This is a genomic window from Deinococcus piscis, assembly GCF_014653275.1.
GTDB lineage: Bacteria > Deinococcota > Deinococci > Deinococcales > Deinococcaceae > Deinococcus > Deinococcus piscis.
This window is the reverse complement of the sequence record NZ_BNAL01000025.1, coordinates 1-46,021: the sequence shown is the minus strand read 5'-3', so window position 1 is coordinate 46,021 and position 46,021 is coordinate 1. Positions and strand designations below refer to the sequence as shown.

Below are 46,021 nucleotides of genomic sequence, written 5' to 3'. Positions count from 1 at the left end.
GGACCTCTTGAGGACTCCATTTCCTGCGCCAGGAGGGGCCGAAAGGCAACCTGTCAGGTACTGAGCCCTGAGGCCACACACTGCTACTCAGCAGCCGGAACACTATGCCCTGCGATTTGAGCAGGAGCGCCTGTTCCGGCCCACCGAAAGAGGAGATAACACCATGAAAAAAGTAACCGCTCTGCTGCTGACTGGCCTGCTGGCCGCCCCTATGACCGCCGCTGCTCAGACTCAGTCCACCAGCGAAACCACCACCACCACCTCCACCCCTGTGACCACCACCACTGTCGAACGCGAAAACGACGGCTTTGACTGGGGTTGGCTGGGTCTGCTGGGTCTGGCCGGTCTGGCCGGTGCTCGCCGCCGTGAGCCCGAGCACGTGGTCCGCACTGCTCCTGTGCACACCACCCCCACCCACACTACCCATACCACGACCACCCACAATAACGACACCACCCGCCGCTAAGCGGTTGACTGCCAAGTTCAGTCACCAGCAGGTTCCTCTAGGGGAGCCTGTTTTTTTTGTGCTCTTTTCTCGGTAGGGGTGACCTGCAAAGAGTAGCTGCTCATGCACTGCTCTGCACTGCTTTGGCGCGGGGTCAACCCACTGCCGCTGAGCGGAGTAAACTGGGCCGTTTGAAATAGGGCCATTTAAACTGGAGCTATTTGTAGGTTGTAGGAACTGGCTAAAAGTGTTGCTGGGCAGAAGCCGGGCAAGCTGGGGCAGGTGCAGGAGGCGGGATGAAAGTATTCAGGGAGTTTTTTGGGTTTGCGTCGCTGGTGACGCTGGTGTGCTTGGCTGTGGCGGCCTGGGACGGGTATACCCGTGGGGGCGGTCTTCAGGCGATGTGGCAGGCGCTGGCCATTGCGGTGCTGCTTGGCGTGCTTGAGATATCGCTTTCGTTCGACAACGCAGTGGTCAATGCCACCGTCCTGCGGACCATGTCGCAGAAGTGGCAGCAGCGCTTCCTGACGTGGGGCATCTTGATCGCCGTATTCGGGATGCGTTTTATCTTTCCTATCCTGATTGTGGCGCTTTCGGCGGGCCTGGGCTTTGGCGAAGTGGTGCGTGAGGCGTTCACCAACCCCGACCTATACGCTGAGCATCTGGAAAAGGCCCATGTGACCATCAGCGCTTTTGGTGGAGCCTTTTTGATGATGGTGTTCCTGAAGTACTTTATGGACGCCGCCAAAGACGTTCACTGGCTCCGGCATACCGAGCGGCTGCTGGCCCGCGCAGGCAAGCTGGATTCTATTCAGGGCATCATCGTGGGGACGTTGCTGCTCCTGCTGGTCCACTACACGGTGGCCCCAGCGGAACAGTTGTCGGCGCTGAGCGCCGGGTTGGTCGGTCTGCTGGTGTATCTGGTCATGGATACCATCAGCAATCTGTTTGAGATGGACGGTCTGACCGAAAAAAGCGGTGCAGCGGGCGCATCGGCCTTCTTGTATCTGGAAATTCTGGATGCTTCGTTTTCGCTGGACGGCGTTATCGGTGCTTTTGCCCTGACCAAAGACGTGGTGCTGATTGCCGCTGGCCTGACCATCGGGGCCATCTTCGTGCGTTCGCTGACCATCATGATGGTCAAAAAGGGCACGCTGGACGCCTACCGCTTCTTGGAACACGGTGCCCACTACGGCATTGGCGCACTGGCGACCATCATGCTGCTGAGCATGAACCGCGAAGTCCATATTCCCGAGCTTGTCACTGGCCTGATTGGGGCTGGTTTTATTGGGCTGGCGATTTGGAGCAGCCTCCAGGCCAACAAGCGTGACCGTCACGCTCAGCTAAACTGAACTGCCCCCTCACCCCTTAGCTTCATTGCTGCATTCCCGGCCCACATGGCAAGTGGGCCTCTTTGCTGTACCTGTCCTGGTCAGGATTGTCCTGCTGTGCCTGCGGTGCTCTCTTCGGGGCACCAGTGCCAGAGCCAAAGTTGGCAGGGCCAAAGTCAGCAGGGCGGAAGTCGTCAGGGCTGGGGGCATTTTCCCAGCATTTCGTAAACATCGGGCGACTGTCTTAGAGGTCAATTCTCTATAATGCCTCCTGATGATTCTGCTTGGCAGTGACAGCGGAGAGCCTTCGAGTTCCCGCTCCAGTTCTTCTCCGACTTTGCTGGACCTTGGCTGCGCCCCGCGTAACTTGCTAAAGGCCCGTGCTCCTGGCCTCTTGGGTGGCTGGAGGCAAGCATGACTGCGGCGGCCTTGCCACTGCTCATTTTGCTGCTGATGGTGGCCATCAACGCTCTGTACGTCGCTGCCGAGTTCGCTACGGTGTCTTCTCGCCGCTCACGGGTTCAGGAGATGGCCGAGAACGGCAACGCTGCCGCTGCTGATCTGAGCGTCATTTTGCGTGACAGTCAGAAGTTGGATACCTATGTGGCGGCCTGCCAGATTGGAATCACCCTGAGTAGCCTGGTGGCAGGTGCTTTTGGACAGTCACGGCTTTCGCCCTTGCTGACGCCGTATTTGGGTGCTTTCGGTGGGGCAGCTGCGTCCACTGTGCTTGTGCTGCTGCTGATCACGGTGCTTCAGGTGGTGCTGGGAGAGCTGCTGCCCAAGACGGTGGCGCTGCGTTACCCCGAGCAACTTTCGCTGGCAGTTCTGCGGCCTATGCAGCTGTCGCTGCTGCTGTTTCGCCCACTGATTCTGCTGTTTAATGGCACAGCATTCGGCGTGATGAAGCTGCTTGGCTTGAATGCTGATCATAGTCATTCTCATGTGCACTCGCCGGATGAGCTTGAAGGGCTGTTCAAAGCGAGCGCGGCTGGAGGGCTGATTGACGCCGCCGAGCGGGATATGGTCGCCGGGGTTTTCAGCATTGAGGACCGGGTGGTCCGCGAGATCATGACGCCGCGTATCCGGGTGACGGCGGTGCGTGCCGAGCTGGGGGTCAAAGATGCGCTGCGCGAACTGGCTGGAACGCCCTACACGCGCTTTCCAGTGGTCGGGGACTCGGTGGATGACCTGCGCGGCATGGTCTCGCTGCGGCGCTTGTACCAGATGTCTGAAGCCGCGCCGGACGTGCCGGTATCGCAAGTGATGACCCCCCCGCTGGTCGTGGCCGATGCTATGCCCGTCGGTGACCTGTGGCGCAAGCTGAGCGAGACAGGTCGCCCCAACGCCGTCGTGGTTGATGAATACGGCGGTGTGGCGGGTTTTGTGACACTGGAAGACGTGCTGGAAGAGATTTTCGGGGAAATGCAAGATGAGTTTGACCAGGAAGATGACCTGATTACGCAAAATGGCAGCCGAATCACGGCGCGCGGTGACGTGCTGCTGGAAGTGCTGAATGACCGCTATTCGCTGGACCTGCCCGCCGATGAGGTGGATACCGTCAGTGGCCTGATGTGGAGCGAACTGGGCCGCTTGCCCGCCGTGGACGATCAGGTGGTGCTTGGTGACCTGGTCGTGCGGGTCGAAGCGATGGACCGCCGCGCCGTGCGCCGGGTGAGCTTTGATTTGCCCAGCTCGGCCCTGAACGCCAACGCCCCGGAGGTACGGTCATGAGCGACTTGCTGAGCTATGTGGTGCCGCTGTTGGTCATCTTGGTGCTGGTGGTGCTGAACGGGCTTTTTGTAACTGCGGAGTTCTCGCTGGTCGGTTCGCGCCGTAGCCGGATCGCGGCCTTTGCTGAGTCGGGGAGCAGTGCGGCGCAGCAGATGCTAAAAGTGTTTGACCAGCCGATGGGCAAGGACCGCTACGTGGCGGTGGCCCAACTGGGAATTACGCTGGCCTCTATCGGGCTGGGGATGTACGGCGAGCAGCAGGTGGCTGGCTGGCTCTATCACCCACTGGAAGAAGGCGGCCTGACCTACGGCCAAGCCCACACACTGGGTACGGTGATCAGCCTCAGCCTGATTACGTTTATGCATGTGGTGTTCGGGGAAATGATTCCTAAGGCGCTGGCCCTGCAAACGCCTGAGCAGGTCAGCCTGAAAATCTATCCGCTGATGCGTGTCTTCGCGTTTGTGTTCCGTCCGCTGGTGACGCTGCTGAACTGGATTGCGGTCAGCTTGATGCACCTGCTGGGGATCAAAGACCCAGGCGATAACGCTTCGCTGTATACCTCCAAGGAACTTTCGATTCTGACTGAGGAGAGCACCGAGGGCGGACAGTTGGCTGAGGGGCAGCGCGACCTGATTCAGAACATCTTCGCATTGGAAGAACGCACCGCCGAGGAATTGATGACTCCGCGTACCCGCATTGAGGCCCTGGATGTACAGACCAGTCCACAGGAAATCAGCGACCTGATTGTGCGCTCGCCGCGCAGCCGCTATCCGGTCTACGACGGGAGCTTGGATCAGGTGGTGGGTGTACTGCTCGCTAAGGACTTTATTCGGGCGCGGGTTCGTGGGCAGGTGCCTCCGCTCCGTCAGCTGGTGCGGCGTCTGAGTAGTGTTTCGGCCACTGCTTCGGCTGAAGACCTGCTGGCCCTTTTCAAGCGTGAGCGTATGCACGCCGCCCTGGTGGTAGACGAGTACGGCGGCACGATGGGCCTGGTGACGATGGACGACCTGATCGCTGATGTGGTCGAAGACGAAGACCCGCTGCTGAGCGACTGGATCAAGGTCCAGAGTGACGGCTCGCTGCTCCTTGACGGCGAGGTGACCCTCTCCGAGTTGCGCGACGATCACGGCATTGCTATCGAGAGTGAAGAAGCCACCACCATTGCGGGTGTGCTCCTGGCTGAACACGGCACGCTGCCCAGTGCAGGTACTGCGGTGAGTGTGCCTGGCTACGATCTGAGTGCCGAGGAGGTCCAGGGGCTCAAGATCACGCGCGTGTTGCTGCGTCCGCGTCCCGAAGGAGAGCCGGAAGTTGTGGAAGTGATCTCCTGACCCTCACTGGGGCTGGTTGGCGGAGAGCCTCAGCTTTGTAGGGGAGAGGCTGGAGCAGTCTGAAGCGCAGGCCCGCACTTGAGAAGGTGCGGGCCTGCGCCATCTCCAGGTCACACTTTCTTTGACCGGGCTAAGGCGGATATCCCAGCTCAGCCCACTTTGTCTTCGACAGGGCAGGCATAAAACGGGGTATGACCGATCTTCCCCTTTCCGTGCTGGACCTGTTTCCGGTCAGTGAGGCCATGACCGCAGGTGAGGCGTTGGAGCACAGTCTCCGCTTGGCCGAGCTGGCCGACACCGCTGGCTACGCCCGCTACTGGGTGGCCGAGCACCACAACACCGAGACATTTATCAGCGCGTCCACGGAGATTCTGCTCGGCCTGGCTGCGCAGCGTACGCGCCGCATTCGTGTGGGGTCCGGCGGGATCATGCTGCCCAATCACTCGCCACTGAAGGTGGCCGAAAACTTTCTGACCCTGGAAGCCTTGTTCCCTGGCCGGATTGACCTGGGCCTGGGCCGTGCGCCGGGCACCGATGGCCGCACAGCGCTGGCCCTGCGCCGCGCCCCGGATGCGCTGGCAACCGACGACTTTGGCAAGCAGATTGCCATGCTGCGTGCCTTTGCCGGGGAAGCAGAGTGGCCCATGACTTCGCCGTTCAGCGCCGTGCGGGCTTATCCCCAGGGAACCCTGCCCCCGCTGTACATTCTGGGGTCCAGTCTGTTCGGTGCCCAGTTGGCCGGGGAGCTGGGCCGTCCCTACGCATTTGCCTATCACTTCAGCGGGTTTGACCCCCGCGAAGCGCTGGACACCTACCGCCGCCACTTCCAGCCCAGCGAACATCTGGCCGCGCCATACGCCATTCTGGGCGTGAATGTGGTGGCTGCTGAAGACTCGGCCCAAGCCCATGAATTGTCGCTGACCAGCGCGGCCCTGGCCCTGGGCATCGCTTCAGGACGCCGTGGACCGCTGATGAGTCCCGCGGATGCCCGCCGGTGGTTGGAGCAGATGGAAGTCGCGCCGCAGCAACTGCTGGGCAAGGCTGTGATTGGCAGTGGGGCCGAGGTCTGGGCTGGGTTGCAGGCCCTGGCCGAGCGAACGGGGGCCCAGGAGCTGATGATCACAACTCACATTCATGACCCGGCAGCCCGGCGCCGTAGCTATGAGCTGCTGGCTCAGGCGGCGGGCCTGACAGGCTCAGTGCCCGCTGCGGTTGAGCAGACCCTGACTTTGGGCTAAGCTTGGCTTCGGCGCGGCGCTGACCGACCTCCGCCTGCAAGGCCAAGGCCCCGGCTGCACTGGTCAGCCGGGGCCTGAAATTTGGATTCCAGCCGGTTTAGAACGCGGGTACCACTGCGCCTTTGTACTTGTCCAGAAGGAATTGGCGCACTTCTTCGCTTTGTAGGGCTTGTGCCAGCTGCTGCACCCGGGGGTCATTCAGCATCTCAGGTTTGCCCGCCAGGAAGTTGGCATAGGGGCTGTCTGCGTCTTCTAGCAGCAACGAGTCTTCCAGCGGGCTCAACTCCGCTTCCAGGGCGTAGTTGGTGTTGATGACCGCCGCGTCCACATCGGCCAGCGAACGCGGAAGCTGGGCAGGCTCCAGCTCGCGGAACTTCAGATTCTTGGGGTTGTCCGTGATATCCAGCACCGTGGCGCTGATGCCCGCTTCAGGCTTGACGGTGAGCAGTCCGCCTTTTTCCAGCAGTTTCAGGGCGCGGCCCGAGTTGCTGGGATCACTGGAAATGGCGATGGTCGCGCTGTCTGGCAGAGCGCTTAGCTCATTGTATTTCTCACTGTAGAGGCCCAGCGGCTCCACATGAATCTTGGGTCCGCCGACGATGCCCAGGGGGCGGTCAGCCTGGAACTCATCCAGATAAGGCTGGTGCTGGAAATAGTTCAGGTCAATGCTGCCTTCGCCCAGCGCCACATTGGGCTGCACATAGTCGGTGAATTCCACGATTTGCAGGTCCAGGCCCTCGGCAGCCAGCTTCGGCTTGACGAATTCCAGAATCTCCGCGTGTGGCACTGGGTTGGCCCCTACGCGCAACACGCCGCCTGCGCCGGTGGTTGCCGGGCTGGTGGCGGTGCCGGACGCCTCACCCATAGCCGCAGCGCTGGCGGTCTGTGCGGTGGAAGTGGCCGTAGTGCTGACGGTGGTTGCTGTGCTGGTCGTCGTTTCGGTGCTCTGCGGAGCCGTGCAGCCAGCCAGCAGGAGGGTAAGGGTCAAAGCAGGTACACAAGAGCGGATAGAGCGGAGAGTGGTCATGATTCAGGGTTCCTTTCAACGTGAAAGTGAGTGAGGGAAAAGCAGGATTCAGAAGGCAGGAATGATGCTGCCACCGTACTTTTGCAGCAGCCAGTCACGCACTTCTGGTGTGGTCAGGGCGTCGGCCAGGCGGGTGATGTTGGGGTCGCTTTGGCGGTCCTGCGTGGTCGCCAGGACATTGACATAAGGGCTGTCCTTTTCCTCGTGCAAGATGGCGTCCTTGGCAGGGTTGAGGCCCACTTCCAGCGCGTAGTTGCCGTTGACGATAGAGGCGTCGGTGTCCGCCAGGGAGCGGGGGAGCTGCGCGGCTTCCAGCTCCAAGAACTTGAAGCCTCTGGAGTTGTCCGCGATGGCGTCCAGGCCCGCGTTGGCTCCTGCGTCCGGCTTCAGGGTGATCAGGCCGCCTTGCTGCAAAAGGAGCAGGGCGCGGGCCTCGTTGCTGGGGTCGTTGGGCACGGCGATGGTGGCTCCGTCCGGCAGTTCGGCCAGAGCTCCGACTTTCTCGCTGTACAGGCCCAGTGCGGGCAGATAAATGGGGCGCACCGGCACGATGTTCAGGGGCCGGTCCGCCTGGAAGCTGTCCAGATAAGGCTGATGCTGAAACAGGTTGGCGTCCAGGCTGCCTTCGCCCAGGGCGGTGTTGGGCGTCACGTAATCGGTGAACTCGGTGATTTCCAGGGTGATGCCTTGCTCGGCCAGTTTTGGCTTGATAAATTCCAGCAACTCGCCTGCGGGCACGGGCGTCGCCCCGACGCGTAGGGTGACTGCTTCGCCGCTGGCGGGGGTAGGTGCAGCGGCGCTGGCGGTTTCTCCGCTGGCCGTTTGGGCATTGGCAGCGCTGGTTGTCTGAGTGCTGGCTGCTTGGGTCTGGGCTGTGCTTACAGTTGCAGCGCTGGTCGTTTGGGTTTGGGTGGTCTGGCTGTCGCAGGCGGCCAGCAGCGTCAGGCTGAGGGCAGTGACAAGGGATAAGTGGCGCATGGAAAGACTCCTTCTTGGTTATTGACGGGTGGCATGTGAAGACGGGTGGGCCAGGGTGGTTCTAGCGGTCAGCGGTGGTCGGCGCGGTGCTCGGCCCGGTCTCCCAGCCACTGCACCAGCTGCACCAGCAGCAACAGGACGGCGACAGTCACGGTCATGGTGGCGGTATCAAAGCGGTGGTAGCCGTAGCGAATCGCCAGGTCACCCAGGCCGCCCGCACCGATGGCCCCGGCCACAGCGGAGTATCCCAGCAAGCTGATGACCAGCACGGTAAAGGCATGCAGCAGCCCCGGCAGGGCTTCGGGCAGCAGCACTTTGGTGACAATCTGACTGGTGGTGGCCCCCATCGCCCGCGCCGCTTCGGTCACGCCAGCGGGCACTTCGCGCAGCGAACCTTCGACCAGCCGCGCCAGAAAAGGAACCGCCGCCACGGTCAGCGGCACGATGGCTGCCGTGCTACCGATAGACGTGCCCACCAGCAAGCGGGTCAGCGGAATTAGCACAATCATCAGGATGATGAAGGGAAAGGACCGACCTATGTTGACGACTGCGTCCAGCACCCGGAACAGTGCCGGGTTGGGTGTCAGGCCACCGGGGCGGGTCAGGGTCAACCACACGCCCAGCGCCGTACCCAGCAGTTGCCCCAGCAGGGCAGAGGGAAGCACCATCCATAGGGTTTCGAGCGTGGCTTTCCACAGCAGCGGCCAGACGGTCGGGTCCAGGGTCATGCGACTTCCTCCGCTTGAGGCTGGAGCTGTCCCAGCAGGCGGTCCGCGCTGAGGTGTTGCGGCACGCCCAGCCAGACCAGCACCTGCTGACGCCCGCCGATCACCGTAGGTTGGGCTTCTACCACGCGGCCACCCAGTGCGGCCAATCGTCCCAGCGTGGCGGCGTCCAGGGCAGGCAGGGTCAGTTGCTGGAGGGTCTCGCCGGGGGCCAGCTCGGCCAGCGGCTGGTGGGCTCCCAGCAGGGCGCGGGTGGTGGCGTGCTGGGGGTTGGCGAGGACCCGGCCCGTCTCGCCGCTCTCGACCAGGCGGCCATGGTCCAAGACAGCCACATGGGTGGTGGCGCTGCGGACCACTTCCATCTGGTGGGTCACGATGATCAGGGTCAGGTCGCGCTCCTGCTGGATGCGGGTCAGCAGGCTCAGGATGCTGGCGCTGGTTTCGGGGTCCAGGGCGCTGGTGGCTTCGTCGGCCAGCAGCAGCTCAGGGCCAGTGACCAGCGCACGGGCAATGCCCACCCGCTGTTTCTGGCCGCCTGAGAGCTGCGCCGGGTAGCGGTCCTCAAACCCGCTCAGGCCCACCTGCGCCAGAGTGTCCCGCGCCTGCGCCTCGCGCTTCACTTTGGGCACACCGGCAAATTCCAGCGGCAGCGCTACATTTTGCAGGGCGGTGCGCTGGGCAAGCAGATTGAAGTGCTGGAACACCAGTCCCGTGCGCGCCTGACGCTGGCGGCGCTGCGCCGGGGACAGGGTCAGCAGGTTCTCGCCGCCCAGGTGCAGCTCGCCGCTGTCCGGGGTGTCCAGGCCGCTCAGCAGCCGCACCAGGGTGCTTTTGCCTGCGCCGCTGCGCCCGATGATGCCGGTGCGGCTGCCCCGGGGCACGTGCAGTGTGAAGTCTTCCAGGGCCGTGTGGCCGCCGAATCTTTTGGTGATACCGCGCAGTTCGAGAGCAGCGCTGGCCGGAGCCGCTGCAGGACTGGAAACGTGGGTGAGGGGAGTCGCTATGGTCACGGCATACCTCTTCGTGAGTGAGCGGTCAGCGGAACGGAGGCCACCGGCGACTATGGCCGGAGCAATAGAAAAACGTTCCCTTTCCTGGGCGTCAAAACTCGGAAGGGAACGCTTACAACTCTGTTCTCGCTTGGCACGGCCCGCAGGCATGCCCCCTTCCCTTATCGTTCCCGTCGCTTCACATCGTGATTCACGCGGGCTGGCGGAGCACCTTGGCCGTAATGAGGGCCGGTTGCTGCGGTGGTTGTCGGGCCAGATCCCTACACCGCTCTGGATAAAGGTTGCGACCCACGTATGGGGGTCTGAAGGGGGAGTGTAGTCGCTGCCCTGGGGAACTGTCAAGCGCTGGAACTCGGGCCAGCGAAGGAGGAAACAGGCGTGAGGCTCCGCAGGGCACGCCATTGACCGTTCGCTGGCCCTGCGCCCTCTGGTCCTGGCTGGTGTTTGCGCTCTGTCCAGGACAGCGCTGCGTGTGTGGGCCGCCCGCTAAACTACCAGGACGATGCCCCACCCATCAGCTGCTGTTCCGACTCCACTGCCCGCCGACGACTTTCAGACCTGCTTGCGCCGCGCCCAGGCTTTGCCACTCCCCGAAGTGCTGGCCCTGCTCTCAGGGCGCGACTACTGGCACACCCAGGCTGCTGGGGGGGTGCGGGCGCTACGCATGACCGATGGGCCACACGGCATCCGTCGTCAGCTGGGCGACCAGACCACCTCTAACCTGAACAACAGCGTGCCCGCCACCTGCTACCCCACCGCCTCGGCGCTGGCGGCCAGCTGGAACCCGCTGCTGCTGCGCGAAGTAGGGGAGATGCTGGGCCGCGAGGGGCGCGAGCAGGGCGTGGACGTGCTGCTGGGGCCAGGGCTGAATCTCAAGCGCTCGCCGCTGTGTGGCCGCAACTTCGAATATTTTTCCGAAGACCCGCTGCTTTCGGGCGACCTGGCCGCCGCCTGGGTGAGTGGCATTCAGAGTCAGGGTGTGGGGGCCAGCCTCAAGCACTTTGCCGCCAACAACCAGGAATACCGCCGCATGTCCATTGACGCGGTGGTCGATGAGCGGGCGCTGCGTGAGCTGTATCTGTCCGGGTTTGAAACAGCGGTGCGGGAGGCCCAGCCCTGGACCGTGATGGCCGCCTACAACGGGCTGAATGGCCGCTTTTGCTGCGAGTCGCCGTGGCTGCTTGAGGGCGTGCTGCGCCGCGAGTGGGGCTATGACGGCCTGGTGGTCAGCGACTGGGGCGCCGTGAGTGACCGGGCTGCGGCCTTCCGCAGTGGGCTGAACCTGGACATGCCGGGCGTGTCGGCCCTGACGGCCCCTGCCCTGGAAGTGGCCCTGCAAGAAGGCCGCGTGCAGGAGGCTGAGCTGCGCCGCGCCGCCGCCCGCGTGCTGCAACTGGTCGCCCGCGCTGACTTGGCCCAGGCGGAGGAAGCTGAGCCATTTGACCCGGAAGCGGCGCATGCCCTGGCCCGCAAAGCTGCGGTTCAGGGAAGTGTGCTGCTGAAAAATGACCCGCTTGACGGTGCGCCGCTCCTGCCACTGCGGGCGGGGCAGCGGCTGGCCGTGATCGGTGCGTTTGCCGCGCAGCCACGCTATCAGGGGGCCGGGAGCTCGCAGTTGGTGCCCCGGCAGCTGGATATCCCGCTGGACGCCCTGCGGGGAGCGTTCGGCGCGGAGTGGGTCAGTTACGCGGCGGGGTATCCGCGCCTCGGAGACCAGAGTGACCCGGAGCTGCTCGCCGAAGCGGTGCGGTTGGCGGCAGAGGCCGATGTGGTGGTGGCCTTTGTGGGGCTGCCCGAAGCGTTTGAGGTAGAGGGCATTGACCGCCAGCACCTCGGTCTGCCCGCCAGCCACAACGAGCTGATAGAGCAGCTGCTGGTGTCCAATCCCAACTTGGTGGTCGTCTTGCAGGGCGGCGCTCCAGTAGAACTGCCCTGGGCCGAGCGGGTGCCCGCCATTCTCAATGCCTACTTGGGCGGGCAAGCGGGCGGCAGCGCCGCCGCAGACCTGCTCAGCGGCGCGGAAAATCCGAGTGGGCGGCTGGCCGAAAGCTGGGCCGCCGCGCTGGAGCACTGGCCGTCCAGCGACCAGTACCCTGGCGGTCCCCGCACGGTGGAATACCGCGAGAGCCTGCTGCTGGGCTACCGCTATTTTGACCGGCCAGACGTGCAGGTGCCTGTGCCCTTTCCCTTTGGTCACGGCCTGAGCTACACCCGTTTTCGCTACTCGGACGCCCGGCCTGCCGCTGACGGACGCTCCGTCACGCTCAGGGTGACCAATGTGGGTGACCGGGCCGGTGCTGAGGTGGTGCAGCTGTACCTGCGCCGCTCCCAGGCCTCTTCGGCGGTGCTGCGTCCCGGTCAGGCACTGGCGGCGTACGCACGAGTAGACTTGGCTCCCGGCAAGGCTCAGGACGTGACGCTGCACCTGCCTCAGCGCGCTTTTGCCCACTACGATCCCTTTTGGGGGCGCTGGCGGACCGAGGCTGGTGAGTGGCAGGTGCGGATTGGCGCATCGTCGCGGGATATCCGGGTGGAGTACCGCCTAGAGGTGGCGGGCGAGACGCTGCGGGACGAAGTGCCTGCCAGCTACCGCCAGCTCAGCTTCCCGCTGCGGGTCCGCCGCCCCGATTTCCAGGCGCTGTATGGCCGCCCGCTGCCGGACAACCGCGATTACCGCAGCGGCATGTACAACGCCAACACGCCGCTTGACGCGATGCAGGAGCACCCGCTGGCTGTGGGCCTGTTCCAGCTGTTGGTCTGGCATCAGCGAGACCTGGTGGGCGACACCGGAGCCAGCATGAATGCCCCACACAACCTGCGCCAGCTGCCCCTGCGGGCCATGACCATGAACCCGGGCTTGACCGCCAACCCTCCGCTTGCCCGCTTTCTGGCCGAGATCATGAACGGCCACTATGGCCGCGCCCTGCGCGAGCTGAGGCTGGCGCTGCGGCGCAGCTGGCACAAGCGCCGGGGTTGAGTTGAGCAGAACGGTTGAGCAGAACAAAGGTGAGCCAGGGCCAGAGCTCATCCTCTCTGGCCCCAGGCAGAAGTGAAAAGTTATTCGCTCAGGCTGCGGACCACGTCCAGCCTGAGCAGCTCGCTCAGGTCAGGGGTCTGGCGTGAGAATCCAGCTTCCTGGTTCAGCGCGGCGTACTCGGCGAGGGTGGTTTCGTTGATGTCCCAAGTGACCTGCGTGCGGCTGAGCGCTTTTTGCAGTTCCTCGTCGCTGGGGCGCTTGCCGGTCATCTCTTCCAGTTGGCGGGCCACAGCGGCGCGGGCCTCGTCCGGCTGACTGTTCGCGGAGGCGACGGCCTGCCGGTGTGCGGTCAGCAGGGCGCGCAGGGTGCCGGGATACTGCTCGGCATAGTCGCGGTTAACGACCAGCACGGTGGTGGTGTAGTCCCCGTTCGCCCAGATGCCTTTTTCGTCCACCAGCAGCCGGGCACCCTGATTCTCCAGCACAGCGCCCCAGGGTTCTTGAACCAGCGCCGCTGTGACCTGGCCGCTGGCAAAGGCGGCGGGCATATCGGCGGGATTGATAGGCACCACGGTCACGTCGCCGCCCTCGTCTGCCGTCTTGAGACCGTTTTCGTGCAGCAGGTGCCGCAGGCTGATGTCCTGGGTGGAGCCGCGTGTGGGTACAGCAACCTTTTGTCCGGCCAGGTCAGCCACGGACTGGGCCTGGCTGTCCGGGTGAACCACCAGCACGGCCCCCGCATTGGCGGCTCCCGCGTAGATATTGAGCGGCACCCCCTGCATAAAGGCGTTCATGGCCGGTCCTGGCCCCACGTAGGCGGCGTCCAGCGCACCAGCGGCAAAGGCTTCATTGATCTGTGACCCGTTGGCGAAGTGGCTCACTTGAAGGGCCGTGCCTCCCAGCTCCTTGGAGAAGAGCTCCTGGTCTACCCCCACCAGGCCCGCAGCGTGGGTCACGTTGGGAAACAGGCCCAGGCGCAGCTCAGGCGCGGTGGCCTCTGCCGTGGTGGCCGCACCAGAGGCCGGTGCAGTTCCAGATGCCGGGGCAGTGGTGCCCGCGCTGGTGCTGGTCGTGCTGGCAGAGGTTTGTGCGCCCTGCGGAGAGCAGGCAGCCAGCAGCGCCGTGAGCAGCAGGCCAAGGGGGACGGTAGCGGCGGTGGCACGCCAGGGGGAAAGGGTCAGGGTCATAGACATCCTCCGGGTAGGAACAGATAAGGCGGGGAGAGACAGCTGAGAAAACTTGGGGAAGCTGTGAAAGGGGACAAGTCGGGTCAGGGTGGGAAAAGACTGAAGGGGTGGGTACGCCGCCACTGTTCAACTGGGCGGCGATGGGGTATGGTTTAGCACTATATCTGGTATCGAATCAAGGTATATCTTCCACTCATTTCCCCTGCTCCCTGGACGTTCTCATGACTGAATCTGCTTCTTCTGCTGCGCCTGCGGGCGTGTCTGCCCGCTCCCCAGGCCGCTGGGCTTCGCTGGCCTGGCCACTGGCCGGACTGCTGCTCTTGCTGGCCGTGTGGTGGCTGGTGACCGATGTGCTGCGGCTGTATCCGCCTTATGTGTTTCCCAGCCCCGGCGCGGTGTGGGCCGAAATCAGCTATGGGCTGTGGGGCACTGGCCCGCAGGACGGCAAGCTGCTGATTTCGGTGCTGGGCAGTCTGCGCCGGGTGCTGACCGGCTACGTGCTGGCGCTGCTGGTCGGCGGCGGCCTCGGCATACTGATGGGCATCTGGGCACCGCTGCGGGCCACGCTGGGGGCGTACCTGACGGGCATTCAGAGCGTGCCGAGCATTGCTTTTGTGCCGTTCGCCATCTTGTTTTTTGGGCTAAATGAACGGGCGGTGCTGGCCGTGGTGATTCTTGAGGCGCTGATTCCGGTGGCGCTGGCGGTGTCTGGCGCTCTGCTGAATGTCCCCCCAGCCCTGCGCATGGCGGGGCGCACCCTGGGTGCCAGTGGTCCCGCGCTCACGCTGCGGGTATTGTTGCCAGCGGCCCTGCCCAGCATCTTGGGAGGACTGCGGACCGCCTGGAGCTTTGCCTGGCGTGCGCTGATTGGCGGCGAGCTACTGATTGCTGGAGCTGGAAGTCTGGGCGAGCAGCTAGAAGTGGGCCGCAATACGGCCAACGTGGCGCTGGTGCTCGCCACCATCTTGATTATCGGCCTGATTGGTGGGGTGTTTGACGCCTTGCTGCGCCGTCTGGAAACCCGTGTCCGGCGTGATTATGGCCTGGAGGTGAGCGCATGACCCGTCTAGAAACTGCCGCAGCTGCCGCCCAGAGTGGTGCGGAGCTGACCTTGCAGGACGTGACCTACCGCTACCGTGCGGGCCGCGACCCCGCCAGTGGAGGCGTTGGCCCCCTGAGCCTTCAGGTGGCCCCCGGCGAATTCCTGTGCATTGTGGGGCCGTCGGGCAGTGGCAAAAGCACCCTGCTGGGGTTGCTGTCTGGGTTTCTGACCCCGCAGCGCGGCGAAATCCGGCTGGACGGTGAAGCTGTTCGTGGCCCCCACCCCCGACTGACGTTGGTGCAGCAAGAAGCGGCGTTGTTTCCCTGGCTGACGGTGGGCGGCAATGTGCGCTTCGGACTGCGGGGGCTGTCCCGCACCGAACAGGGCCGCCGGGAGCAGGACAGTCTCGCGCTGGTGGGCCTGCCCGATATGGCGAGCCGCCGCGTTCACGAACTAAGCGGTGGGCAGCGTCAGCGGGTCAGTCTGGCCCGTGCCCTGGCGACCCAGCCCGGCGTACTGCTGCTCGACGAGCCTTTTAGCGCTCTGGACGTGGCGACCCGTGAGCGCCTGAGCACTGAACTGCTGGACATCTGGCAGCGGCGCGGCGTGACGGTGGTGTTCGTGACCCACCACCTCGAAGAAGCCCTGGCACTGGGGCAGCGGGTGGTGGCCCTGCGGGAAGGCGTGGCCGTGTTGGACGCGCCGACGGCAGGGCTGAGCCTGTCCGAACTGGAAGCAGTGCTGCGCTAAGCCTGCGCCCGGGGGCTCTCGGTGCTGGGGGAACCCGGCCACACAGGATTGCCCCCTGGACTCACTCGGCCAGGTTGGGCCGCAGCCAGCGCCTGGCTTCTTGCAGGCTCCAGCCTTTGCGGGCGGCGTAGTCTTCCAGCTGGTCCGCGCCAATCTTGCCCACTCCAAAGTAGCTGCTGTCTGGGTGGGCAAAATACAGGCCCGACACCGCCGAAGCCGGGGTCATGGCGTAGCTTTCGGTGAGGTCCAACCCGGCCAGCTCGCGGGCATTCAGCAGGCTGAACAGCGTGCCCTTTTCGGTATGGTCAGGGCAGGCAGGGTAGCCGGGCGCGGGGCGAATCCCCTGATAGCGCTCACGAATCAGGTCGTCGTTGCTCAGGGCTTCGTCTGGTGCGTAGCCCCACAGTTCCCGCCGGACCTGCCTGTGCAGCGCTTCAGCAAACGCTTCGGCCAGCCGGTCCGCCAGCAGTCCGGTCATGATGGCGGCGTAGTCATCATGCTGGGCCTTGTGGCGGGCGATGATTTCCTCGGCCCCGTGTATCCCCACCGCAAAGCCGCCCACGTAGTCGCCCTGCGGGGCCACAAAGTCGGCCAGGGCGTGGTTGGGGCGACCCTCTCGCTGCTGCGCTTGCTGCCGCAGGGTATGCAGCGTGGCGCCTTCCGTGCGGCGGGTGTCGTCGGTAAACAGCTGGATATCGTCGCCGCGCCGCTCGGCAGGCCAGAAGCCCACCACGCCCCGCGCCTTCAGTTCGCCGCCTGCTATCAGGGACTCAAGCGCCTGCTGCGCGTCGGCATACAGCGTGCGGGCCTGTTCGCCGACCACTTCATCGTCCAGAATCTGTGGGAAGCGTCCCGCCAGCTCCCAGCCGATAAAAAAGGGCGTCCAGTCAATAAAGGGCACCAGCGCTTTCAAGTTGAAAGTGACCGGCTGCGCGCCCAGAAAGCTGGGCCGAACTGGCGCGTAGCTCAGCTGGGGCGCCGCTGCCCGCGCTCCGGCCAGCGGCAGCAACTGGCGGCGTTCACCGCGCAGTGCAAACTGCTCACGGGCCTGCGCGAAGCCAGCGGCCACTTCTTCCGCCAGGCCGGGGCGCTCCTGCTCGCTGATGGCGCGGGCCGTGACGCCCACGCTGCGGCTGGCGTCCAGCACATGCACGGTCAGGCCGTCGTACTGCGGGGCGATCTTGACCGCCGTATGGACCCGGCTGGTGGTGGCCCCGCCGATCAGCAGTGGCAGGCCGCCGTTCCGCGTGCCCAGGCCCCGGCGCTGCATCTCTTCGGCCACGCCTACCATCTCGTCCAGGCTGGGCGTGATCAGGCCCGACAGACCGATGATGTCGGCCTGAAGCCGCTCGGCTTCGTCCAGGATGCGCTCAGTCGGCACCATCACCCCCAGGTCATGCACCTCGAAGCCGTTACAGGCCAGCACCACGCCCACAATGTTTTTGCCGATGTCGTGTACGTCGCCTTTGACAGTCGCCAGCACCACCCGCCCGGCGCTCTGGCGCTGGCCCTTTCCTTCCTGCAAAAAGGGTTCCAGGTGCGCCACCGCCTGTTTCATGACGCGGGCGGACTTGACCACCTGTGGCAAAAACATCTTGCCGCTGCCGAACAGGTCGCCCACCACGTTCATGCCGTCCATCAGCGGGCCTTCGATGACTTCGAGGGCGCCCCCCAGCTCCAGGCGGGCTGCTTCGGCATCCTCCACGATGAACTCGTTGATGCCGCGCACCAGGGCGTGTTCCAGACGCTTCTCTATCGGCTGCTCACGCCAGGCCAGGTCGCGTTCCTTTTTCGTGCCCCCGCCAGACACCGTCTCGCTGTACTCCAGCAGCCGCTCGGTGGCGTCCGGGCGGCGGGCCAGCAGCACGTCTTCTACCCGTTCCAGCAGCTCCGGCTCAATTTCGCTATACACCTCCAGCGTGCTGGGGTTCACGATGCCCATGTCCATTCCGGCTTGCCGGGCGTGATAGAGAAAAGCCGCGTTCATCGCTTCGCGCACCGCCGAGTTGCCCCGAAACGAAAACGAGACGTTGCTCACGCCGCCGCTGACCAGTGCGCCGGGCAGATTGGCCTTGATCCAGCGCGCCGACTCAAAGAAATCCAGGGCGTAGCGGTCGTGCTCAGGAATGCCAGTGCCCACCGGGAAAATGTTGGGGTCAAAAATGATGTCCTGCGGTGGAAAGCCGTGGGCCGTCAGCAGATCGTACGCCCGCTGGCAGATGGCGATGCGCCGCTCCAGCGTGTCCGCTTGCCCCTGCTCGTCGAAGGCCATGACCACCGCCGCCGCTCCGTAGCGCCGCAGCACATCGGCCTGCCGCAGAAATTCGGCCTCGCCCTCTTTCAGCGAAATGGAGTTGACCACCGCTTTGCCCTGCACGCGCTTGAGGCCTGCTTCGATCACGCTAAAACGGCTTGAATCCAGCATGATTGGCACGCGGGCAATGTCCGGCTCGGCAGCGATCAGGTTCAGAAAGTCCACCATCGCCGTTTCCGAGTCCAGCATGGCCTCGTCCATGTTGATGTCAATCATCTGTGCGCCGCCCTCTACCTGCTCACGGGCCACGTCCAGCGCTTCACCGAACTGCTGGTCACGAATCAGCCGCAGGAAGCGGCGCGACCCGGTCACGTTGGTGCGCTCACCCACGTTCAGGAAGTTGGATTCGGGGCGCAGGGTGAGCGGCTCCAGGCCGGAATAGGTGGGCAGACCGGAGGGAGGTGGGGGCGTGCGGGGGACGGAGCGCTGCGCGGCCTCGGCAAAGGCACGGATATGTTCCGGCGTCGTGCCGCAGCACCCGCCGATGACATTCACCCAGCCCTGCTCCAGCCACTCGCCCATCACCGCCAGCATGGACTCCGGGGTTTCGTCGTAGCCGCCCAGGGCGTTGGGCAGGCCCGCGTTGGGGTAGGCACTCGTAAAAAAGGGCGTGCTGGCCGAGAGCTCCTGTACGTGCTGGCGCAGTTCAGCAGGTCCCAGGGCGCAGTTGAGGCCCACCGACAGCAGTGGCAGGTGCGAGATAGATGCCAAAAAGGCTCCCAGTGTCTGTCCCGAGAGGGTGCGCCCTGACGCGTCGGTGATGGTGCCCGATACCATCACTGGCACCTGCCGGCCCTGCTGTGCGAACACTTCTTCGGCGGCGTACAGGGCGGCTTTGGCGTTGAGGGTGTCAAAGACGGTTTCTATCAGGAGGGCGTCCACGCCACCGTCCAGCAGGCCGCGAATCTGCTCGCTATAGCTGCCGACCAGTTCATCAAAAGTCACGGCGCGGAAGCCGGGGCGGTTCACGTCCGGCGACATGCTGGCGGTGCGGTTGGTCGGGCCGATGGCCCCTGCGACCCAGCGTGGGCGCTCGGGGGTGCTGTAGCGCTCAGCGGCGCGGCGGGCCAGCCCCGCGCCCTGCACATTCAGCTCGTAGATCAGGTCGTCTACACCATATTCGGCCAGGCCCAGGCGCGAGCTGGAAAAGGTGTTGGTCTCGGCAATGTCCGCGCCCGCCTCAAAGTACGCCGCGTGAATGTCCTCGATAATCTGCGGCTGGGTCAGGGTCAGCAGGTCGTTGGCCCCTTGCAGCGGCTGGGGGTGGTCCCTGAGCCGCTCGCCCCGGAAGTCGGCTTCGGTCAGGCGCCAGCGCTGAATCATGGTGCCCATGGCCCCGTCCAGCACCAGCACGCGTTCTTGAAGGGCGCGGTACAGCGGATGGGCGGTCAGCTGGGTCTGTGGGGTGAGGGCAGTGGAAGAGGGAAGAGAACTAGAAGTCATGGGCAATCCTGTCTGAAGGAGGCGGGTGCGGCAGAAGTGTGGAAGCTGGAGGGCCAACTCCAGTGGGCTAAGAAAACGCGCTAAGCGCCACAGACGCCCGCAAAAGCACTGGCCTGCTGGCCTGTCTGGCCCGGAAGCCAGGTGGCTGCCGAGTGATCTTTACCTTCGGGGTCGGTGCCGCCGCCTGCTGGGGGAAAGACCGCCCCCAGAAAGTCGCGCAGGCCAGTGCGAATCGGCATGAAGTACAGGTGGCTGCCGGTGCTCTGGGCGTGCTGCACAGCCTCGCGGGCGAACGCTGTACACCAGTCCAGCGTAGGCTCGAAGCTGGCCGGAAATATGGCGCGGTTGCGGCTGATCCAGTAGTTGCGGCTGCGCTCGCTGCTCACGTTGGTCAGCCCCCAGTAGATGGGGACGCCGGGCAGCATTTCGCCAAAGACTTCCATCAGCCGGGTGTCGAACAGCGGCTGCGTAAAGAGGCTGTCTGCCCCGGCCTCAATCTTGCGCAGCGCATAGGTCTGCTCATCTTGCAGGCTCTGGCGGTAGGGGTCGAGCGCGGCGTGAACAGCCAGGTCCGGCTGCCCGGATTTCAGCGCCCGAATCAGTTCCAGGCTGGTGGTGCGCTCTACGGTGCGCCCGTCCTGCGGAGGGTCGCCCTGCACCACCAGCACCTCGCGCACGCCCAGGCTATCCAGGCGGCGCAGCAACTGCGGCACGCTGTCAAGCGGGGTCCGCGACGCCCGCAGGTGCGGAATCCGGCTCAGGCCCTGGGCCTGCGGCAGCGCACAACTCTCGAATGAACCAAGGTCCAAATGGTCCAGATCAGGCAGGTTGATGGCGGTAATGGCCGGCCACAGGCGGCGCAGTTCTTCCAGTTCGGCGGCGATACTCTCGCGGGTGCGGGGGACCAGCTCCACAGAAATGCGGGGCGTAAATAGACTTGGATTCATGGTGTTCTCCTCGTGTCGTGGGGCACGAGGAAAGGCAGGTGCGTCGTGCGCGGGCCTTCTTCTGGACACTGGGCGCACGGCGGTATGCGGCGGCCTGGCCAGTCAAAGGAGGGCAGGGGAGACCCTGCTGTCCGTACTCGCCGCCCACTATAGGGGGCAGCGGGGGGCAGGCGTCAAGTCAGGGGGCGCGGACAGGCGGCACACCTTCTACACCTGCTGCACGGTTTGACAAGCTCCAGGCCCCCTGCTAGGGTTTCACTCAGCTCCCGCAAGTTCAGGAGCCTCATTCAGAAGCGCCCGAGAGAACTGGCTCGTTGACGGCGCGGCAACCAGGGCCTCATTTCGCCCACGGTGCTCCGGCCAGCCTGCCACGTAGGGTTACGATGACCCACTGCGCAGGACCGATGAGGGAAGGCTGAAATCTTAGCGGATGTTCGTACTCGCGTTATCCCACTTAGGCCTCTGATCCCTCTCCCGGCAGAGGGATTTTTTGTGCCCTCTGGACCTGTTTACCGTCCAAGTCAATGTCCAGCCATGTCAACTTCTAGGCCAGCTGGCCCTGACCGCTCAGGAGAGACAACATGACCCATTTCGAGACCCTGCAAGTCCATGCAGGTCAGCGTCCTGATCCCGCTACCGGTGCCCAGGCGGTGCCCGTTTACTCCACCAACTCTTATGTCTTCGGGTCGGCGGAGCAGGCTGCTGACCTGTTCGGGCTGCGGGCTTTTGGCAACATCTATTCGCGCCTGACCAACCCCACCAACGCTGTGCTGGAAGACCGCATCGCCGCGCTGGAAGGTGGCAGCGGCGCAGTGGCGGTGTCCAGCGGGCACGCCGCACAGTTCACGGCGCTGACTACGTTGGCGCAGGCGGGCGACAATATCGTCTCTTCGCCCAACCTGTACGGCGGCACCTCCAACCAGTTCCGGGTGACTTTGCAGCGGCTGGGCATTGAGGTGCGCTTCACCTCTGCCGAGGAGCGGCCTGAGGAGTTCGCCGCACTGACCGACGACCGCACCCGCGCCTTTTATGTGGAGACCCTGAGCAATCCGGCGCTGAACGTGCCGGACTTTGCCGGTCTGTCGGCAGTGGCCCGCGAGCATGGCGTGGCCCTGGTGGTGGACAATACCTTCGGCGCGGGCGGCTACTACTGCCAGCCGCTGCTGCACGGTGCCCATGTCCTGGTCGAGTCGCTCAGCAAGTGGATTGGTGGGCACGGCAACGGCATCGGCGGCGTGATTGTGGACGGCGGCAATTTCGACTGGGGCAATGGCCGCTACCCCCTGTTCAGTGAACCCAGTCCCAGCTATCACGGACTGAACTTCTGGGAGACGTTTGGGGAAGGTAATGCGCTGGGCCTGCCTAACGTGGCTTTTGCCATCCGCGCCCGCACCGAAGGCCTGCGCGACTTGGGCGTGACTCTGGCACCGCAGCAGGCCTGGCAGTTTATTCAGGGGATTCAGACCCTCTCGCTGCGGGCCGAGCGGCAAGCGCAGAATGCACAGGCCCTGGCCGAGTGGCTGCGCGGCCAGCCGGGTGTGGCGCGGGTGACGTATCCCGGCCTGCCCGACCATCCCACCCATGAGCGCGCCAGGCAGTATCTGCCACGGGGCTTTGGCGGCGTGCTGACCTTTGAGCTGAGTGGCGGTACAGATGCGGGCCGCGCCCTGATTGACCGGCTTCAGCTGGCCGAGCATGTCGCCAACGTGGGCGACAACCGCACCCTGGCGATTCATCCCGCCAGCACCACCCACTCGCAACTCTCCCCGGAGCAGCAGCGGGCGGGCGGCGTCACTCCAGGGCTGGTCCGCGTCTCGCTGGGTATCGAGCACATCGCTGACCTTCAGGCCGATTTTGCTCAGGCGCTGACGTCTCTTTCTGGTGCAGGAAGACCCACATGACGCCAGACAGACCTGTACCCGCAGAGTCGGCCAGCTTCGATTACGACTATTCCGAATCACCGATGGTGCAGGCTGCGGCGGTGCGCTCGCAGGTATCGTTTGCACACGTCAAACTGTTCCGCGACCAGCCCTTGCTGCTGGACTGCGGGCTGGCGGTCAGTGACATTCAGGTGAACTATCACACCTATGGCCGCCCTGCCGACGAAGCTGTGCTGGTGCTGCACGCCCTCACGGGAGACAGCGCTGTCCACGCGTGGTGGCCTGATTTTCTGGGCGTGGGCCGTCCGCTGGACCCCAGCCGGGAATTTATCGTGTGCGGCAATGTGCTGGGCGGCTGCAACGGCTCCAGTGGCCCCGAAGATTTGCCCGAGGGCGCAGCCCTGACCCTACGTGACATGGCCCGCGCAGGCCGCGCCCTGATGGAGCACCTTGGGGTGCGGCGGGTCAAGGTGGTGGGGTGCAGCATGGGCGGCATGCTCGCTTATGCCTGGCTGCTGGAAAACCCGGACATGGTGCAAAAAGCCGTGATCGTCGCCGCTCCGGCCCGGCACTCGCCCTGGGCGGTGGGGCTGAACACGGCAGCCCGCAGCGCGATTGCCCTGGCCCCCGGCGGCGAAGGTCTGAAGGTGGCCCGGCAGATTGCCATGCTGAGCTACCGGAGCCCCGAAAGTCTGGCGCAGCGTCAGCCGCACCGTGTGGGGGGTGAGCAGCCGGTGGTGGCCTACTTGCAGCATCACGGCGAGAAGCTGGCCGCCCGGTTTTCGGAGGCCAGCTACCTGGCGATCACCCAGGCGATGGACGCTTTCCAGCCGACTGACCGTGAGCTGCGTGCTCTGCGCATGCCGGTGCTGGCGGTAGGCATTTCCAGTGACCTCCTGTATACCGCCCGTGAGGTGCGCGATTCGGTGACCACCTTGCCATACGGCGAATACTGGGAGCTGCACAGTCCACACGGTCACGACGCTTTCCTGATGGACCCTGGCCACTTGCCCCGTGTGGTGGCGGATTTCCTCCACGGCCCATGATTCGTGACAGCTGACTAATCCCGCAGGCCCACAAAAAACCCCTGCGCGAAGGCAGGGGCAGATGTACCGCGAGGCAGGTAGGCTGAGCTCTGGCTCAGTTGCTGGTCGGGCCGACGTACTTGCCGTTCTCGAAGTTTGCACCACTCTGAACCACGTTCAGGGTGATGGTGCTTTCGGGAGCGTCAGCACCTGCGGGAATCACTTCGTAGGTGATTTCGCCCGTGCTGCCAGCTTGACCGCCGGGCTCGCTCAGGTAGCTCCAAGAGCAGTTGTCGCCGTTGTCAATAACCTTCTCGCCGATTTGCTTGCTGCCGCGCAGCACGCGCACGGTGTAGCTCTCAGCGCTGCCGGTGCCGCCAAAGCGGAAGGGGGCACTCACGGTGTCACCGTCGGCCAGGCTCAGGCTCAGCACATCGTTGACCGAGCAGTCAGCCGAGGCCACCGGCTCGTTCACGGTCACGGGCAGTTCGGCCACTTGGTTGCCGCTCTCATCCACGACCACATAGACGCGGTCTCCGGGTGCAGGCGCGGTGATGTCGGCCTTCCAGACACCTTGCTCGTCGGCGAAGAACGTGCCCACGTTCACGCCATCTTCAAACAGGGCGTACTTGGCGTTGGGCTGACCCTTACCGGCAATGGAGAACGACTCGGCTGGGACAGCTGCGCCGCTGGCAGGCTCAGTGATGGTGACTGCTGCACTGGTGGTGGTTTCGCTGGTGGTCACGGTGCTGGTCGTGGTCACCGTGCTGGTGGTCGCTGCCGCTGCCGCTGCGCTTGCCGCTTCGCCAGCGCCCTGAATGGTAAAGGTGCTGGTGGCTTCGCTGGGGGTGCCAGTCACGGTGTACACGTTCTCGCCAGCCAGAGGAGCGGGCATTTGGATTTCCCACTTGCCGTCAGCGTCAGCGGTTTCGGTGGCCAGCAGTTCACCATTTTGGTTGGTGATGCTCAGCACTTCGTCAGCAGGAGCGGTGCCGCTCAGCACGAACGGCTCCAGGGGCAGCTCAGCGCCGTCCTTGACATTGCCCACCACAATGCCAGCGTCAGTGGTGGTTGCCGACGTGGTGGTTGTGGAAGTGGTGGTGGTCGACGTGGTGCTCTGTGAGGTGGTCGGCGCAGGGATGGGCGTTTCACGGTTCTGGCTCAGGTACCAGGCCAGGCCACCCAGCAGCAGCAGGGGCAGCAGCCACAGAGGGTTGCAGCCGCTGCGTTCCTGAGGCACGGGTGCAGGAGCGGCGGTCAGGTGACGCTCTGGCTCGGGGGCAGGGGTGGGAGCGGCGGTGTGGACAGTGGCGCCTTCACGGACTTCAACGCCGCCAGGACGTGCAGTCACCGAGTCAATCACTTCGCCGGTGCCGATGCCTTCAGTCACAGCCACTTTGGTTGCGCCGGCCAAGCCTGCGGCGGGCAGCAAGGCACCCAGGGCGCCGCGCATGCCGAGCAGCTGAGTGGCGGCGTTCTGAGAAGTCACGCCGCTGCGGCCCAGGAAGCTCAGCAGCAGGGGCAGGGCCAGGTGGCTCAGGCGGGTGGCCGCGCTCTGATTGCCGCCAGCCAACTGCGCTGCGTCGCCCAGCCAGTTGCTGTTGCCGCCGAACAGGCGACCACTCAGGGTCTGTCCCAAAGTTTCGAGGCGGCTCAGGCCGTCAGCACTGCCCAGCGCCAGCTCAGGGTCCTGGGGCAGATCATTGCCGGTCCACAGGGAGCTCAGGTTGGAAGCCGTCTGCGGGTTGGCGGCCAGATCAGCCAGGCTGTCCAGCTGCTGAGGCAAGATGGCGCGCAGGGCCGATTGGGTTTGCGAGGGGTTCAGGCCAACGGCACCGGCCAGCAGTTCGACCACGCGGTTGGAAAAAAAGTTGCTGAATTGATCTTGTAAGTTCATAGACACTCCTTAGCGTAAGGTAGGGGTGACACCCCCCCCACTTGTGAACCAGAGCTTTAGAAACTATCCATCCTAAAGTTCCAGCTGAAATCTTCTATACTGGATGGTTCACATACTTGCAACCCATATTGGCAACCCGCAGCGCAGCAGGAGGGGAGCAGCAGGAGGCCAGGGGCTACTTGCTGATAGCAGCCTTCCGGGCTCTTCCCGGAAGCAGATGTGTTTCCCCGCAAAGCCCCGGCGGTCCCATCATTCCCTGTCCTGTTCGGCGTTTTGCACTTGCTCCGCTCGCGGGAAAGTCTTCCATCTTTTTATCTGCTCTAGAGTGGATATCCTTGGTCTGGAGCGCTGCGGCGGCTGGGCCTGAACTCAGGAGGCCCGTATGTCCCAACGTTCTACTTTCCGGTGTTGTGCGCGAGCCTTGCGTGTCCGCCCTGGCCCGCTGACAGGGGGGCTGGCAGCACTCCTCTTCCTGGCTTTGCAGTCGGCTGCAGCCCAGGCGACTGTAAGCCAGTCGCCCCAGGCCCAAATGGCCCAAGCGGGTCTGCCACTGGACCATCCTCAAGCACCGATTTTCCTGGCCTACCCAGCGGACGGTCACCGGGTGGCGCACGCCCATGTGCTGCTCGAGGGCAGTGTGCTTCCTGGCGCAGACCTTCAGCTCAATGGGCAGCCGCTGCCCGTCGGTCCAGACGGTCTCTTTATCCAGTGGGTGCCGCTCCAGCCGGGGCTCAACCGGTTGCAGCTATCCAGCCGCCGGGGTGCCCAGCAGTGGAAAGCCACGCTGCGGGTGACCCGGCAGGCAGCACCAGCCCGCGCTACCGCACCTCTACAGCTTCTGAACCCGCCCCACGTCGCCGAAGTGACGGACCCCGACCAGGGGTACGGGGTCAACCCGGTGCGCGCCGCCTGGGAGGACGACGCTGGGTGGCCAGTGCTGTATGCCCGCGCCGGGACACGTGCTGAGGTGATAGGTGTACGCGGTGAATTGAGCCGGGTCCGCTTGGCCGATGGACGATTGCTGTGGGCCACCCGCGACACACTGCGGCTGTTGCCAGCCCGCACGCCGCTGCCCACTGCCGCTGTCGGCTCACCGCGCCTGCGGGGCGCACCAGCCGGTGAGTGGCAAGAACTGGAATTTCCGGTGTCGGCCCGCGTGCCGCTGGTGCTCAGTGAGCAGGCCGGGCGGCTTGGGCTCAGCCTGATTGGGGCGCGGGTAGGGGGTGACTGGACCGTGCCAGCGGGCCTGGACCTCCGTTCCTGGGCGCAGGACGCTGCGCTTTACCTCGACTTGGGTGTTTCCCGGCCACTGCACGGCTATCAGGCTTTTTACCGCACGGGCGAGCTGGGTGACGCGCTGGTGCTGCGTTACCGCACCGCCCCCCACCCTGGGTCACTGGCGGGCCGCCGCATCGTGCTTGATCCGGGGCATGGCGGCACTGAGCGGGGCGGAGCTGGGCCGCTGCGGGTGCCGGAAAAAGGACTGACGCTGCCCATTGCCCTGCGGGCCGCCGAGCTGCTGCGTGCCCAGGGAGCCCAGGTCACCCTGACCCGGCAAGATGACCGGACCGTGCCGCTCTACAGCCGCCCCCTGCTGGCCGAACAACAAAACGCCGAAGTGCTGGTCAGTATTCATGCCAATGCCATTCCTGACGGCAAAGACCCCCGCACGGTGCGCGGCATCGGCAGCTACTTTACGCATGAACAGAGCCGACCCCTCGCCTCGGCCCTGCAAAGAGCGCTGGTCACGGCTTTGCCGCAGGCTGGGGATGATGGCCTGCACCCCGGTGCTCACCTGGCGCTGACCCGTCCCACTTCGCAGCCCAGCGTGCTGCTGGAGCTGGGATACCTCACTGATCCCCAGAATCTGCGCGTGCTGATGAGTCCTGCTGGTCAGGAAGCGTATGCCCAGGCCATCAGCGCAGGGCTGGCCGAATACTTTGCGGGTCTGCCGCAGTAGGCGCAGGGGCCTTGTCCCTGTTTGGGAGACAGGGCCAAATCGGCGTCGTTGTCAGCGCTACACTGGCAAACATGGATTCTTATGACGTGTTGGTCATCGGCGGCGGCCCGGCAGGTTATGTGGCGGCCATTCGTGCAGCTCAGCTGGGCTTCAAGGTGGCCTGTGTAGACGCTTTTGAGCGTGACGGCAAGGCGTCCCTGGGCGGCACCTGCTTGAACGTGGGCTGCATTCCCAGCAAGGCGATGCTGGATTCTTCCGAGAAGTTCGAGATGATCCAGACTGAGGCCGAGGAGCACGGCATCCGGGTTGAGGGAGCTTCGGTGGACGTGGCCAAGATGCTGTCCCGCAAAAATGGCGTGGTGGACAAGCTGACCGGCGGCATCGCTTATCTGTTCAAAAAGAACAAGATTCAGCCCTTCCACGGTCTGGGCCGCCTGGTGCGACAGGATGAAGGCGGCTGGGTGGTGGACGCCGCTGGTACCGAAGTGGTGGCCCGTCATGTGATCGTGGCGACTGGTTCCAATCCCCGCGAACTGCCGCTTGCACCTTTTGGCGGCCACATCGTCGAAAACAGCGGTGCCCTGAACTTTGAGGCGGTGCCTGGCAAGCTGGGTGTGATCGGTGCAGGCGTCATCGGCCTGGAACTGGGCAGCGTGTGGCGGCGTCTGGGCGCTGAAGTGACCATCCTTGAAGCTCTGCCTGGTTTCCTGATGGCTGCCGACGACGCTGTGAGCAAAGAAGCGCTCAAGCAGTTCAAGAAGCAGGGACTGGACTTCCACTTTGGCGTGAACATTTCCAGTGTGGAGCAGGACAATTCCGGCGTCACCGTGACCTACAAAGAAGGCGAGCAGGAAGTCAGCGCCCGCTTTGACAAGCTGATCGTGAGCATTGGCCGCGTGCCCAACACCCAGGGTCTGGGGGCTGAGAATGTGGGGCTGGAGCTGGATGAACGCGGATTCGTGCGCGTGGACAGCCACTACCGCACCAACCTGCCAGGCGTGTACGCCATCGGCGACGTGATCGGCGGAGCCATGCTGGCCCACAAGGCCGAAGAGGAGGGTGTGGCCCTGGCAGAAATGCTAGCTGGTCAGGCCGGGCACGTGGCGTACAACGCCATTCCCTGGGTGATCTACACCAGCCCCGAAATCGCCTGGGCAGGCCTGACCGAAAAGGCTGCCAAGGAACAGGGCCTGAACGTGAAAACCGGACAATTCCCCTTCAGCGCCAATGGCCGCGCTCTGGGCCACGGTGACCCACGCGGCTTCGTGAAAGTGGTGGCTGACGCGGGCACCGACAAGATTCTGGGCGTGCACATGATTGGCGCGAATGTTTCGGAACTGATTGCCGAAGTGGTGGCAATTATGGAATTCGGCGGCAGCGCCGAGGACCTGGCCCGCACCATTCACGCGCACCCCACTCTGGCCGAAGTGGTCAAAGAAGCGGCGCTGGCCGTGGACGGACGCGCCCTGCACATGTGATGGTCTGAACCGGGACAGGAGGCAGCGGGCCTGTGCGGGGTCGCTGCCTCCTTCGTTTGTTGGAGATGCAGATTGTGGCTGAGCTAGGAATTTTGGCGATGAAGCCAAGTGGCGCGCTTTTTGCGAAATGGTGAGGAGTGGAGAGTACGTATGATTTCAAGGACGCGGCGTTGTCTTACCACATGCTGAGACCAGTTGAGGAGACGGCGGGAACCACTGGCAAATTTCACTCGTCCTGCTGACTGGTTCTTCTATGCTTGAACAATGCTCCCAGCCGATCACGTCCCCTACAGTCTGCCCACACCCGTATGAATATTTTCGAGTACAGAAACGATGTTATCCGCCAATACGCGTCTTATGTGTCCTCCTTCGTTCACATTCGTGACCGGGAGATTCGCGCCTATGTGGATGCCCAGATGGAAAGTGGGATGTTCTGGCCTGACCCACTGGCGCAGTTGAACCCGAACTTTATGCCGGGAGGAAGCGTCACGGAGCTGGCGCAACAAGGCTTGCTCCATCCTCAGTGCGCCGAGCTGTTCGTGGCCGGTGAATCCAGACTCCCGCTGCGGCTGCATGCCCACCAGCGTCAAGCTATTCAGCTGGCCCGCGCGGGCCGCTCTTATGTGGTGACCACCGGAACTGGCTCGGGGAAGTCATTGACCTATATCTTGCCCATTGTTGACCACGTGCTATGCCATGGGAGTGGGAAAGGTGTTCAGGCAATTGTAGTCTATCCGATGAACGCTCTGGCCAACAGCCAGATCGAGGAACTGAGCAAGTTTTTGGGAGACAGTGGAGCGGTAACGTTTAAACGTTATACCGGTCAAGAATCGCGCGAAGAAAAAGATGCGATCATCGCCAACCCCCCCGACATTTTGCTGACCAATTACATGATGCTCGAACTGATTCTGACCCGTCAGGACGAGGCGGCCCTGGTACGCGCCGCTGAGGGTGTGCGCTTCATCGTGTTTGATGAGCTCCATACCTACCGTGGCCGCCAGGGAGCTGACGTGGCTCTGCTGATTCGCCGGCTCCGTGAGCGGCTTAAGGCACCGGATGCCATCTGTGTTGGAACCAGCGCCACCATGTCGTCCAGCCCGGATTACGCCGAGCGCCAGCGGACCGTGGCCTCCGTCGCCTCGCAGCTGTTTGGTGTCAAGCTGACGGCTGAACAGGTCATTGGTGAAAGTCTGGAACGCGTGACTCATGGTCAGCCCACCTTAGAGCAGCTCAAAGCCGCTGTGGCCCAGCCAGTTCCATACAATTTCACGCAGTTTGTGCAGGATGCACTGGTGGTCTGGCTAGAAGATGCAGTAGGCCTGCGCTGGGATGAGGAGGCCCAACGCTTTGACCGCCGCATGCCTCAGGCCATTTCCGGTGAGGAGGGCCTGGCAGTGAAGCTGGCTGACCAGACGGGACTGCCACAGCTCCAGTGTCTGGAAGCCCTGGAGCGGAGATTGCTGGCCGGTAATACCATTGCTCATCCAGAAACTGGCCGGCCCGTCTTTGCTTTTCGCCTTCACCAGTTCATCAGCAAGGCAGCCACAGTCTATGCCCCGCTCCTCTCGCCGGATGAGCGTCTGGAGCACCTCACCTTACGTGGTCAGGTCTATGCACCAAAGAGCGGGCGGCAGCTGCGACTCTATCCGCTGGAGTTCTGCCGCAACTGTGGTCAGGAGTATTACTCGGTCCGGCGGACCCAGGACCTAGACACTGGCCAAGAGACTTTCGTGGCCCGCAGCAACGAAGTTCGTCAGGAGAGCACACCGGACGACGGCTATCTCTATCTGGGGCACCCGGCGTGGCCTGTAGACGAGGACGAGATGCTGGAGCGGCTGCCAGAGGGCTGGGTTGAGGAAAAGAATGGCCGGCTGAAAATCAAACCAGGCCGCCGCAGACAGCTGCCTCAGCCGGTGCGGGTCGGTGGCCTGGGAGAACAGAATGCTGCCGGGCTCCAGGCCGCCTTTCTTCAGGGGGAGTTTCGCTTTTGCCTGTGCTGCGGTGTGACCTATCTCGGCCGCACAGGTAAGCTCACCAAGCTGTCCACCCTATCGAGCGAGGGCCGCTCCACAGCCACCACGTTGCTGAGCATGGCAGCCATTCAGGGCCTGCGGAAATCGGACCTCCGCAGCGATGCCCGGAAAATCCTATCGTTCACCGACAACCGCCAGGACGCCTCCTTGCAAGCGGGCCACTTCAACGACTTCATTTTTGTGGCTTCTTTGCGGGCGGCTCTGGCGCGTGCCTTGCAACAGGGTCCCCTTCACCTTGAGGATATTGCGCAGAAGGTGTACGCAGCGATGGACTTGGACTTCGCTTCATTCGCCAGCGATCCCAGTGTCCGCTTCGGGGAGCGCGACCGCACAGTCAAAACGGCGCAGAACCTGATTGGCTACGCCCTGTACAGTGACCTGGCCGAGGGCCGCCGCCTGACCTTGCCCAACTTGGAAGGGGTTGACCTGGTGCGGTTCGACTATCCCTATTTGCGTGAGGTTTGTGAGGCACAGGACCTCTGGGAGCGGGCGCACCCGGCCCTGTCTGTCGTGCGCAGCGGGGTGGTAGAGGCGCGCGAGCGGGCTGCGGTGGCTCTGCTCGACTGGTTGCGGCGGAATCTGGCCATCAAAGCGCCCTACCTGGATACGAATTTCCTGGACATGGTCGTCAAGAACCAGGGGCAGATTCGGGAGGACAGCCCGCTGTACCTGCCACCGGAAGAGGCCAATAATCTCACTGTTGCCCAGAAAGTTGTCCTGGGGTCCTCCTCACGCGAGGAGGGGCGTTCTTCTGGACGGCTGCCTCTGAGTGCGCTGGGGGCGGTGGGCCGCTATCTGAGACGTCCTGAGGTTCTGGGCTGGAGCCTGAGTCTGAGCCGCAGCGACATTGACGCCATATTGCAGGACCTGGTTGCTGCACTGTCGGAATTCATTGAAGAGGTGGAACCAGGGGCTTATCAGCTGAAGGGCACCAGTTTCGTGTGGCGGGCGGGGCCAGGAACTGACGCGGCAGTAGATGTGCTGCGGGTGGTCCGTCAGGAAGGCGACGCCCCAGGAGTGAATGCCTTTTTTCGCTCGCTGTATCAGCAGCCTGCTTCGGAATTCCATAACCTGCATGGCTCGGAGCACACCGCCCAGATTCGCCCTGACGAGCGCGAAAAACGCGAAGAAGCCTTTCGCAGCGCGCAGCTTCCTGCACTCTTTTGCTCACCGACCATGGAGCTGGGAGTAGATATCAGCAATCTGAACGTGGTGCATCTGCGCAATGTGCCGCCGACCCCAGCCAACTATGCCCAGCGGTCAGGCCGTGCGGGCCGTAGCGGACAGCCAGCACTGGTCATGACTTATGCCACCACGGGCAACAATCACGACCAATACTTTTTCCGGCGGCCCCAGCTGATGGTCGGTGGCAGTGTGTCCACGCCCCGCATTGAGTTGGGCAATGAAGCCCTGATTCGTTCACATATTCACGCCATCTGGTTGGCCGAAACCGGCCATAAGCTGCCAGCGTCGGTGGCTGAGTTGCTAGAGACAGGTGGTGAAGAACCCAGTCTGGCGCTGCTGGCCGATGTGCTGCTTCCGTTTGGCGACGAGGGTGTACGCCAGCGTACCTTGGTGCGGGCCAGACAGCTGCTCGATAGCCTGGGCCCCACTCTGAGCCACACCACCTGGTACAGCGAAGAGTGGCTGGAGTACACGGTCAGGCAAGCAGCGCAGGAGTTTGACCGGGCCTGTGATCGCTGGCGTGACTTGTACCGCAGCGCCCTGTCGCAGCTGCACCTAAACAATGCGGTGTTGGCTGACGCCACCAAGGGGCATATACGGGACACAGCCCAGCGGCTCCATGCTGAGGCCAATACTCAGCTGAGGCTGCTGCGTGAGCCAGACGGTGAGCTTTCGGATTTCTATACTTACCGCTACCTTGCCTCGGAGGGCTTCCTGCCGGGGTACAACTTCGCCCGCCTGCCTCTATCCGCCTACATTCCTGGTCGGCGCGGCATGAAAGGTAGGAATGACAGTTATCTCTCCCGCCCCCGCTTCCTGGCACTGTCCGAGTTTGGCCCGAATGCCATCGTGTACCACAACGGGGCCAAGTACGAAGCCAATAAGGTGATTGTGCCTGCGCGCGGTGAGACAAGTGAGTTGCCTACCATCAGTGCCCAGCGCTGCGAGACGTGCGGTTACTTGCACTATGGGAGCAGCGCTCAGGCGCGGGATGTCTGCGAAAACTGCAGTCTGCCGCTGCCCCCGGCCCGTCCAGACCTGTTCCGAATGACTTCGGTGGCGACCCGCCGGCGGGAACGCATCGGAAGCGATGAGGAAGAGCGGCGGCGTATTGGCTTTGATATCAAAAGTGGCCTGCGCTTTGCCTCGCGCGGAGGACGGGCAGACCGGGTGCAGGCGGTGGCCAAGGCAGATTGCCCACTGCTGAACCTGACCTACGGCGATGGAGCGACGCTGTGGCGCATCAATTACGGCTGGCGCAACCGTGAGAACAAGCAGGAGCTAGGATTCCTGTTTGATCCAGAGACCTCACAGTGGTTGAGCAAGGTGGCCTACCAGCGCAAGGTGAAGGCTGCGGGTGGGCGGGACGTGCCGGTGCAAAAGGTCATTCCCTATGTCGAGGACACCCGCAATGTGCTGCTGATTGAGCCAGCGACGCCGCAAGACTCAGCCAGCATGGCGACCCTGATGAGCGCGCTGAAAAATGCTGTCCAGCTCGCCTACCAACTGGAAGACAGCGAACTGGCTGCCGAGCTGCTTCCCGGGAGCCGGGAGCCGCGTCAGATTCTGCTGTACGAGGCGTCAGAGGGAGGATCTGGGGTGCTGCAAGACCTGGTGTTCCGCTCTGGTGCGCTGGGGGAGGTCGCCAGGTGTGCGCTGGGCCTGTTGCACTTTGACCCGGAGACTGGCAGGGACCAGGGGCAGGCTCCCCATGCTGCCGAGCGCTGCGAGGCGGCTTGTTATGACTGCTTAATGACATATGGCAATCAAACATTCCATGAATGGCTTGACCGCTTTGCCGTCCGGGACTTGCTGCTTTCCCTGCGGGAAGCGGGCGTGCTCCTTGCGGATAGGGACGGGGAGGGCCACCTAGAGACGCTTTTGGCGGCCTGCGGCAGTGAGTTGGAGCGGGCATGGTTACAGTTCTTGCAAGTAGAGGCCAGGAGGCTTCCGTCACACGCTCAGCCGCTGATTTCGGACCACTATGTTCGCCCGGATTTCGCCTATGCAGCTGAAGCGGCAGTAATTTTCATTGATGGACCACATCACCAGTTGCCGGGGCAGGCCAGCATAGACGTCCGCAAGCGTGAGGAGCTGGAGCTGGCGGGATACACCGTCATCACATTCACCCATGACCAGAGTGAGTGGCCCGCCACACTGGCGCGCTACGCTTTTATTTTCGGAGAAGGATAACTATGGCTTTTGATATCGGTTCGATGGTGCGCGCCCGTGGGCGTGACTGGGTGGTGCTCCCCGAAAGTAGCCTGGAATTCTTGTTGCTCAAGCCCCTGGGAGGCAGCGACGCGGAAATCACGGGTATTTACACTGGAGAAGAAGGCGGGGAAGAGGTCCGTACCGCCGCGTTTGATGACCCCAGCCCTACCGCATTTGGAACCGCCAGCGGAGCCAAGTTGCTGCTGAATGCGGCCCGTTTGGCGGTGCGCAGCGGCGCAGGCCCCTTTCGGTCGCTGGGCCGCTTGGGCGTGGAGCCGCGCCCCTATCAGCTCGTGCCGCTGCTGATGGCGCTGCGCCAAAGCCCCGCCCGCCTTCTGATTGCTGATGACGTGGGGATCGGCAAGACGGTGGAGGCCGCCCTGATTGCCCGCGAACTGCTGGACCGGGGTGAAATAGACCGGCTGGCCGTATTGTGCCCGCCGCATCTCGCTGACCAGTGGGTGGAGGAGCTGCGGGTCAAGTTCGGGATTGACGCCGTTGCGGTGCTTCCAAGCACTGTCCGCAGTCTGGAACGTGGCTGTAATCCAGGCCAAAGTATCTTCGAGCGCTACAAATTCACAGTGGTGAGCCTCGACCTGGTCAAATCGGACCGTTGGCGGCAGGATTTCCTGACCAGTGCGCCAGAGTTCGTGATTGTGGACGAGGCCCACGCCAGTGCCGAGGGCGCAGGCATGGGCACCAAGCGGCATCAGCGCTACCGCCTGCTGGAAGAGCTGGCCGCTGACCCTGAGCGGCACCTGGTGCTGGTCACCGCGACCCCCCACAGTGGCAAAGAGGACGCCTTCAGAAGTCTGCTGCGGCTGCTCAACCCCGACTTTGCCAATTTGCCGCTGGACCTCAGTGGGGCCCAGAACGAACGTGCGCGCGCCACGCTGGCTCGCCACCTGGTGCAGCGGGGCCGTAAGGACATCAGTGAGTATTTGCAAGAAGGCACGCCTTTTCCTGCTCGGCGGGACGCGGAGCTGCAATACACCCTGCACCCTGATTACGCGGCGCTGTTTGATGATGTGCTGGCCTATGCCCGCGAGAGTGTGCATGTGCCCGGCGAAGCCCAGAGCCGCACCCGCATTCGCTGGTGGGCGGCTCTGGGCCTGCTGCGTGCCCTGGCGAGCAGCCCGCAGGCCGCCGCCGCCACCCTGCGCGAGCGAGCTACGGGCGAGGGCGAAACTGATGAGGCTGTGATTGACCGCCTGGGCCGCGAACTGGTGCTGGACCCCGAGGAGGGTGAAGAAGGCGGTGTCCTGGACATGACCCCTGGAGCGCAGATTGACAGCGCGGAAAGCGAAACCACCCGCCAGCTGCTGCGCCTGGCGGAGCGGGCTGACGCGCTGGCAGGGGCCAAAGACCACAAGCTGAAGCTGCTGACCACTCAGGTGACAGAGTTGGTTGGGCAGGGCCTGGCTCCCATCGTCTTTTGCCGCTTCATCGCCACGGCGGAGGCGGTGGCCGACCACTTGAGGAAAGCGCTGAAAGACACTGAGGTGATGGCTGTGACGGGCCGCCTGACCCCCGATGAGCGAGTGGCCCGCATTGAGGAACTGGCCCAGGCCGAGCGCCGCGTGCTGGTCGCTACCGACTGCCTCTCCGAAGGAATCAACTTGCAAAATGCCTTCAGTGCCGTGATTCACTATGACCTGCCGTGGAACCCCACCCGCCTGGACCAGCGCGAGGGCCGGGTAGACCGCTACGGGCAACGTGCGCCCGAAGTGCGGGTGCTGACCATGTACGGCGCAGACAACCGCATTGACACCCTGATTCTGGACGTGCTGGTCCGCAAGCACCGCCTGATTCGGGCCACCCTGGGCACCAGCATTCCCGCTCCCGAAGAAGCCGAAAGCCTGCTGGATGTGCTGCTCAGCCGCGTGCTGGAAACGGACTCGCGGGAAGCCATTCAGCCGCTGCTGTTCGAAGACATACAGGCGTTTGACCTGAAGTGGCGCGACGCTGCCGAGAGCGAAAAGAAGTCGCGTAGCCGCTTTGCTCAGCACAGCATCCGCCCCGAAGAGGTGGCGGGAGAGTTGGCCGCCGTGCGCGAAGCTCTGGGAGACGCACATGCTGCGCAGGACTTTGTACTCGAAGCGCTGGGCACTGCTGGCGTGAGTGTCAGTCCACGGCTGGACGATAGCTTCGAGGCCGACCCCGCCCAGGCTGACATTCGGCCCGAGTTCCGCGACTTTCTTCGGGCAGCGCGGCGTTTCCGCTTCAGCCCGCAGGCGGATAGAGGCGTGGTACCACTGGCCCGCAACCATCCCTTAGTTGAGCAGCTTGCCAGCACCGTGCTGGGTCAGGCGCTGGACGCCCCAGAGGAGGCTGCTGCCAAGCGAGTAGGTGTGATTCGCACTTCGGGCGTGAGCACCCAGACCACCCTGCTGCTGCTGCGCCACCGCTTCCACCTGACGGGGCGCAAGGGCAACCGCACCTGGCAGACCCTGGCTGAAGAACTGGACCTGCTGGCCTTTGCAGGCCGCGCTGAGGAACCGACGTGGCTGACCCCAGAGGAGACCCTTGCACTGCTGAGCCTCACCCCAGAAGGCAACCTTGCCCCGGAACAGAAGACCGAGCGGCTGACCCGCGCCCTCAGCGACTTGCGCAGCATGGACGGCGTGCTGATGAACCGCGCCCAGGAGCGGGCCGCTGCCCTGCTGGAAGCCCATGAGCGGGTACGCGGAGCCGCCAGAGGTCAGGGCGTGACTTATGCGGTGGAGCCACCCGGTCCACCTGACCGCCTGGGTGTGTACCTTTTCCTACCGGTGCCCAAATTGGGAGGGTTCCAGTGACTTCCACGCAGCTACAGCATGTGCGGGTTTATGGCCTGGGCCTCACCGACGATTTCCTGCTGCAACTCTCGGACCGCGCCCAGACCGCCAAGCTGGCAGGGGCAACGCCCAGCAGCTACGACCTTGCGCCCAAGATGACCCTGGAAGAAGCGGTGCAGGACGCCTGGGACGATGCCCGCAAAGCCTGGCTACGTTATCAGCAGCACGGCACCGATGTCTGGGCAGGTTGGGTGCGCCCGCTGCTGAGAGTGCTGAACTATTCCTTTGTGGGGACAGGGGCCGCCAGCGGCAAATACGCCGTGAGCAACCTCGCGGAAACGGGCGATGTCCCGCTGCACTTTACCCGCCACCTGGACCTGGACCGCGTGACTGATGAAACGGGCGTGCGGGTTAGCCCACACGGGCTGATGCAGGGCTACCTCAATGCCGAAGCGGAGCATCTGTGGGGGCTGGTGACCAACGGCGAGACGCTGCGGCTGCTGCGCGACAACGCCCAGGTGACGCGCCCCGCCTACGCTGAGTTCCAGATAGGCGACATCATGCGCACCGAGGATGCCCGCGCCTTCCGGGTGCTGTGGCTGCTGCTGCACCGCTCACGCCTGCGCGGGGGCAAGCAAGGGCCGCTGGAGGCCTGGAACGAGGCCAGCAAGGAACTGGGCCAGCGGGCCAACGACACCCTGCGCGACGGGGTCAAGCAGGCCGCAGAAGCTCTGGGCACCGGATTTCTGCGCCGTAATCCTGAGCTGCTGGAGAGAACCCGTAGCGGTGGACTGACCCCCGGCGACCTATACCGCGCGTGCCTGAACACCGTGTACCAGATGGTCTTCCTGTTCGTGACGGAAGACCGCGACCTGCTGTTTGCCCGCCGCGAGGACGGCGAGTACCAGCCCAATGCCGTCACCCGTGCGCGCGCCGCCCACTACCTCACCCGTACCCTGCGTCAGAAAGCGGGGGCCGTGACCGGCAGCAGCCAACACACCGACGCCTATGAAGCCTGGGAGCGGCTGCTGGGCTACCTCCGCACAGGCTTCGAGCCGTTGGGCCTGCCTGCGCTGGGGAGCCTGCTGTTTCAGCCGAATGCACTGAGTGGCCTGCGCCTGAGCAACGCCGACTTTTATGCAGCGGTGCGCTCACTCAGCGAAATCAGCGTCAACGGCAGCTTGCGCCCCGTGAACTACGCGGCCCTAGATTCCGAAGAACTGGGCAGCATCTACGAAAGCCTGCTGGAACTGGTGCCACGTATTGAGGTTGGCCCGCGCTTCTCGCTGGCGGTGCTGCCCGGCAATGAACGCAAAACCACCGGCAGCTACTACACCCCCAGCTCTCTGATTGAACTGCTGCTGGAATCGGCGCTGGACCCCGTGATTGAGAACGCTGTGCGGGACAAGCTGCCTGAAGACGCGGTGGCTGCACTCAAGAACCTCAAGGTGATTGACCCTGCCTGTGGCTCTGGGCACTTCCTGATTGCCGCCGCCCGCCGCATCGGGGCACGGCTGGCCGAGCTGGAAGAGGAGACGGGTCAGCCCAGCCCGCGCGCCCTGCGCCGCGCCACCCGCACGGTCATCGCGCACTGCATTTACGGCGCGGACATCAACCCGATGGCCACCGAGCTGGCAAAGGTCGCCCTGTGGTTGGAAAGCCAGGACGCAGGCAAGCCGCTCGCTTTCCTGGACCACCGCCTGCGCGTGGGCAACAGCCTGCTGGGCACTGCGCCTGAGCTGATGAATGCCGAGGATGAGATTCCCGAAAAAGTGATTCGGAGGCAACTCTACCCCGCGCAAAAAGCCCAGACCCTCCACCTGCCCGACGCCGCCTTCAGCCCGCTGGAGGGTGACGACAAGAAAACCGTCTCCGAGCTGAAAAAGCGCAACAAGGCCGAGCGCGAAGACCTCATCAAGCAGGCGCACGGGGCGCAGACCCTCTTTAACCTCACCGAAGACCTGGCCCCCATCACCGCGATGGTCAAGGCCCTGGGCAACATCGAACCCGAAGACCTGCTGCACGTGCAGACGCAGGAAGGCACCTGGGCCGCCATTCAGCGCAACCCGCACATGCAGAACAAAAAACTGCTGGCCGACGCCTGGGCCGCCGCCTTCGTGCTGCCCAAAGTCGCGGGTGCGCCTGCCATTACCAGCTACACCCTGCAAGCGCTGAGGGACAACCCGCAGGCCGAGAGCCTTGCCCCGGTGCGGCAAGCCGTGGCCGAGGCCGCCGCGCAGTACCACTTCCTGCACCCGCACATAGAGTTTCCCGACGTGTTTGGCGACGCGGGCAAAGGCGGCTTCGACTGCGTGCTGGGCAACCCGCCGTGGGAGCGTATCAAGCTGCAAGAAAAGGAATGGTTCGCCCAGCGAGTGCCCGAAATCGCCACCGCGCCGAACGCTGCCGCCCGCACGAAGCTGATTAAAGACCTCAAGACCGAGCGCCCGCAGATTTACGCCGACTTTTTACGCGACCTGCGGCAAGCCGAAGGCGAAAGCCATTTCATCCGTGCCAGCGGGCGCTACCCACTGACCGGGCGCGGCGACGTGAACACCTACGCCATTTTCAGCGAGGCGAACCGCGACAGCCTGAACGCGCATGGGCGCATGGGCATCATCGTGCCGACGGGCATCGCCACCGACGACACCACCAAATTCTTCTTTCAGGATTTGATGGACGGTCAAAATCTGGTGAGCCTGTACGACTTTGAAAACCGAAACGCGATTTTCCCCGGCGTACACCGCTCATTCAAGTTCTGCACCCTCGGCGTCAGCGGCAAGGACGACAAGCAAAACGCCGCCCAGTTCGTTTTCTTTGCGCTGAATGCCGAAGAAGTGCGCGACCCCGACAAGGCTTTTACCCTCTCGCCGCAAGAAATCGCGCTGCTGAACCCCAACACCCGCACCGCGCCCGTGTTCCGCAGCGCCCGAGACGCCCGCATCACCAAAGAGATTTATCAGCGCGTGCCGGTGCTGCTGAACGAGGCGACGGAGGAAAACCCGTGGGGTATTCGGTTTATGGCGATGTTTCACATGTCCAACGACTCTGGCCTGTTCCGCACCGCCGAGCAGCTACAGGCCGACGGCTACACGCTGGACGGCAACCGCTACCGCAAAGGCACAAGCGAACTGCTGCCGCTGTACGAAGCCAAGCTGATGCACCAGTTTGACCACCGCTTTGCAACCTACACGCCAGAGGGCGACACGCGGGACATGACCAGCGCCGAAAAAGCCGACGCAAACGCTTTGCCTTTGCCGAGGTACTGGGTGGAAGCTGGGGAAGTTGAAAGCCGTCTAATTCAGAAAGACAAAGACGGGCGCGTGATTTGGGAGTGGGATAAGGGCTGGTTGATGGGCTTTCGGGATATTACCAACGCCACCAATGAGCGCACCGCTCTTTTTGGGGTTGAGCCACGCGCTGCTATCGGTCATACCAACCCATTATTTTTCGCTGAGGTGGACGCGAGGACTCAGGCGGCATTGTTGGCAAACCTGAATGCATTTATTTCCGATTACTCTGCTCGTCAAAAAGTAGGCGGCACTCACTTGACCTATGGCTTTCTCAAGCAATTCCCCGTTCTCCCTCCATCATCCATCACCCATCATCTATCATCCTTCATCACTCCCCGCGTGCTGGAACTGACCTACACCGCCCACGACCTCACGGCCTTTGCGCGTGACCTGGGCTACGGGGGCGAGCCGTTCGTCTGGAACGATGACCGCCGCTTCTGGCTGCGGGCCGAACTGGACGCGCTGTACTTCATCCTGTACGGGATTGCACGGGAGGACGTGGATTACATCATGGACACCTTCCCGATTGTGCGGCGCAAGGGCGAGGCGGCGCATGGGACGTACCGCACCAAAGAGGCTATTTTGCGCGTGTACGACGAACTACACGCTTTGAAACTAGAGAATATCGGCTTCTTTAAAAGCTTGGTACCCGGCGGCGAACCTGCTGGGGGCTGGAAAGTCGAACAACCGGAGGCTACGCCCGCCATCAGTCCATTGATTAAGAGCCAAGAAGCGCGTGAGGCATTCATGGAGCTAATCCCCAATCACCCGATACTTGCCGATTTTGCCTTTCAGGAAGAGTTATATGCGAATCGAGCAGCACGCTCTGGACAGAATACGAAGCAGCGTTGGGCTGATTACATAGTACAATGTATTCGTGAATGAACGCCTACTGCACTCACTTGGTAAAGATTTCTTAGACTATCTGCACGAATGGCATGCGGTGACGGGCTATCTGCCCTTTCAGGAATTAGCCGCCGCAGAAGACTTAAAGGTAGACGATACGGCTGATATTGAAGACCAGTACATCAAGCCTAAGCGCTTAATTCTGCTTAACCGGAATCAAGGAGTTCGGCGTAAGCGGTTTACTGGTATGCACGAGATTGCCCACCACGTTTTCAAAACATCTGAAGATGGCAGATTCGTTCGTGAACTTGAGCGTATATTTCCAGGAAGTCTAGACGCCCGAAGGGAGTTTGAGGAAGTTTTCGTAGAGCTTGGTGGTTTTCAACTTCTTATTCCTCGCCCCACGTTTCTAGAAGTATGCGCCAACTATGAAGATGATGCTAAACGCGCTCAAATTCTAGCTATCAAGGCAGGGTGTTCTTTGGCTGCGGCTGGACAACGTATTGCACTAGATGCCACTCGCCCTGTCGGAGGAATCATTCTCGATACAAATGGATTTGTATCAGACTTTTTCGTAAATCAAATTAAAAAACATTTGAGAGCTGGAAGACACTTTGTAATTGACGATTCCCACCCTATAAGACAAGCACCATTTAAACCCAATGAGGTCGAATATTTCAAGGCTACCATTCCCTACAAGTTCAGCCGTAAAAAGTACGCACGGTATATGCAAGGTCTCTACGATGAGAAGAGAGGGCAGATTATTGTGTTTTTCAATGCCCCTCATAGCAAGAAACGCGGTTACCACTCGTTGTTTTCGGATTTTGCCTAAGCGTGGGCTGGGGCTGGAGCGGCTGGGCGAGTATCGCAGCCGGGTGCCTGGCGGGGACGTGGCGGGGGGGTGGGGACCGGGGTGAGCCATACGGCCACCTGAAGAGAGTGCGCTGCACTGGGAATATTGGACTGGGAAGGTGTGGGGTTCGGCGGACTTCTTTTCTGGGAAATTCGGCCAGTGGCCCGACAACCATGTTGTAGACAGCGCCCCCGCCCTGGATGGCTCTGGTCTGAATGGTCCTGCACTGTCCCTGCTCAAAAAGTCCTTCTGGAACAAATGATCTCGTTAGACTGACCCTATGACCCAGCCAGACACTTCCCGGCCTGTACCGACGTTTGTCATCAACGCGGGAGGTGCTCAGGCGCGGGCCACGCCGACCATTCGCAGCGGGCATCTGGACGGGCTGACGGTGCTGGTCGGCAGTGTGGCGCGGCTGGAAGAAGTCCCCTCATTTCAGGGCACTGCTGCTCAGCGGGAGCGGCAGACTTTGCTGGCGGACGGTGTGCTAGAGGAGCGCGGCGGCGTGCTGGTCTTTGCCTGCGATTATGCCTTTCCTAGTCCCAGCGGGGCCGCCGCTGTGGTGATGGGCCGCACCGCCAACGGCAACGTGGAGTGGCGCGCCGAAGGAACGGGGCAGACGTTGGGGGAGTGGGCGCGGGAAGCGCGTATCTTGCTTAAGCGTTTGCCACAAGGAATGAATGCCGCAGGACATTTTTTGACTGTTGATGCGGTGGGCAGTGCTGCGCCGAGCAGGGCCACCGAGAAAACCCTCCGGACCATACCGTCCACCCCCACACCAGACGCTTCAGAGTTCACCTGGAAGCCGTTCTTCCGCGAACTGGCCCTGCGCCTGCTGGACTACCAGGAGCGCCAACCCGAGCTGGTGCAGGTGCTTCGTGATGCGGGCGTCCGCATTCAGCACGACGAGAGCATGGACCTCAGCGTGCTGGACCCTTTGTCCTTCTTCTCGCTTATCCTCAAGCATCAGGCGGACAGCTCTGTTCTGCCCATCCTGGCAAGGGTAAAGGAGCGGCTGAACTTGCAGGCTCCGGTGCCCTCTGACCTGGTTGGCGTGCCCTGGAGCAACCCCATGAACGCCTGGTTCTTCGCCTACCGGAGCAAGCGCCAAGAGGGCGACCTGCCCACACTCTGGGCTTTGGCGCGGCAGGCAGTCGCGGGTGAGCTGGACGCGCAGACCTTCGCGGCGGCCCTCGCCATTCGCCAGGTCGCGTTGCCCAAGCTGACCCAGGGCCTGTTCTGGCTGAACCCTGAGCGCTATCTGCCCCTCAATGGGGTCAATGTGCCCTACCTGGAGAAGCGGGGGGTGAGGGCCAGTCAGGTACAGCACCTTGCGGACTATCACGCCGTATTGGAAGCGGTCCGCCCTCTGGCCGTTGACTTTGCCACCCTCTCGCAGCTGGCCTGGCTGGAAAACGAGCGCTACAAAAAAGAAGCGGTGCTGACAGAAGGCTGCTTTCCCTTCACGCAGTTTTGTCAGGATGCCCAGGACTTTTCGGATGACCGGGTCAAAGGCAACATGGTCTTGGACCGTAAATATGCCCCGTTGCTGTTGGAGCTGCTCAGTGGTCCGGGTCTGGGCGCGTTGCAGCCGGGCCGCTCCCCGTACTCAGGCAAGACCCAACTGGTGGTCAAGGTCAGTCTGGGCGGTGGAGTCAAGATGGATGGCCGGTCTTTTGGCCGCGCTCTGCTGCTGGCTGAAGATGGCTACGAGTATGTGCCGCTGCCACAGGGCCTGACCCTGGAAGTTGGCCTGCCCGATGGCAAAGGCGACGGCCCAAGAGAAAGGTTGCGTCAACCGGAGTGGATGGCCGCCTTGCTCGAGGCGTTGTTCGCCCCAGTGCCCACTGTGGCCGCGCCCACATTGACACTCAATGCGGACTTTGGAGCGGTGGTCCTGCATCCCCTGACTGTTGCCGGACGCCCCCATGTGGAGGCGTTGCTAGAGCAGTACGTGGCGGGCGCGGGTAAAAGCCGCCGCCTGCGCGTGGGGCTGAGCCTCACCCCTGCCGAGTTGGAAGCTGGCAACTTCGCCGAAGTGTTGGAAGGTGCGTTGGCCTACGCAGACCGCCTCACCGCTCTTTTTGAAGCCCTCACGCCGCCGGAGTCGCCCACACCTGAGGCTGAAGCCATTCGGCCTGTGCAGCCTGCCCATGCGCAGCCTGAGGACTCGCCCGCGCCTGCTGCTTTTGTCCCTGTGCCAGGCGTTCCCCTCAATCAAATTCTGTACGGGCCTCCCGGAACGGGCAAAACCTACCGCGTGGTGGACCGGGCGCTGGCAATTCTTGACCCTGGTTTCTTGGAGTCTCAGCCCACCCGCGCAGAGTGCAAGGCCCGCTACGACACTCTGGCCGCGCAGGGACAGATTACCTTTGTTACGTTCCACCAGTCCTTCGGGTATGAGGACTTTGTAGAAGGAATCAAACCCGCCATGAAAGGTGGACAACTCAGCTATGAGCTAGAGGATGGGCTGTTTTTGCAGGCGGTTGGGGCGGCAAGTGGTCAGACGGGGACGCAGACTGAGTCTGCGGCAGTCAACCCACATGGGCAGGTCTGGCGAATCTACATTGATGGCACGGTCCCAGTCAGCGAGGTCAGGCGGCGCAGTTTGGACCGGGGCGAAATGCGGATGGGCAGTTGGTTGGACAGCGTGTCTGCACGCCGTGAACCGCAAGCCCTTTCCTCTCTGTCCGAGGATCAACTGAACGCGCAGCAACTCGCCTTCAAAGATGGCGTGCGCGTGGGTGACTTGGTCTTACTGGCAACGGGCATGGATGTCATCGGAGCTGTGGGGGTCGTCACAGGCGACTATCACTTTGACCGCTCAGAGTCGCCTTTCGCCACCGATTATGCCCACGCCCGCCCGGTGCAGTGGCTGGCCAAGGACCTCGGCTGGTCAGCCTCGCAAGTTCTGGGCAAGAAGTTCTCCCCGCAGACGTTGCAGCGGGTGGTGGACGCGGATATTCAGCGTTTGCTTGCGCAATTGCCAGCGCAAGATACACCCCCTCAGCCTGGCCAGCGCCCCCATGTCCTCATTATTGACGAGATCAACCGTGGCAATGTCGCCAAGATTTTTGGCGAACTGATTACCCTACTCGAACCCAGCAAGCGGGCAGGGGCCGCCGAAGCTCTCACGGTACAGTTGCCGCTCAGCAAGCGCCCGCTGTCGGTGCCACGCAGTCTTTATGTCATCGGGACCATGAACACAGCCGACCGCAGCCTGACCCTGCTGGACGCCGCCCTGCGCCGCCGCTTTGTGTTTGAACCAGTCTGGCCTGAGCCAGAGGTGCTGCCTGTCATTGATATCAACGGCGACGCTCTGGATTTGCCTCAGTTCCTGCGCGCCATCAACGCCCGGATTGAGAGGCTGCTCAGCCGCGAACAAGTGATAGGCCACGCTTATCTGCTGGATGTGCCTCAGACCCTGCAAGGCGTAGCCCAGGCACTGCAACAACGTATTTTGCCTCTGCTGGAGGAATACTTCTTCGAGGATTGGGGCCAGATTCGCCAGGTGCTGGGCGACGACCAGAAGCCTCAGCAGCAGCAGTTCATCCGTGAAGTCACCGACGGCGATATCAGGCGTTATGAGCGCAATCAGGACGCTTTTGCAGATATAGAGGCTTACGTCCGTACCTACAGCGGCACCCGTGAAGCCAGCGAGACCGAATGAACGCAGAGGGGATCCATATCCTGCGTGAGTATGACCGCATTGTGCAGGGCGAAACTTCAGGCTGGCAGGGTGAGACGTTCTTTTTGGCGGCACAAAGTTTTCAGGCGCTGGTGGCCCTGATAGAACGCGAGACCGAGACGCATGATCAGAGCAACCTGAATCCCGTTGCCACGTTCAGCCACGAGCGGGGCCGTCCGGCCCTGAGGCTTCAGCAGTGGGTCGGTGTCCTGCGGCTGCCCGACGGCACGGTACTGGAAGTTTTGCCCAAAACCCATGAGCGCGGCGACGACGCACAAGCTTGCCGCGACGTGCTGCTGCAAATGCTGGCCGTCACCGATGAGCGCTTCCGCGAGGCTCTGCCTACTCTCAGTAGGTGACAACTTCACTTCCAGCCCCTCCTGGTGGGCAAAAAGGCTGGGTCAGCAGGTCTA

The 46,021-nt window shown here is 63.1% G+C and carries 26 protein-coding genes and 2 riboswitches; of the genes, 18 read left to right on the top strand and 8 right to left on the bottom strand.

The window, feature by feature from the left end:
• Positions 1–163 precede the first annotated feature (163 nt).
• The 5 genes from IE158_RS09770 to IE158_RS09750 all read left to right on the top strand — a co-directional run bounded on the left by IE158_RS09770 (position 164) and on the right by IE158_RS09750 (position 6,079).
• The gene (locus IE158_RS09770) at positions 164–466 is read left to right on the top strand and encodes a WGxxGxxG family protein (protein ID WP_189643510.1); all 303 of its coding nucleotides are present in this window, start codon (positions 164–166) and stop codon (positions 464–466) included.
• 275 nt (positions 467–741) lie between these two features.
• Positions 742–1,797 (top strand): DUF475 domain-containing protein, encoded by a 1,056-nt coding sequence (locus IE158_RS09765; protein WP_189643508.1) that lies wholly within the window; start codon positions 742–744, stop codon positions 1,795–1,797.
• Positions 1,798–2,190: 393 nt separating this feature from the next.
• On the top strand, positions 2,191–3,510 hold the full coding sequence (locus tag IE158_RS09760) for a hemolysin family protein (RefSeq protein ID WP_189643506.1): 1,320 nt from the start codon (positions 2,191–2,193) through the stop codon (positions 3,508–3,510).
• The gene (locus IE158_RS09755; RefSeq protein ID WP_189643505.1) at positions 3,507–4,841 is read left to right on the top strand and encodes a hemolysin family protein; all 1,335 of its coding nucleotides are present in this window, start codon (positions 3,507–3,509) and stop codon (positions 4,839–4,841) included. The genes IE158_RS09760 and IE158_RS09755 overlap by 4 nt, the downstream gene beginning before the upstream one ends.
• Positions 4,842–5,032: 191 nt before the next feature.
• Positions 5,033–6,079 carry an LLM class flavin-dependent oxidoreductase gene (locus IE158_RS09750; RefSeq protein WP_189643503.1) on the top strand — a complete coding sequence of 349 codons (1,047 nt, stop codon included), beginning with the start codon at positions 5,033–5,035 and terminating at the stop codon, positions 6,077–6,079.
• A gap of 97 nt (positions 6,080–6,176) precedes the next feature.
• Here IE158_RS09750 and IE158_RS09745 read toward each other — a convergent pair whose 3' ends face one another.
• From IE158_RS09745 to IE158_RS09730, 4 genes are all read right to left on the bottom strand, one after another.
• Positions 6,177–6,944 carry a MetQ/NlpA family ABC transporter substrate-binding protein gene (locus IE158_RS09745; RefSeq protein WP_189643514.1) on the bottom strand — a complete coding sequence of 256 codons (768 nt, stop codon included), beginning with the start codon at positions 6,942–6,944 and terminating at the stop codon, positions 6,177–6,179.
• Between the two features lie 210 nt (positions 6,945–7,154).
• Positions 7,155–8,084: a MetQ/NlpA family ABC transporter substrate-binding protein gene (locus tag IE158_RS09740; RefSeq protein ID WP_229839042.1), complete on the bottom strand. Its 930-nt coding sequence runs from the start codon at positions 8,082–8,084 to the stop codon at positions 7,155–7,157.
• 68 nt (positions 8,085–8,152) lie between these two features.
• Positions 8,153–8,812, bottom strand: coding sequence for a methionine ABC transporter permease (locus tag IE158_RS09735; protein ID WP_189643502.1), 660 nt, complete (start codon positions 8,810–8,812; stop codon positions 8,153–8,155).
• Complete coding sequence (locus IE158_RS09730) at positions 8,809–9,819, bottom strand: methionine ABC transporter ATP-binding protein (protein ID WP_189643500.1); 1,011 nt, start codon at positions 9,817–9,819, stop codon at positions 8,809–8,811. The genes IE158_RS09735 and IE158_RS09730 overlap by 4 nt, the downstream gene beginning before the upstream one ends.
• Positions 9,820–9,977: 158 nt before the next feature.
• Positions 9,978–10,100: riboswitch (SAM riboswitch) on the bottom strand.
• Between the two features lie 221 nt (positions 10,101–10,321).
• Between IE158_RS09730 and IE158_RS09725 the strand changes: the two genes are divergently transcribed.
• A complete protein-coding gene (locus tag IE158_RS09725) occupies positions 10,322–12,796 on the top strand; it encodes a beta-glucosidase family protein (protein WP_189643498.1) in 2,475 nt (824 codons plus the stop codon).
• Between the two features lie 80 nt (positions 12,797–12,876).
• Here the strand turns inward: IE158_RS09725 and IE158_RS09720 are convergent, their stop codons facing one another.
• Positions 12,877–13,983 (bottom strand): ABC transporter substrate-binding protein, encoded by a 1,107-nt coding sequence (locus IE158_RS09720; protein ID WP_229839041.1) that lies wholly within the window; start codon positions 13,981–13,983, stop codon positions 12,877–12,879.
• A gap of 221 nt (positions 13,984–14,204) precedes the next feature.
• Here IE158_RS09720 and IE158_RS09715 point away from each other — a divergent pair, with 221 nt between their 5' ends.
• On the top strand, positions 14,205–15,044 hold the full coding sequence (locus tag IE158_RS09715; RefSeq protein WP_189643496.1) for an ABC transporter permease: 840 nt from the start codon (positions 14,205–14,207) through the stop codon (positions 15,042–15,044).
• Positions 15,041–15,775, top strand: coding sequence for an ABC transporter ATP-binding protein (locus IE158_RS09710; RefSeq protein WP_189643494.1), 735 nt, complete (start codon positions 15,041–15,043; stop codon positions 15,773–15,775). Before IE158_RS09715 ends, IE158_RS09710 begins: the two co-directional genes overlap by 4 nt.
• 61 nt (positions 15,776–15,836) lie before the next feature.
• Here IE158_RS09710 and metH read toward each other — a convergent pair whose 3' ends face one another.
• A complete protein-coding gene (gene metH, locus IE158_RS09705) occupies positions 15,837–19,532 on the bottom strand; it encodes a methionine synthase (RefSeq protein WP_189643492.1) in 3,696 nt (1,231 codons plus the stop codon).
• Between the two features lie 80 nt (positions 19,533–19,612).
• Positions 19,613–20,479 (bottom strand): methylenetetrahydrofolate reductase, encoded by an 867-nt coding sequence (locus IE158_RS09700; protein WP_189643490.1) that lies wholly within the window; start codon positions 20,477–20,479, stop codon positions 19,613–19,615.
• Positions 20,480–20,759: 280 nt separating this feature from the next.
• Positions 20,760–20,890, top strand: a riboswitch (SAM riboswitch).
• Positions 20,891–21,060: 170 nt separating this feature from the next.
• Between IE158_RS09700 and IE158_RS09695 the strand changes: the two genes are divergently transcribed.
• Together IE158_RS09695 and IE158_RS09690 are read left to right on the top strand one after the other, a co-directional pair.
• Complete coding sequence (locus IE158_RS09695) at positions 21,061–22,380, top strand: O-acetylhomoserine aminocarboxypropyltransferase/cysteine synthase family protein (protein WP_189643489.1); 1,320 nt, start codon at positions 21,061–21,063, stop codon at positions 22,378–22,380.
• A 62-nt stretch (positions 22,381–22,442) separates the two neighbouring features.
• Positions 22,443–23,405, top strand: coding sequence for a homoserine O-acetyltransferase family protein (locus tag IE158_RS09690; RefSeq protein ID WP_229839043.1), 963 nt, complete (start codon positions 22,443–22,445; stop codon positions 23,403–23,405).
• 94 nt (positions 23,406–23,499) lie between these two features.
• On the opposite strand, the gene IE158_RS09685 is transcribed toward IE158_RS09690, so the two are convergent.
• Positions 23,500–25,281 (bottom strand): DUF937 domain-containing protein, encoded by a 1,782-nt coding sequence (locus tag IE158_RS09685; RefSeq protein ID WP_189643486.1) that lies wholly within the window; start codon positions 25,279–25,281, stop codon positions 23,500–23,502.
• 529 nt (positions 25,282–25,810) lie between these two features.
• Here IE158_RS09685 and IE158_RS09680 point away from each other — a divergent pair.
• The 8 genes from IE158_RS09680 to IE158_RS09645 all read left to right on the top strand — a co-directional run bounded on the left by IE158_RS09680 (position 25,811) and on the right by IE158_RS09645 (position 45,967).
• Positions 25,811–27,241 (top strand): N-acetylmuramoyl-L-alanine amidase family protein, encoded by a 1,431-nt coding sequence (locus IE158_RS09680; protein WP_229839040.1) that lies wholly within the window; start codon positions 25,811–25,813, stop codon positions 27,239–27,241.
• A gap of 71 nt (positions 27,242–27,312) precedes the next feature.
• Positions 27,313–28,719 (top strand): dihydrolipoyl dehydrogenase, encoded by a 1,407-nt coding sequence (gene lpdA, locus IE158_RS09675; RefSeq protein WP_189643483.1) that lies wholly within the window; start codon positions 27,313–27,315, stop codon positions 28,717–28,719.
• Between the two features lie 359 nt (positions 28,720–29,078).
• Positions 29,079–34,130: a DEAD/DEAH box helicase gene (locus IE158_RS09670; RefSeq protein WP_229839039.1), complete on the top strand. Its 5,052-nt coding sequence runs from the start codon at positions 29,079–29,081 to the stop codon at positions 34,128–34,130.
• Positions 34,131–34,132: 2 nt separating this feature from the next.
• On the top strand, positions 34,133–36,949 hold the full coding sequence (locus IE158_RS09665; protein ID WP_189643480.1) for a DUF8741 domain-containing protein: 2,817 nt from the start codon (positions 34,133–34,135) through the stop codon (positions 36,947–36,949).
• Positions 36,946–41,106, top strand: a complete 4,161-nt coding sequence (locus tag IE158_RS09660) for an Eco57I restriction-modification methylase domain-containing protein (RefSeq protein ID WP_229839038.1) — start codon at positions 36,946–36,948, stop codon at positions 41,104–41,106. The genes IE158_RS09665 and IE158_RS09660 overlap by 4 nt, the downstream gene beginning before the upstream one ends.
• On the top strand, positions 41,099–41,899 hold the full coding sequence (locus tag IE158_RS09655) for an ImmA/IrrE family metallo-endopeptidase (protein WP_189643479.1): 801 nt from the start codon (positions 41,099–41,101) through the stop codon (positions 41,897–41,899). The genes IE158_RS09660 and IE158_RS09655 overlap by 8 nt, the downstream gene beginning before the upstream one ends.
• Before the next feature lie 301 nt (positions 41,900–42,200).
• Positions 42,201–45,590 (top strand): DUF4357 domain-containing protein, encoded by a 3,390-nt coding sequence (locus IE158_RS09650; RefSeq protein ID WP_189643478.1) that lies wholly within the window; start codon positions 42,201–42,203, stop codon positions 45,588–45,590.
• Positions 45,587–45,967 carry a 5-methylcytosine restriction system specificity protein McrC gene (locus IE158_RS09645; RefSeq protein ID WP_189643477.1) on the top strand — a complete coding sequence of 127 codons (381 nt, stop codon included), beginning with the start codon at positions 45,587–45,589 and terminating at the stop codon, positions 45,965–45,967. Before IE158_RS09650 ends, IE158_RS09645 begins: the two co-directional genes overlap by 4 nt.
• Positions 45,968–46,021 lie beyond the last annotated feature (54 nt).

Excerpts from the sequence above, each read along its gene's own strand:
- IE158_RS09710 (WP_189643494.1), top strand. The coding sequence starts at position 15,041 with ATGACCCGTCTAGAAACTGCCGCAGCTGCCGCCCAGAGTGGTGCGGAG.
- IE158_RS09755 (WP_189643505.1), top strand. The coding sequence starts at position 3,507 with ATGAGCGACTTGCTGAGCTATGTGGTGCCGCTGTTGGTCATCTTGGTG.
- IE158_RS09665 (WP_189643480.1), top strand. The coding sequence starts at position 34,133 with ATGGCTTTTGATATCGGTTCGATGGTGCGCGCCCGTGGGCGTGACTGG.
- metH (WP_189643492.1), bottom strand. The coding sequence starts at position 19,532 with ATGACTTCTAGTTCTCTTCCCTCTTCCACTGCCCTCACCCCACAGACC.
- IE158_RS09715 (WP_189643496.1), top strand. The coding sequence starts at position 14,205 with ATGACTGAATCTGCTTCTTCTGCTGCGCCTGCGGGCGTGTCTGCCCGC.
- lpdA (WP_189643483.1), top strand. The coding sequence starts at position 27,313 with ATGGATTCTTATGACGTGTTGGTCATCGGCGGCGGCCCGGCAGGTTAT.
- IE158_RS09760 (WP_189643506.1), top strand. The coding sequence starts at position 2,191 with ATGACTGCGGCGGCCTTGCCACTGCTCATTTTGCTGCTGATGGTGGCC.
- IE158_RS09735 (WP_189643502.1), bottom strand. The coding sequence starts at position 8,812 with ATGACCCTGGACCCGACCGTCTGGCCGCTGCTGTGGAAAGCCACGCTC.
- IE158_RS09645 (WP_189643477.1), top strand. The coding sequence starts at position 45,587 with ATGAACGCAGAGGGGATCCATATCCTGCGTGAGTATGACCGCATTGTG.
- IE158_RS09740 (WP_229839042.1), bottom strand. The coding sequence starts at position 8,084 with ATGCGCCACTTATCCCTTGTCACTGCCCTCAGCCTGACGCTGCTGGCC.
- IE158_RS09690 (WP_229839043.1), top strand. The coding sequence starts at position 22,443 with ATGGTGCAGGCTGCGGCGGTGCGCTCGCAGGTATCGTTTGCACACGTC.
- IE158_RS09685 (WP_189643486.1), bottom strand. The coding sequence starts at position 25,281 with ATGAACTTACAAGATCAATTCAGCAACTTTTTTTCCAACCGCGTGGTC.
- IE158_RS09745 (WP_189643514.1), bottom strand. The coding sequence starts at position 6,944 with ATGGGTGAGGCGTCCGGCACCGCCACCAGCCCGGCAACCACCGGCGCA.
- IE158_RS09695 (WP_189643489.1), top strand. The coding sequence starts at position 21,061 with ATGACCCATTTCGAGACCCTGCAAGTCCATGCAGGTCAGCGTCCTGAT.
- IE158_RS09680 (WP_229839040.1), top strand. The coding sequence starts at position 25,811 with ATGGCCCAAGCGGGTCTGCCACTGGACCATCCTCAAGCACCGATTTTC.
- IE158_RS09750 (WP_189643503.1), top strand. The coding sequence starts at position 5,033 with ATGACCGATCTTCCCCTTTCCGTGCTGGACCTGTTTCCGGTCAGTGAG.
- IE158_RS09765 (WP_189643508.1), top strand. The coding sequence starts at position 742 with ATGAAAGTATTCAGGGAGTTTTTTGGGTTTGCGTCGCTGGTGACGCTG.
- IE158_RS09770 (WP_189643510.1), top strand. The coding sequence starts at position 164 with ATGAAAAAAGTAACCGCTCTGCTGCTGACTGGCCTGCTGGCCGCCCCT.
- IE158_RS09725 (WP_189643498.1), top strand. The coding sequence starts at position 10,322 with ATGCCCCACCCATCAGCTGCTGTTCCGACTCCACTGCCCGCCGACGAC.
- IE158_RS09720 (WP_229839041.1), bottom strand. The coding sequence starts at position 13,983 with ATGACCCTGACCCTTTCCCCCTGGCGTGCCACCGCCGCTACCGTCCCC.
- IE158_RS09700 (WP_189643490.1), bottom strand. The coding sequence starts at position 20,479 with ATGAATCCAAGTCTATTTACGCCCCGCATTTCTGTGGAGCTGGTCCCC.
- IE158_RS09650 (WP_189643478.1), top strand. The coding sequence starts at position 42,201 with ATGACCCAGCCAGACACTTCCCGGCCTGTACCGACGTTTGTCATCAAC.